The sequence below is a fragment of the Streptomyces sp. NPDC058464 genome, from assembly GCF_042721035.1.
GTDB lineage: Bacteria > Actinomycetota > Actinomycetes > Streptomycetales > Streptomycetaceae > Streptomyces.
In genome coordinates, this window is the sequence record NZ_JBHXMA010000026.1 from 1 (window position 1) to 54,403 (window position 54,403).

At 71.4% G+C, this 54,403-nt stretch carries 56 protein-coding genes and 1 tRNA gene (1 of these 57 cut by a window edge); 14 read left to right on the top strand and 43 right to left on the bottom strand.

The genetic code is table 11. The features are described from left to right. Positions 1-53 precede the first annotated feature (53 nt). Positions 54-986, bottom strand: coding sequence for a LysR family transcriptional regulator (locus ACFWPQ_RS30575; protein WP_384041712.1), 933 nt, complete (start codon positions 984-986; stop codon positions 54-56). A gap of 71 nt (positions 987-1,057) precedes the next feature. Here ACFWPQ_RS30575 and ACFWPQ_RS30580 point away from each other — a divergent pair, with 71 nt between their 5' ends. From ACFWPQ_RS30580 to ACFWPQ_RS30595, 4 genes are all read left to right on the top strand, one after another. Next, positions 1,058-1,945, top strand: coding sequence for an SDR family NAD(P)-dependent oxidoreductase (locus tag ACFWPQ_RS30580; RefSeq protein WP_384041714.1), 888 nt, complete (start codon positions 1,058-1,060; stop codon positions 1,943-1,945). Between the two features lie 113 nt (positions 1,946-2,058). Then, complete coding sequence (locus tag ACFWPQ_RS30585; protein ID WP_384041718.1) at positions 2,059-3,462, top strand: glutamine synthetase; 1,404 nt, start codon at positions 2,059-2,061, stop codon at positions 3,460-3,462. Further along, the gene (locus ACFWPQ_RS30590) at positions 3,462-4,604 is read left to right on the top strand and encodes an amidohydrolase family protein (protein WP_384041721.1); all 1,143 of its coding nucleotides are present in this window, start codon (positions 3,462-3,464) and stop codon (positions 4,602-4,604) included. The genes ACFWPQ_RS30585 and ACFWPQ_RS30590 overlap by 1 nt, the downstream gene beginning before the upstream one ends. A 42-nt stretch (positions 4,605-4,646) precedes the next feature. Next, a complete protein-coding gene (locus ACFWPQ_RS30595; RefSeq protein ID WP_361291052.1) occupies positions 4,647-5,174 on the top strand; it encodes an NUDIX hydrolase family protein in 528 nt (175 codons plus the stop codon). Positions 5,175-5,216: 42 nt separating this feature from the next. Here ACFWPQ_RS30595 and ACFWPQ_RS30600 read toward each other — a convergent pair whose 3' ends face one another. The 3 genes from ACFWPQ_RS30600 to ACFWPQ_RS30610 form a co-directional block, all read right to left on the bottom strand. Beyond that, positions 5,217-5,729, bottom strand: a complete 513-nt coding sequence (locus tag ACFWPQ_RS30600) for a PadR family transcriptional regulator (RefSeq protein WP_361290699.1) — start codon at positions 5,727-5,729, stop codon at positions 5,217-5,219. A gap of 83 nt (positions 5,730-5,812) precedes the next feature. Continuing rightward, positions 5,813-7,963, bottom strand: a complete 2,151-nt coding sequence (locus ACFWPQ_RS30605) for a SpoIIE family protein phosphatase (protein WP_384041724.1) — start codon at positions 7,961-7,963, stop codon at positions 5,813-5,815. A gap of 62 nt (positions 7,964-8,025) precedes the next feature. Continuing rightward, entirely contained in the window at positions 8,026-8,934 is a 909-nt protein-coding gene (locus ACFWPQ_RS30610) for a TIGR01777 family oxidoreductase (protein ID WP_384041727.1), read from the bottom strand. Positions 8,935-9,180: 246 nt separating this feature from the next. Between ACFWPQ_RS30610 and ACFWPQ_RS30615 the strand changes: the two genes are divergently transcribed. Next, positions 9,181-10,026 carry a fumarylacetoacetate hydrolase family protein gene (locus tag ACFWPQ_RS30615; RefSeq protein WP_384041730.1) on the top strand — a complete coding sequence of 282 codons (846 nt, stop codon included), beginning with the start codon at positions 9,181-9,183 and terminating at the stop codon, positions 10,024-10,026. Positions 10,027-10,073: 47 nt separating this feature from the next. Then, positions 10,074-10,568: a VOC family protein gene (locus ACFWPQ_RS30620; protein ID WP_384041733.1), complete on the top strand. Its 495-nt coding sequence runs from the start codon at positions 10,074-10,076 to the stop codon at positions 10,566-10,568. 17 nt (positions 10,569-10,585) lie between these two features. Here ACFWPQ_RS30620 and ACFWPQ_RS30625 read toward each other — a convergent pair whose 3' ends face one another. From ACFWPQ_RS30625 to ACFWPQ_RS30650, 6 genes are all read right to left on the bottom strand, one after another. After that, complete coding sequence (locus ACFWPQ_RS30625; protein ID WP_384041736.1) at positions 10,586-10,714, bottom strand: hypothetical protein; 129 nt, start codon at positions 10,712-10,714, stop codon at positions 10,586-10,588. Continuing rightward, positions 10,711-11,442, bottom strand: coding sequence for an IclR family transcriptional regulator (locus tag ACFWPQ_RS30630; protein ID WP_384041739.1), 732 nt, complete (start codon positions 11,440-11,442; stop codon positions 10,711-10,713). The genes ACFWPQ_RS30625 and ACFWPQ_RS30630 overlap by 4 nt, the downstream gene beginning before the upstream one ends. Beyond that, on the bottom strand, positions 11,433-11,627 hold the full coding sequence (locus ACFWPQ_RS30635) for a hypothetical protein (RefSeq protein ID WP_384041742.1): 195 nt from the start codon (positions 11,625-11,627) through the stop codon (positions 11,433-11,435). Before ACFWPQ_RS30635 ends, ACFWPQ_RS30630 begins: the two co-directional genes overlap by 10 nt. A gap of 100 nt (positions 11,628-11,727) precedes the next feature. Next, positions 11,728-13,335, bottom strand: a complete 1,608-nt coding sequence (locus ACFWPQ_RS30640; protein ID WP_384041745.1) for a bifunctional 3-(3-hydroxy-phenyl)propionate/3-hydroxycinnamic acid hydroxylase — start codon at positions 13,333-13,335, stop codon at positions 11,728-11,730. Between the two features lie 187 nt (positions 13,336-13,522). Further along, complete coding sequence (locus ACFWPQ_RS30645) at positions 13,523-15,079, bottom strand: carotenoid oxygenase family protein (protein WP_384041748.1); 1,557 nt, start codon at positions 15,077-15,079, stop codon at positions 13,523-13,525. Positions 15,080-15,245: 166 nt separating this feature from the next. Next, positions 15,246-16,709 (bottom strand): benzaldehyde dehydrogenase, encoded by a 1,464-nt coding sequence (locus tag ACFWPQ_RS30650; protein ID WP_384041751.1) that lies wholly within the window; start codon positions 16,707-16,709, stop codon positions 15,246-15,248. Between the two features lie 226 nt (positions 16,710-16,935). Here ACFWPQ_RS30650 and ACFWPQ_RS30655 point away from each other — a divergent pair, with 226 nt between their 5' ends. Then, complete coding sequence (locus tag ACFWPQ_RS30655) at positions 16,936-17,913, top strand: lactonase family protein (RefSeq protein ID WP_384041752.1); 978 nt, start codon at positions 16,936-16,938, stop codon at positions 17,911-17,913. Positions 17,914-18,169: 256 nt separating this feature from the next. On the opposite strand, the gene ACFWPQ_RS30660 is transcribed toward ACFWPQ_RS30655, so the two are convergent. The 8 genes from ACFWPQ_RS30660 to ACFWPQ_RS30695 all read right to left on the bottom strand — a co-directional run bounded on the left by ACFWPQ_RS30660 (position 18,170) and on the right by ACFWPQ_RS30695 (position 25,477). Beyond that, on the bottom strand, positions 18,170-18,310 hold the full coding sequence (locus ACFWPQ_RS30660) for a hypothetical protein (RefSeq protein WP_384041755.1): 141 nt from the start codon (positions 18,308-18,310) through the stop codon (positions 18,170-18,172). A 13-nt stretch (positions 18,311-18,323) separates the two neighbouring features. Beyond that, the gene (locus ACFWPQ_RS30665; protein ID WP_384041757.1) at positions 18,324-18,767 is read right to left on the bottom strand and encodes a nuclear transport factor 2 family protein; all 444 of its coding nucleotides are present in this window, start codon (positions 18,765-18,767) and stop codon (positions 18,324-18,326) included. Between the two features lie 28 nt (positions 18,768-18,795). Next, positions 18,796-20,136 (bottom strand): MFS transporter, encoded by a 1,341-nt coding sequence (locus tag ACFWPQ_RS30670; RefSeq protein ID WP_384041760.1) that lies wholly within the window; start codon positions 20,134-20,136, stop codon positions 18,796-18,798. Positions 20,137-20,469: 333 nt separating this feature from the next. Then, on the bottom strand, positions 20,470-21,801 hold the full coding sequence (locus ACFWPQ_RS30675; RefSeq protein WP_384041762.1) for an acyl-CoA dehydrogenase family protein: 1,332 nt from the start codon (positions 21,799-21,801) through the stop codon (positions 20,470-20,472). Between the two features lie 112 nt (positions 21,802-21,913). Beyond that, positions 21,914-22,429, bottom strand: coding sequence for a nuclear transport factor 2 family protein (locus ACFWPQ_RS30680; RefSeq protein WP_384041765.1), 516 nt, complete (start codon positions 22,427-22,429; stop codon positions 21,914-21,916). Between the two features lie 78 nt (positions 22,430-22,507). Beyond that, positions 22,508-23,374: a nuclear transport factor 2 family protein gene (locus ACFWPQ_RS30685; protein WP_384041767.1), complete on the bottom strand. Its 867-nt coding sequence runs from the start codon at positions 23,372-23,374 to the stop codon at positions 22,508-22,510. Positions 23,375-23,541: 167 nt separating this feature from the next. Further along, entirely contained in the window at positions 23,542-24,072 is a 531-nt protein-coding gene (locus ACFWPQ_RS30690; protein ID WP_384041770.1) for a flavin reductase family protein, read from the bottom strand. A 139-nt stretch (positions 24,073-24,211) separates the two neighbouring features. Then, the gene (locus ACFWPQ_RS30695) at positions 24,212-25,477 is read right to left on the bottom strand and encodes an acyl-CoA dehydrogenase family protein (protein WP_384041772.1); all 1,266 of its coding nucleotides are present in this window, start codon (positions 25,475-25,477) and stop codon (positions 24,212-24,214) included. A gap of 139 nt (positions 25,478-25,616) precedes the next feature. Between ACFWPQ_RS30695 and ACFWPQ_RS30700 the strand changes: the two genes are divergently transcribed. Together ACFWPQ_RS30700 and ACFWPQ_RS30705 are read left to right on the top strand one after the other, a co-directional pair. Beyond that, positions 25,617-26,318, top strand: a complete 702-nt coding sequence (locus ACFWPQ_RS30700; protein ID WP_384041775.1) for a TetR/AcrR family transcriptional regulator — start codon at positions 25,617-25,619, stop codon at positions 26,316-26,318. A gap of 297 nt (positions 26,319-26,615) precedes the next feature. Further along, a complete protein-coding gene (locus ACFWPQ_RS30705; RefSeq protein ID WP_384041778.1) occupies positions 26,616-27,893 on the top strand; it encodes an MFS transporter in 1,278 nt (425 codons plus the stop codon). A gap of 97 nt (positions 27,894-27,990) precedes the next feature. Here ACFWPQ_RS30705 and ACFWPQ_RS30710 read toward each other — a convergent pair whose 3' ends face one another. Then, positions 27,991-28,692 (bottom strand): NADPH-dependent FMN reductase, encoded by a 702-nt coding sequence (locus ACFWPQ_RS30710; protein WP_384041780.1) that lies wholly within the window; start codon positions 28,690-28,692, stop codon positions 27,991-27,993. A gap of 558 nt (positions 28,693-29,250) precedes the next feature. Here ACFWPQ_RS30710 and ACFWPQ_RS30715 point away from each other — a divergent pair. Then, positions 29,251-29,724, top strand: a complete 474-nt coding sequence (locus ACFWPQ_RS30715) for a nuclear transport factor 2 family protein (protein WP_384041783.1) — start codon at positions 29,251-29,253, stop codon at positions 29,722-29,724. 25 nt (positions 29,725-29,749) lie between these two features. Next, on the top strand, positions 29,750-30,298 hold the full coding sequence (locus tag ACFWPQ_RS30720) for a TetR/AcrR family transcriptional regulator (protein ID WP_384041786.1): 549 nt from the start codon (positions 29,750-29,752) through the stop codon (positions 30,296-30,298). A 589-nt stretch (positions 30,299-30,887) separates the two neighbouring features. Here the strand turns inward: ACFWPQ_RS30720 and ACFWPQ_RS30725 are convergent. The 6 genes from ACFWPQ_RS30725 to ACFWPQ_RS30750 are packed head-to-tail and all read right to left on the bottom strand — an operon-like array spanning position 30,888 to position 37,612. Then, on the bottom strand, positions 30,888-31,898 hold the full coding sequence (locus ACFWPQ_RS30725) for an ABC transporter ATP-binding protein (RefSeq protein WP_384041788.1): 1,011 nt from the start codon (positions 31,896-31,898) through the stop codon (positions 30,888-30,890). Beyond that, on the bottom strand, positions 31,895-32,944 hold the full coding sequence (locus ACFWPQ_RS30730; RefSeq protein ID WP_384041790.1) for an ABC transporter ATP-binding protein: 1,050 nt from the start codon (positions 32,942-32,944) through the stop codon (positions 31,895-31,897). The genes ACFWPQ_RS30725 and ACFWPQ_RS30730 overlap by 4 nt, the downstream gene beginning before the upstream one ends. After that, positions 32,937-33,905: an ABC transporter permease gene (locus ACFWPQ_RS30735; protein WP_384042093.1), complete on the bottom strand. Its 969-nt coding sequence runs from the start codon at positions 33,903-33,905 to the stop codon at positions 32,937-32,939. The genes ACFWPQ_RS30730 and ACFWPQ_RS30735 overlap by 8 nt, the downstream gene beginning before the upstream one ends. Before the next feature lie 2 nt (positions 33,906-33,907). Next, on the bottom strand, positions 33,908-34,948 hold the full coding sequence (locus tag ACFWPQ_RS30740; protein ID WP_384041792.1) for an ABC transporter permease: 1,041 nt from the start codon (positions 34,946-34,948) through the stop codon (positions 33,908-33,910). Next, entirely contained in the window at positions 34,945-36,684 is a 1,740-nt protein-coding gene (locus tag ACFWPQ_RS30745; RefSeq protein WP_384041795.1) for an ABC transporter substrate-binding protein, read from the bottom strand. The genes ACFWPQ_RS30740 and ACFWPQ_RS30745 overlap by 4 nt, the downstream gene beginning before the upstream one ends. Positions 36,685-36,715: 31 nt before the next feature. Beyond that, positions 36,716-37,612, bottom strand: coding sequence for a proline iminopeptidase-family hydrolase (locus tag ACFWPQ_RS30750; protein ID WP_384041798.1), 897 nt, complete (start codon positions 37,610-37,612; stop codon positions 36,716-36,718). Positions 37,613-37,929: 317 nt separating this feature from the next. Between ACFWPQ_RS30750 and ACFWPQ_RS30755 the strand changes: the two genes are divergently transcribed. Continuing rightward, positions 37,930-38,646 (top strand): FadR/GntR family transcriptional regulator, encoded by a 717-nt coding sequence (locus ACFWPQ_RS30755; RefSeq protein ID WP_384041800.1) that lies wholly within the window; start codon positions 37,930-37,932, stop codon positions 38,644-38,646. Positions 38,647-38,913: 267 nt separating this feature from the next. On the opposite strand, the gene ACFWPQ_RS30760 is transcribed toward ACFWPQ_RS30755, so the two are convergent. From ACFWPQ_RS30760 to ACFWPQ_RS30810, 11 genes are all read right to left on the bottom strand, one after another. Beyond that, positions 38,914-39,549, bottom strand: coding sequence for a tyrosine-type recombinase/integrase (locus ACFWPQ_RS30760; RefSeq protein ID WP_384041803.1), 636 nt, complete (start codon positions 39,547-39,549; stop codon positions 38,914-38,916). Between the two features lie 117 nt (positions 39,550-39,666). Beyond that, positions 39,667-39,740: transfer RNA gene (locus ACFWPQ_RS30765), tRNA-Pro, on the bottom strand. A gap of 117 nt (positions 39,741-39,857) precedes the next feature. Beyond that, positions 39,858-40,217, bottom strand: a complete 360-nt coding sequence (locus ACFWPQ_RS30770; protein ID WP_361290690.1) for an MmcQ/YjbR family DNA-binding protein — start codon at positions 40,215-40,217, stop codon at positions 39,858-39,860. A 30-nt stretch (positions 40,218-40,247) separates the two neighbouring features. Next, positions 40,248-40,784, bottom strand: a complete 537-nt coding sequence (locus ACFWPQ_RS30775; RefSeq protein WP_384041807.1) for a GNAT family N-acetyltransferase — start codon at positions 40,782-40,784, stop codon at positions 40,248-40,250. Then, complete coding sequence (locus tag ACFWPQ_RS30780; RefSeq protein WP_384042096.1) at positions 40,781-41,347, bottom strand: helix-turn-helix domain-containing protein; 567 nt, start codon at positions 41,345-41,347, stop codon at positions 40,781-40,783. Before ACFWPQ_RS30780 ends, ACFWPQ_RS30775 begins: the two co-directional genes overlap by 4 nt. 61 nt (positions 41,348-41,408) lie before the next feature. Next, positions 41,409-42,311, bottom strand: coding sequence for a LysR substrate-binding domain-containing protein (locus tag ACFWPQ_RS30785; RefSeq protein ID WP_384041810.1), 903 nt, complete (start codon positions 42,309-42,311; stop codon positions 41,409-41,411). A 115-nt stretch (positions 42,312-42,426) separates the two neighbouring features. After that, positions 42,427-43,620, bottom strand: a complete 1,194-nt coding sequence (locus ACFWPQ_RS30790) for a glycine C-acetyltransferase (protein WP_384042099.1) — start codon at positions 43,618-43,620, stop codon at positions 42,427-42,429. 68 nt (positions 43,621-43,688) lie between these two features. Then, complete coding sequence (gene tdh / locus ACFWPQ_RS30795; protein WP_384041813.1) at positions 43,689-44,717, bottom strand: L-threonine 3-dehydrogenase; 1,029 nt, start codon at positions 44,715-44,717, stop codon at positions 43,689-43,691. Between the two features lie 178 nt (positions 44,718-44,895). Next, complete coding sequence (locus ACFWPQ_RS30800) at positions 44,896-45,267, bottom strand: YybH family protein (RefSeq protein WP_384041816.1); 372 nt, start codon at positions 45,265-45,267, stop codon at positions 44,896-44,898. Between the two features lie 41 nt (positions 45,268-45,308). Further along, entirely contained in the window at positions 45,309-46,022 is a 714-nt protein-coding gene (locus ACFWPQ_RS30805; RefSeq protein ID WP_384041819.1) for an SDR family NAD(P)-dependent oxidoreductase, read from the bottom strand. Positions 46,023-46,150: 128 nt separating this feature from the next. Further along, positions 46,151-47,080: a LysR family transcriptional regulator gene (locus ACFWPQ_RS30810; RefSeq protein WP_384041822.1), complete on the bottom strand. Its 930-nt coding sequence runs from the start codon at positions 47,078-47,080 to the stop codon at positions 46,151-46,153. 118 nt (positions 47,081-47,198) lie between these two features. On the opposite strand from ACFWPQ_RS30810, the gene ACFWPQ_RS30815 reads away from it, so the two are divergent. Continuing rightward, positions 47,199-47,501, top strand: a complete 303-nt coding sequence (locus ACFWPQ_RS30815) for a muconolactone Delta-isomerase family protein (protein ID WP_384041824.1) — start codon at positions 47,199-47,201, stop codon at positions 47,499-47,501. After that, positions 47,498-48,700 carry a YbfB/YjiJ family MFS transporter gene (locus ACFWPQ_RS30820; RefSeq protein ID WP_384041827.1) on the top strand — a complete coding sequence of 401 codons (1,203 nt, stop codon included), beginning with the start codon at positions 47,498-47,500 and terminating at the stop codon, positions 48,698-48,700. The genes ACFWPQ_RS30815 and ACFWPQ_RS30820 overlap by 4 nt, the downstream gene beginning before the upstream one ends. 40 nt (positions 48,701-48,740) lie before the next feature. On the opposite strand, the gene ACFWPQ_RS30825 is transcribed toward ACFWPQ_RS30820, so the two are convergent. From ACFWPQ_RS30825 to ACFWPQ_RS30855, 7 genes are all read right to left on the bottom strand, one after another. Further along, positions 48,741-49,340: a TetR/AcrR family transcriptional regulator gene (locus ACFWPQ_RS30825; protein WP_384041830.1), complete on the bottom strand. Its 600-nt coding sequence runs from the start codon at positions 49,338-49,340 to the stop codon at positions 48,741-48,743. A gap of 57 nt (positions 49,341-49,397) precedes the next feature. Continuing rightward, positions 49,398-49,979 (bottom strand): GAF domain-containing protein, encoded by a 582-nt coding sequence (locus tag ACFWPQ_RS30830; protein WP_361290658.1) that lies wholly within the window; start codon positions 49,977-49,979, stop codon positions 49,398-49,400. Between the two features lie 61 nt (positions 49,980-50,040). After that, entirely contained in the window at positions 50,041-50,640 is a 600-nt protein-coding gene (locus ACFWPQ_RS30835; protein ID WP_361290655.1) for an ATP/GTP-binding protein, read from the bottom strand. Then, positions 50,618-50,989: a DUF742 domain-containing protein gene (locus ACFWPQ_RS30840; RefSeq protein ID WP_384041834.1), complete on the bottom strand. Its 372-nt coding sequence runs from the start codon at positions 50,987-50,989 to the stop codon at positions 50,618-50,620. The genes ACFWPQ_RS30835 and ACFWPQ_RS30840 overlap by 23 nt, the downstream gene beginning before the upstream one ends. A gap of 2 nt (positions 50,990-50,991) precedes the next feature. Beyond that, the gene (locus ACFWPQ_RS30845) at positions 50,992-51,426 is read right to left on the bottom strand and encodes a roadblock/LC7 domain-containing protein (protein WP_089107225.1); all 435 of its coding nucleotides are present in this window, start codon (positions 51,424-51,426) and stop codon (positions 50,992-50,994) included. A 68-nt stretch (positions 51,427-51,494) separates the two neighbouring features. Further along, positions 51,495-53,915, bottom strand: a complete 2,421-nt coding sequence (locus ACFWPQ_RS30850; RefSeq protein WP_384041837.1) for an ATP-binding protein — start codon at positions 53,913-53,915, stop codon at positions 51,495-51,497. Positions 53,916-54,330: 415 nt separating this feature from the next. Then, a protein-coding gene (locus tag ACFWPQ_RS30855; RefSeq protein ID WP_384042102.1) for a DUF4037 domain-containing protein crosses the window boundary here: on the bottom strand, positions 54,331-54,403 show its final stretch. It continues 1,088 nt past the right edge of the window; 73 of the gene's 1,161 nt are visible here — the last part of the coding sequence; its start codon lies off the right edge, out of view; it ends in the stop codon at positions 54,331-54,333.

Below are 54,403 nucleotides of genomic sequence, written 5' to 3' on the forward strand. Positions count from 1 at the left end.
GCCCGGCCGGGCCGCCTGCGCGGCCGGGCGCCGCAACCAAGCCCTCTGAGGACCTACTTGGGCCCGTCCGGTCCGTCCGCGTCGAGCGCCGCCGCCCGCAGGGCGGCCGCCACCCGGGTGACCGCCTCGGCCGGCGGGTGCGGCAGCCGGGCCAGGAGCTGGCGGCGCTGCTCCTGGGGCCCGCCGCGCACCGGCAGGATCCGGACACCCGGCGGCACGGCGGAGACGAGGGCGCCCGGAATGGTGGTCAGGCCGCAGCCGGCGGCGACGAGATGGAGCTTGGCCAGCCAGTCCCGCGCGACGTGGGCTATCTCCGGCCGCTCGTCCAGGCCGGGCCACACGCCCATCAGCCGGTCCTCCCCGGACGCGGAGCCGACGATCCAGCGCTGCCCGCGCAGGTCGGCCACGTCGACGTAGTCGCCGCGGGCCAGGGGATGCCCGGCCGGCAGCGCGAGACACAGGGCGCGTTCGGTGAGGGTCTGGAGCACCAGCGGGGGCGATTCCGCGTCCGGTGCCCGGAACGGGGGCGCCGAGGCGAGCAGGGCCAGGTCGATGCTGCCCGCGCGCAGGGCACGCACCAGTGCGGGGGTGGTGCCCTCGCGGCCGACGACCCGGAGTCCGGGATCCGTCCGGCGGAGCGCGGTCAGGGCGCGGGGGACCAGTACGGCGCCCGCGGTGGGGAACCAGCCGAGGCGGACCGTCCCGGCCTCTCCGGGCAGCCCGGACAGTTCCCTCGCGGTCGCCTCGATCTCGTCGAGCACGGTCGTCGCGCGCCGCATCACGACGCGGCCGGCCGCGGTGAGCCGTACCCCGTCGCGCCGCCGCTCCAGCAGCTCCGCGCCCGCCGCCCGCTCGATCGCGGCGATCTGCCGGGACACCGCCGACTGGGTGTAGCCCAGCGAGGCGGCGGCCGCGGTGAAGGTCCCCTGTTCGGCGACCGCGCGGAAGACCCGCAGCGCGGTCAGTGACACATCGTTGAAGTCCATGATGTTTACGCATGCTAGCCGTGCGCAACTTTCGTTGGACTCATGAAGGCCTCGTTCCTAGCGTGGGAGGCATGAACGCTTCCCGCATCGCCCTGGTCACCGGCGCGAACCAAGGCCTCGGCCGCGCCCTCGTCGAAGGACTCGCCGCCGGGCTGGGCCCGGACGACCTGGTCCTGCTCACCGGACGCGACCCCGGCCGCGTGACGGACGCCGCCGTCGAGGTCGCCGGCCGGCCCGGGACCCGCGCCCGCGTCGAGGGCCGGGTCCTGGACGTCACCGACACCGACGCGATCGCCCGGCTCGCCGAAGACCTCCGGGCCCGCTACGGCGGGGTGGACATCGTCATCTCCAACGCGGTCGCCCGGGTGCTGCCCGGGGACTCGCAGTCCGAGCGGGCCGACGAGTTCATCGACGTCTCGAACACCGCCACCCAGGCGGTCCTGCGCTCCTTCGGCGCGGTCCTGCGCCCGGGCGGCCGGCTGCTGGTGGTCGCCAGTTCGCTCGGCACCCTCGGCCACCTCGACCCGCGGCTGCACCACCTGTTCGACGGCGCGAGCCTCGACCAGGTCGAGTACGCCGTCGAGTCCTGGCGCAGCGCCGTCCACAACCGGACCGCCACGGAGGCGGGCTGGCCGGTCTGGCTGAACGTGCCCTCGAAGGTGGCCCAGGTCGCCGCCGTCCGCGCGGTCGCCGCAGACCGCCGGGAGCAGGACCTGGCCGGCGGCACCCTGGTCGCCTCCGTATGCCCCGGCATGGTCGACACCGCCACCTCCCGCCCCTGGTTCAGCGACTTCAGCGGGGCCCAGTCCCCCGCCGAGGCCGCCCGCGCGGTGCTCGACCTGGTCTTCGCCGAACAGGTCGACCCCGCCCTCTACGGGGAGCTGGTCCGCTTCGGCAAGCCGCTGCCCTGGCACGAGGGCACGCCTCCGGTGGAGCAGGACCGTCTCGTGACACCGTGAGCGGCGACGGGCCGCCGGGGCCGACTCCCCGGCGCCGGTAGCGCAGTTCGGCGCGGTCGCCGTGAAACGCTGACCGGGACGCGTGCATCCGAGCCCGTCGAGGAGGACGTCGTATGCCACCCCTGGTCGACCCGGTACCCGGTGGGAGCCCCGGCGATCTCGCCCGGGCCCATGCCCTCGCCCACGAGCTCTCCGCGCAGGGTGTGCGCGGGATCGTGCTGGCCTATGTGGACACCGCCGGGATCTGCAGGGTGAAAACCGTCCCCTGGCAGGGGCTGCAGCCGGCGGTGGCCTGGGGCGTCGGCATGTCCCCGGTGTTCGACACCTTCCTGGCGAACGACGCGATCGTGCGTACCGACGTCCTCGGCTCGCCCGACGGCGACCTGCGCCTCTACCCGGACCTGGACCGGCTGGTGGTGCTGGCCGGGCAGCCCGGCTGGGCCTGGGCCCCCGTCGACCGGCTCACCCAGGAGGGCGACCGGCACCCCGGGTGCAGCCGCGCCTTCCTGCGCAGGGTCGTCGCCGACGCCGAGGACCGGCACGGCGTCACCTTCAGGGCGGGCATCGAGATCGAGTGGACGCTCGGCCGGGCCGCGGCACCGGCCGACGAGTTCGTGCCGGCGACCTCGGGCCCGGCGTACGGCGCCGCCCGGCAGATCGAGCTGAGCGACTACGCCGCCGACCTGCTCGGGGCCCTGGAGAAGCAGGAGGTGCCGGTCGCCCAGTTCCACCCGGAGTACGCGCCCGGTCAGTTCGAGCTCTCCACCGGCGCCCTGGACCCGCTGGCGGCGGCCGACCAGAGCGTGCTGGTACGGCAGACCATCCGCGCCGTCTCGCAGAAGCACGGCCTGCGCGCCTCCTTCGCCCCGGCCGTCGCCGAGCGGGGCGTCGGCAACGGCGGCCACCTCCACCTCTCGCTCTGGCGCCACGGCGTCAACCTGCACGCCGGGGGCGACGCCCGGTACGGCATGACGGCCGCGGCGGAGTCCTTCATCGCCGGGCTGCTGACGCACCTGCCCGCGCTGACGGCGGTGACCGCGCCGAGCCCGGCCAGCTATCTGCGGCTCAAGCCCTCCCAGTGGGCGGGCGTCTTCACGGCCTGGGGCCGGGAGACCCGCGAGACCGGGGTGCGGGTCGTCACCGGCACGGCCGGCCACCAGGCCCAGGACGCCAACCTGGAGATCAAGCCGGTCGACCTGGCCGCCAACCCGTATCTGGCCCTCGGCTGCGCCATCGCCGCCGGACTCGACGGGCTCGCCTCGGCCGCGCCGCTGCCCGAGGAGGTCACCGACGACCCGGCCCGGCTGATCCCGGACGAGGCGGTGGCCCGGGGGGTGCGCCGGCTGCCGACCTCGCTCCCCCAGGCCGTCGAGGAGTTCCGCGAGAACGAGGTGCTGCGCACCGCGCTCGGCCCGGTCCTCGCCGACGCGGTGATCGCCGTACGCGAGGGCGAGACGGGGTCCGTCGCCGGCCTGGACGACGCCGGGGTGGCCGCGGCCTACCGCTGGAAGTACTGATGCCGGGACCGATCCGGGAAGCCTTGGACGCGCTGCCCCTCGTCGACCACCACTGCCACGGCGCGGTCACCGCCGACCTCACCGGGCCGGAGTTCGAGTCGCTGCTGACCGAGGGCGCGGCCTGGCCGGGCGTGTCGCCGTTCGACAGCCCGGCCGGCATCGCCGTACGACGGCACTGCGCGCCCGTGCTCGGCCTGGACCGGCACGCGCCCGCCGCCGACTACCTGGCGCGGCGGGCCGAGCTGGGCTGGCAGGAGGTCAACCGCCGGTTCCTGGCGGCCGCGCACACGGAGACGTTCTGCGTGGACACCGGCTACGCTCCGCACCCGGTCACCTCCCCCGCCGAACTCGCGGCGGCGGCCGGCGCGCGTGCGTACGAGGTCGTACGGCTGGAGAGCATCGCCGAGGCGGTCGCCGCGCAGGGCATCGACGCGTCCGGGTACGCGGCCGCCTTCCGGGCGGCGGCCGAGGAGGCGGTACGGCGGCCGGGTGTGGTCGCGGTCAAGTCGGTGGCCGCCTACCGCACCGGCTTCGCCCTGGACCCGGCGCGGCCGTCGTACGCCGAGGTGACCCGCGCGGCCGCGCTGTGGTTCGCCCGGGGCGGCAGGCTCACGGACCCGGTGCTGATGCGTCATCTGCTGTGGACCGCCGTCGGACTCGGGCTGCCGCTCCAGCTCCACGCCGGTTTCGGCGACTCGGACCTGCGGCTGCACCACGCGGACCCGGCCCTGCTCACCGACTGGCTGCGGCTGACCGTGGGCACCGTCCCGGTGCTCCTGCTGCACTGCTGGCCCTACCAGCGCCAAGCCGCCTACCTGGCCGCGGTGTTCGAGCATGTGCACCTCGACGTCGGCCTCACGCTGCACCACGTGGGCCCGGCCCGGGCCGGGGCGGTCCTGGCGGAGGCGATGGAGATCACTCCGTTCCGCAAACTCCTGTACAGCTCGGACGCTTATGGTGTGGCCGAGTTCCACCACCTCGGCGCGCTCTCCTTCCGGCAGGGACTGGCCGGAATGCTCCAGGACCGGGTGGACGCCGACGAACTGAGCCCGACCGACGCGGTGCGGATCGCCGCCTGGACAGGACGTGACAACGCCCGTCGCCTCTACGGACTTCCCGCATCCGACCCCGGCCGCGACTGACCGCGCGCCCCACCCGGAAAGTATGATCAAGCAATGTCTGACATGACCGAAACCACGCCCGGTTGGCTCTCCTCCGACGAGCTGGAGATGGCTCGCGCCCGTATGCCGATCCTGTACGTGGAGGCCGTGCCGGTACGCGTCGACGACAGCGGCGAAGTCACCAGCATCGGACTGCTGCTGCGCATCGGACCGGACGGAACCGTCAGCCGGACCCTGGTCTCCGGCCGGGTCCTGCACCACGAGCGGGTCCGCGACGCCCTGCTGCGCCATCTGGAGAAGGACCTCGGCCCGGTCGCCCTGCCCCGGGTGCCGACCTCGCTGCAGCCGTTCACGGTGGCCGAGTACTTCCCGACGCTGGGCGTCACCCCGTACCACGACCCGCGTCAGCACGCGGTGTCGCTGGCCTACATCGTGCCGGTGACCGGTGACTGCCGGCCCCGGCAGGACGCCCTGGACCTGGTGTGGGTCAGCCCGCAGGAGGCGGTGTCCGAGGCCTTGCAGGGCGAGATGCCCGGCGGCCACGGGGTGCTGCTGAAGCAGGCGCTGGCCCATGTGGGGTTCGTGAGCTAGGGGGTCGCCCCGGGCACCGGGCCGGTGTGCCGCCGACGGCGTTCAGCCGAGCTGTTCGGCGGCCCAGCGGGCCCACTCCCGCTCCATCTCGGCCCAGCGCAGGCCGTATTCCAGGGCGATCCGGCCGTTGGCGGTCAACGGCCCCTCGTCCTGCTCCAGTTCGGTTCTCAGCTCCGCGAGCCGGTCGTGGTAGTCCCCGGCCAGCTCCGCCCGCTCGGCGAGGACCGCGCGGGCCTGCTCGTCCGAGCCCAGGTTGAAGAAGAACACCTTGAGCAGGAGTTCGCTGCGGCGCGGCTGCTGCTGTGTCGGGGCGACCAGCCACTCCCGCAGTTCCTTGAGCCCCTCCTCCGTGACCCGGTACTCCTTGCGCCGGCGCGGGCCCTCGGCGGACACGTCGACCAGGCCGGCCTCCGCGAGCCGGTTCAGCTCCCCGTAGACCTGGCTCTGGGTGGCCGGCCAGACGTGCGCCAGCGAGGTGTCGAACAGCTTCAGCAGGTCGTAGCCGCTGGCGGGGCGGTCGACGAGGAGTCCGAGGAGTGCGTGGCGAAGGCTCATGCCTCCATCGTAAATCCAACATTGACAGATTCGGTAAGACATCTTTGCTTCGACCTGTCGATACTGGAATGTCAACCGGAATGTCAGGCTCCGGGCTCTCGGCAGTGGGAGCCGTTCGGGATCTCCTGCTCGGTCCAGATGCACTTGGCGTCGCTGAGGTAGCGGGCGCCCCAGCGCCGGGACAGGGCGGCGACCAGCTGCAGGCCGCGGCCGCCCTCGTCGGTGTAGGTGGCGTGGCGGATGCGCGGGGTGCTGAGGCTGCCGTCGTAGACCTCGCAGGTCAGGATGCGGCTGCGCAGCAGCCGTAGCCGCATGGGGCCCTTGGCGTGCCGGATCACGTTGCCGACCAGCTCGCTCACGAGGAGTTCGGTGGTCATCGACAGGTCGTCCAGGCCCCACCGGGAGAGCTGGTCGCGGACGATCTCCCGGGCCTGGCCGGCCGCCCGGGGGTCGTCGGGCAGACCGAAGGAGGCGATGTCCCCGGCGGGCAGGGCCCGGGTGTGGACAATGAGCAGGGCCGCGTCGTCGTTGGTGTGCTCCCGGTCCGGCAGCAGTTCCGCGACGACCGTGTCGCACAGCTCCTCCACGCCCCGGACGTCCTCCTCCTGGTCGGCGCCGCTGAACCGGGCCGGGCGGACCCCGGCGCCGCCCAGGACACGCACCAGCTCGGCCAGGCCCTGCTCGGCGTCCTGGGCGTCGGATTCGATGAGCCCGTCGGTGCACAGGACGACCAGGCTCCCGTCCGGGAGCGGGAGTTCGTGCACGGCGAACGGCGGGGTGGCGGCGCCGAGCGGCGGATCGGGGCTCACGACGGGGCTCCGGACGGTGCCGTCGGGATGCACGAACACCGGCGGCGGATGCCCGGCGAGGGAGTAGCAGCAGGTGCGGCCGACCGGGTCGTAGACGGCGTAGAGGCAGGTGGCGTAGAAGTCCTCGCCGAGGTCGCTGACCAGGTCGTTGAGGTGGCCCAGCAGCTCGTCCGGGGCCATGTCTAGGTCGGCGAGGGTGCGTACGGCGGTGCGCAGCCGGCCCATGGTGGCGGCCTCGGCGATGCCGTGGCCCATCACGTCGCCGACCACGAGGGCGACCCGGTCGGCGGAGAGCGGGATCACGTCGAACCAGTCGCCGCCCACCTGTTCACCGCGGCCCGCCGGAAGGTAGCGCGCGGCCGCGACGGCGGCGGGCAGCCGCGGCAGGGTCCGGGGCAGCAGGGCGCTCTGCAGTTCCTGGGCGCGGGCGTGCTCCAGGTCGTACAGGCGGGCCCGCTCCAGCGCCTGGCCGACCAGGGCGCTGAACGTGGTCAGGTGGGCGCGATCCTCCTCACTGAAGAGGCGCGGCTGGTTGTACGACAGGACCGAGACCCCGACGGCCCGCCCGGAGGCGATCAGCGGCAGGAACGCCCAGGCCATCTTGGGCGAGGTCCCCATCAGGATCTTGTCCGTGACGGCGGAATAGCGCTCGTACATCTGGGTAGGCGACTCCATGAACTGCGGCCTGCGGGTGCGCAGCACGTCGGTGACGGGCATGCCGGCGTTGAGCGGGCCCTCGAACCGCTTGAGGTAGTCCTCCGGGTAGCCGACCTCGCCGACCCTGGTCAGCCTGCCGTCCTCGAACACGGAGACGACCAGCCCGTCGGCGCCGAACGGCGACAGGACGTGCTGCGCCACGGCCCGTACGACGTCCTGGACGGTCACGGCCTCGGCGAGCGTCGCGGTCAGCGCCATCGTCCGGGCCGTGCGCCCGTGCCCGGGCAGGGGTTCCCGGTGCGGCGACCTCCCGGCGGCGAAGTCCAGGCACTCGGCGGTCCAGGCCGCCACCGCGTGCAGGAAGGACAGCTGTATGTCGTCGGGCTCGCCGGTTCCGGGCACCAGCAGTACCGAGAGCGCGCCGACGGGCCCGGCGGCTCCGATCAGGGGGACCGCCACCGTACCGGCCGCGCCGGTCCCGAGGCCGTCCCCGGCCGCCTGGACGAGGACGCCGCGGCGCAGTGCACAGGACGGCGGTACGTCCTGTTCCTCGCGCAGCTCCGCCCAGGGCCGCGCCGCCTCGGCGTCGACACCGTCCACCGCCACCAGGGTCAGCCGGCCCGCCCCGGGATCCCACCGGTGCAGGAGGGCACCCTGTCCCCCGACACCCGCCACCGCCTGCCGGAGGGCCAGCGCCAGTGCCCTCGCCCGCGCCCCCACGGCCGGGGACGACTCGGGTTCGGCCCCCTCCGGACGGTTCGGGCACATAACGACAGGTTAACGCGGCAGGTCGGAGCGACCACCGGGACCGGCGGACCCGGTCGGGCCGGTCATCCCCGGGACAGTGCGGCGCGCAGCGCCTCGTCGATGCCGGGCTGCCGGAAGGTGAAACCCGCCTTGAGCAGACCGGCCGGAACGGCCCGGCAGCTGCCCGTGATGCCCTCGGAGAACTCGCCGAGGACGATCCGCAGCGCGAAGGCCGGCACGGCGGCGAGGGTGGGCCGGTGCAGGATCCGGCCCGTCGCCCGGGTGATCTCGCGGTTCGTGAGCGGCTCGGGGGCCGTGAAGTTGAGGGGGCCGGCGAGGTCGTCGTGGTCGATCGCGTGGCGCAGGGCGGCGATGTGGTCGGGCAGTGAGATGAACGGCCAGAACTGGTCTCCGGAGCCGAGCCGGCCGCCGAGGCCGAACCGGAAGAGCGGGAAGAGCCTGCCCCAGGCGCCGCCGTCCGCGGAGACCACGAGACCGGTGCGCGGGTGCACGACCCGGACGCCGGCCTCTGCGGCCGGCGCGGCGGCGGACTCCCAGCCGACGCAGACGGAGGCCAGGAAGTCGCTTCCGGCCGGGTCGGACTCCGTGACGACGCGGTCTGCGGTGTCGCCGTAGTAGCCGGTGGCCGAGGCCGAGATCAGCACCCGGGGCGGTACGGCGGCCTCGGCACAGGCCTCGGCGACGGTCCGCGTCCCCCGGAGGCGGCTGAGGCTGATCTCCTGCTTGTACGCCGCGGTCCAGCGCCGGTCGCCGACCCCCGCTCCGGCCAGGTGCACCACGGCGTCGACACCGTCCAGGACGGCCGGGTCCAGCCGGGCGCCGGGCTCCCACGGCGCGGATTCGCTCCCGTCCGCCGCCCGGGCCGCGGTCCGCCCGCGGGTCAGACGCAGCACGCGGTGGCCGTCGGCGAGGAGGGAACGGGTGAGGGCGGAGCCGATGAGTCCGGTGGACCCGGTGATCGCGACGCGCATGACGTTCTCCGATGAGCGATTTGTTTGAGAGTTCAAACCCTCGGTCGCCAGAGTACGCCGACCGGTCCCGAGGGACGCGCCCACCCCTGAAGGCAACCACCCACCAACCCGCTCTGTCCTGCATAATGAAACCGGCGTCCTTGTTTGCAGAACAATAGTGGCCTACTGTGGAACGGCGTCCAGGTGGTGAAGGTCTCCGCACACAACGGCCCCGATTCCCACCCGCCACAACCGGAAGGTCAGTTCATGCGCTACGTCTCGTACTTCCGTGACGGAACACCCCATGCGGGACTGGTCGACGGTGACGACGTCGTTCCCCTTCTGGGCGTCGGAGCCCTGGGGCGGGACACCCCCAAGGAGGTACTCGCCCGGCCCGACCTGGACGAGTCCGGTCGCGTCCCGCTCGCGGACGTGACGCTCCGGCCGGTCGTCCCCGAACCCCAGAAGATCTTCTGCGTGGGGCTGAACTACCGGTCCCATGTCACCGAGACGAAGCGGGAACTGCCGACCTACCCGGTGCTGTTCACCAAGTTCCCGACGAGCCTGATCGGCCCGGACGACCCGATCCTGGTCCCCGCCGAATCGGAACAGGTGGACTACGAGGCCGAACTCGCCGTGGTGATCGGGCGCACCGCGCGCCGGGTGACCCCCGCGGACGCCTTCGACGTGATCGCCGGCTACACCATCGCCAACGACGTGACGATGCGCGACTACCAGTACAGGACCCACCAGTGGCTGCAGGGCAAGGCCTGGGACGCGAGCACGCCGCTCGGCCCCTGGCTGGTCACCGAGGACGAGATCGGGGAGCGGGTCGGGAAGCTAGCGGTGAGCCTCACCCTCAACGGGGAGGTCCTGCAGTCCTCCGACACCTCCCGGCTCATCTTCGACATTCCCACGCTGGTGAGCACCGTCTCCGAGTTCACCACCCTGCTCCCCGGCGACGTCATCCTCACCGGCACGCCGGGCGGGGTCGGTTTCCGCCGGGATCCCCAGGTCTTCCTGACCCCGGGCGACCGGGTGGCCGTGGTCATCGACGGCCTGGGCGAACTCACCAGCACCGTACGGTCCGAGACCGCCGCCGACGCGGGCTGACCTCGCCCCGACCACACACACTCTCACCGACAGGAGCGGCGCACACCATGGCCATCACCGGACTGGGCCACACCGGCCTCTGGGTCAACGACCTCGACACCATGCGGGACTTCTACACCCGGCTGCTGGGACTGACGGTCACCGACGAGGACCCCGACCTCGGCATCGTCTTCTTCAGCTCCCAGCCCGAGGAGGAGCACCACGAGTTCGTGCTGCAGCGCGGGCGGACCGCGCCGGACGGCGCCAAGCTGACGCATCAGATCTCCTGGCGCGTCGACTCGCTGGAGACGCTGGTCGCGTTCCACCGGCGGTTCCGCGACGAGGGGATCCGCGTGCAGCAGGAGGTCACGCACGGCAACGCCTACGGCATCTACTTCTTCGACCCCGAGGGCAACCGCAACGAGGTGTACCTCCGGGTGGAGCGGGACGTGCGCCAGCCGTTCCGCAAGACCCTCGACCTGGACCTGCCGCTGGAGGAGATCCACGCCGAGGCCGAACGGCTGCTCAGCGACGGCGGCAAGGCGTACCAGCCGGTGCAGTAGCCGTACCGCCCGCGCCGTCAGCCCTCGGCGAGCGCCAGTACGTCGCTGATGCGGCGGGCCGCGTCGAGGACCATCTCCCGCACCTCGGGGAGGCGTTCCGCCGGCACCCGGCGTTCGAGCGCCGCGACGCTGATCGCCGCGGTCACCCTGCCACGGGCGTCCCGCAGGGGGCCGCGATGCCGAGGATGTCCTGGTCGAGTTCGCCGCGGGAGACGCAGTAGCCGTCCTCCCGGATCCTGGCCAGGCGGGCGGTCAACTCCCCCACGTCCGTCAGGGTGTTGGGGGTGAACTTGGTCAGCGATTCCTTCGCCAGGAGGCTCTCGGCATCCTCCGGGGACAGCCAGGCGAGCAGGACCAGCGCGGAGGCGCCGGCGTTGATGGGGAGGATGCTGCCCCGCTCGTAGGAGATTCGGGCGGGGTGGTCGGCCTCGGACCGCTCCAGGCAGATGGCGTTCCCGCCGACGCGCCGGGTGAGCAGCACGGTCTCCCCCACGCGGTCGCGGAGTTCGTCCATCACGGGCAGGGACGCCTCGGACAGCCCGTACGCCCTGCGGGCCAGCCGGGCCAGTTCCAGGACCCGGGGGCCGAGCCGGAATCCGCCCTGCGGACTCTCCTCCAGGAATCCCCCGCCGACCAGGCTCTGCAGATAGCGGTAGGCCGTGGACCGGGCCGTCCCGAGTTCGGTGGCCACCTCCTGGCCGGTCAGGGTCAGCCGGGAGGCGGTGAAGAGGCCGAGGATGTCCAGCGCCCGGTCCGCGGTGGAGTTGCGCTCTCGGTAGTGACCGGAGCCTCCGGCCGTCTTCTCGGTCTCGCGTCCTGTCTTGCAGGACAGTGTAACCGCGCCGTCGTCGGTCGCCCGCCAGCTCAGCCCCACGAACCGGTCGACGTGACCGCCATGCCGGTCGGCCTGCCGTCGTCCGCCAGGGCACAGACGGCGATGACTCCGCTGGGGAAGCAGCCGGACGCATGGCGCAGCCTGCGCGGGTCCAGCCCCTCGTCCTCGCCGGGGCGCACCCAGCCACCCGGCAGCCCGTGTTCTTCGATCGCCACCTCGGTCATCACCCGTTCCTCTTTTCTTTCTCCTTGTGCGTGTCGAGGGGGAGGGCGAGCAGGCCGGTGGCCGTCGCCCGGTGGAGAGCGGCGGCAGGCACCTGCGCGCTCAGGGCTTCCCGGCCGAGCCGGCGGCAGGATGTCCGGCCCGCGCCGTCCAGCGGTCGATCGCGGCGGCCACGGGCCCCTCGGCGCCGGGCTGCCAGGCGGCGGCGATCACATGGTCCGGCCTGACCAGCAGGAAGCCGCCGCGGTGCGGTGCGAACGCCTCGTCGAGCATGCCGTCCACGTCGACCAGGACCTCGACCCCGTCCGGTACGGCGTCGGGGAGTTCGTCGGCGACGCACACATGCACGCGCGCCGCGCCGAGGGCCTCCGCGAGTCCGCCGGCGGCCCGCCAGGCCTGCCCGGTGACGCCGACGCCGAGCACCGACCACCGGTAGCCGGTGACCGCGTCCAGGTACCGGACCTCGCTCGCCGCCATGGCGAAGGCCCGTGGCTGCGGGACCGGGCGGCCGACGACCTCGGCGGTCTCCGGGGCGGGGGCGACGAGGCCGCGGGTGAGGTGCATCGACGGGCGGTAGCGCATCTGCTCGAAGAAGTCCCGTCCCTCGTCCGTGGCGAGCGCCTCGGCGACGATGCGGTCACGGGACTCGGCCAGGCGCCGCGAGGTGGTCATCACGACCCGGCCGAGCTTCTCCGACAGCCGTACCGATGCCCGGGCGTGCGGCGCGCGCTCCGCCTCGTAGCTGTCGAGAACCGCGGCATCGAGTCTGCCGTGCAGCACGTCGGCGAGCTTCCAGCACAGGTTGGCCACGTCCCGCAGCCCGGAGTTGAGGCCCTGGCCGGCGAACGGCGGCATCATGTGCGCGGCGTCCCCCGCGAGGAAGACGTCGCCCTCGCGCCAACGGTCGGCGAGCAGGCCGTTGAACTGGTAGACGACGGCGCGTTCGACCTCGTCCGGGGTGATCTCGCGGTACGGCGCGAGGAGTTTGGCGATCAGCTCCGGCCGGGGCGTCTCACCGGGGAGGCCCTCCCCGGGAAAGAGCAGGAACTCGTACCGGCAACGGCCGTTCCTGCCGGGGATGATCACCGTGGGGCGCTCCGGGATGCCGAGGTGCATCCCGTACCTCTCGCGGTGCGGGTCGCCGAGGGTGTCGGCCACCAGCCACGGCTCGTCGTAGGAGCGACCGCTCATCGTGATGCCCAGGGACTGGCGGACGGTCGACCGTCCGCCGTCGGCGCCGATGACGTACCGGGAGGTGATCGTGTCGTCGCCGGCGTCGGACGCGACACGGACCGTGACGCGTCCGCCGTACTGGTCGATCCCCGTCACCCGGGTACCGAAGCGCAAGTCGACGCTGGGGTCCGCGTGCAGTACCGAGGACAGCACGCGTTCCAGGTCGGGCTGCGCGAAGGGGTTCTTGAACGGGTGGCCGAGGCGGTAGGGCCCCGGACCACGCGCGTGGAAGGACATCGCGCCGTTCCGGTCGAAGTACCTCGTGCCCGTCCCCGGGGAGACGATGCGCAGCACGGCGTCGCCGGCTCCCGCGTCGGCATAGGTCCGCAGCGACTCGTCGTCGATGCTGATCGCCTTCGGGTCACCGCTCGTCGTGTTGTTCGCCTCGAGCACGACCGCCCGGACACCGCTCGCAGCCAGCAGTGCCGCCGCGGTCATGCCGACCGGCCCCGCCCCGACGATGACGACTTCCTCCATCACCCACCTCAGAGATCGGTCCTGATATTCGGGTCATCAGAATCGTAATACAGGACATCGAGCTGCAGCCACCCTTGGAGGCGTGCGATATTCCCGAAAATCAGGACCTTTCGCCTGCATTTCGAGACGGTTGCCGCATAGCCGACGGCCCGAGTCGCTCGACTCGGGCCGTCCGGTCTTCATTGCGTCAGTTCGAGTCCTGCTGAGCGACCGCGTGGCCGAGAACCGTGTGGTCGGCCCAGTTGCCGTGGAATCCGAAGGGGACCCGGCTGGGCAGCTTGACCCGGGCCAGCGGGGTGTGGCGCAGGTCGGCGGCGTCGTGGACGAGGAGTTCGCTCAGGCCGGTCTCGCGGTTCCACCACAGGGTGAGGAGGTAACCGTCGTCCTCGGCGGTCGCGTTCTCGCGTGCCACGAAGACCGGCTCACCCGGGTTGGTGAGATGGTCGGGACCCTCGACCACGGTGGTGGCGTCGCGGAGGTAGTCGTGCTTGGCGAGGCCGTCGGTCATGGTGTCGGCGGCCAGGGCACGGGTGGTGACGAAGTATCCGTAGCGGTGCCGGCGTCCGGTGACGGCGTCATTGATCCGCGGGAACTCCCCGGCGGTGCCGCCGGTCATCTGCTCCGTCGCCCGGCCGGTGGCCAGGTCGACGCGCCAGCGGTGCGGCAGCGCGGGCGGGAACCAGGAGTGGGAGCCGACCGGGGTGTGCAGGCGGTCGGCGGGGGTGCCCAGGCGGGTGATGCGGTGCCCGTCGATGACGACCTGGCCGTCCTGTTCGTAGGCGTTGTAGAAGTGCGTGTTGGCCCAGTGCCCGCCCACCTCGTGCCAGGTGACGGCATGCGTGCGACGGTCCATGAGCACGATCTGCACGCCGTGCGGAAGCGATGCCTCGTCCCAGACGACGCCGGGTTCGCCGCGCATGATGTGGTCGAAGCGGAACTGGGCCGGGGTGACGAAGAAGATCGCGTAGTTGTCGCTGACGGCGAAGTCGTGCATCAGCACCGGCACCTTGATGTCGAAGGTGTGGCTGTCGACGACCTGGCCGGTCTTCACGTCCGCCCGGTACCAGGTGATGGTGGGCCCGGTGGCGGCGAAGAACAGCAGGTCGCCGCTGTCGGGGTCGGTCTTGAAGTGGGCGGTGCACAGGACGTCGATGCCGCCGTGGAAGTCGTAGGTGCCCTGCGTTTCCAGGGTTTCGGGGTGCATCGAGTACGGCAGGCCGCCCTCGAAGTAGACCAGCAGGTGGTCGTCGAAGATGCCCACGTTGGTGTTGGCGACGTTCTTCGCCGACGGGGCGCCCTCGGGGAGGGGGCCGGGAGCGGGGGTGCCGTTGGCGAAGCCGCTGTAGACCGCCTCGCCCTGTTCGACCTCGAACTTCATGGAGTCGGTCAGCGCCCAGCGGGTGCGGTAGGCGGCCCGGCCCTCGCGCAGGTAGATGCCGCAGACCATGCCGTCGCCCTCCCACCAGTGGTAGCGGTCGGGGTCGCGGGGCTCGAAGCGGGGGTTGGCGGAGATCCGGAACAGCGCCCCGGCCAGGTCGGCCGGGATCTCGCCGTCCACTTCCAGGTCGTAGGCCTCGCTCTCCTCGGTCCAAGGGGTGAAGGGACCCTCCAGGAACTTGTTGCCGGGCGCCCAGCCGGCGGCGTCCTGAGGCAGCCGCGGAGCCGGCGGCTGGGCGGCGGCACGCGGGGCGATAGTCATCGGGTCCGGCAGCGGATGGCCGGGGCGAGGGGCGGTGGTGGTCATCTGTGTACTCCCGTTTGCGGGTGAATCGGTTCGGGGCGCTCACGGCCCTCGCGGTGCGACCGGGTCAGCCCGGGCGCCGGCAGCCCGGTCTGCGCGGTGGCTCGGGCTGCGTGGTGGCTCGGGCTGCGTGGTGGCTCGGGCTGCGTGGTGGCTCGGAAGCAGTGGTTCAGAAGGGGTACGCCGGGATCTCGCCGCGGACGGTCACCCACTGCTGTTCGGTGAAGGCTTCGAGGTTGGCGAGGGTGCCGCCATGGCGGGAGCCGTTGCCGGACGCGCCGACGCCGCCGAAGGGGATGGTGGCCTCGTCGTTGACGGTCTGGTCGTTGATGTGGACCAGCCCGGTCGGGATCCGGTCGGCCAACGCCAGGCCCTTGGCCACGTCCCGGGTCAGGATGCCCAGCGACAGCCCGTACTCGGTGTCGGCGGCCAGCCGCGCGGCCTCGTCCAGGTCCCGGAACGCCACCACCGGCGCGACCGGACCGAAGATCTCCTCCGCGTACGCGCGCGCGGTCAGCGGCACGTCCGCCAGCACCGTCGGCCGGTAGAACAGTCCCTCGAAGGTGCCGCCCGCCGCCAGCCGCGCCCCCGCCGCCACGCTGTCCGTCACGATCGCGTGCGCCGACCGCAGCTGCCGGTCGTCGATCATCGGGCCCAGGGCGACCTGACCGGTGGCCGGGTCGCCGACCGGTGCCGCGTTCGCGTGCTGGGCCAGCAGGTCGGCGTACTCACCGGCGACGGAGGCGTGCACCAGGTGGCGGCTGGAGGCCATGCACACCTGGCCGGAGTGGTGGAAGGAGCCGAAGGCGCCGGCGGAGACGGCCTTCTCCAGGTCGGCGTCGTCCAGGACGATCAGCGCGGAGTTGCCGCCGAGTTCGAGGTGCACCCGCTTGAGGTTCTGCGCCGCGGCCGCGGCGATCGCCTTCCCGGCCCGCGTGGAGCCGGTGAACGCGATGACGGGCACGCGCGGGTCGTCGACCAGCGCCGCGCCGACGTCGGCGCCGCCGGGCAGCATGTGCAGCACGCCCTCCGGGAGCCCCGCCTCCTCGAAGACCCGGGCGATGGCGACACCGCCGCAGACCGCGGTGCGCGGGTCCGGCTTGAGGACGACGGCGTTGCCGAGCGCCAGAGCCGGGGCGACCGCGCGCATGGCCAGCACCATCGGCGCGTTGAACGGGGATATCACCCCGACCACACCCACCGGGCGCCGCCGGGAGAACGACAGCCGCTCCTCCAGCGAACGCAGCACCTCACCGTAGGGGGCCGCGGCCAGCGCGGCGGCCTCGTAGCACTCCTCCGCCGCGCCGTTGGCGGTCTGGAAGTCCGCGAACGGCCGCAGAGTGCCGGCCTCGCGGACGATCCACTCCGCGATCTCGGCATGGTTCTCCTCGAAGAGGCGCGCGGCCCGCCGCAGCACCTGGGCCCGCTCGAGGTAGGGCCGTGCCGCCCACTCACGCTGGGCGCGCACCGCCTGCTCCACGGCTTTGCCCAGGTCGGCAGGGGTGGCGGCGCCGACCCGGCCCAGCGTCTTCCCGGTGGCCGGCTCGGTGGAGTCGTAGGACTCGCCCGCCCCCTTCACCCAGCCACCGGAGAAGATCCGGCCCTGCCAGTCAGCCGCATCCAGGAAAGTCATGGTGTCCCCTTTCCGCAGAACACCGTTCGGCGTCCTACATAGTCGGACTTGCTATTCGCCATACAGGACACTCTCTTCAGGGAGAGGGTATGTCAAGGGCTCGGTTCGATTGGACTGAACTGTACAGTTCACTTGATGGCCAGGGCACATCCGAGACATTCCTCAGCGATGTCGACGCGCTCGGCTGTCGCTTCCGGTTCGCCGGCGCCTTCTCGGACGGGTCCCAGTGTTCGACCAGCTGTCCGTCCCGGACCCGGAAGACGACCGGTGCGAACGCGTCGTACGTCGCGCCCGGTGCGGCGGGGTCCGGCAGGCGGCGCTGGAGCAGCATCGAGACCAGGTCGTCCTCGACCACGAACCCGACCGGGACGGGCGGCGCGGAGAGCAGCGGTCCGGTGCGGAAGGCGGTGGCCAGACCCTCGCGGCCGTCGGCTCCGGGCGCCGGGCCGGTGCCGGAGTAGCGTCCGGCCGCCCAGCCCCGCCCCGACATGCCACGCCAGCCGACGATCGACAGCAGCCGCCGATCGACAGTCGATCGACCATCGCCGAGGAGACGACAGCCCAGCTCGGGCCGTTCCCGTACTGCGCGACGTTCGACCCGTCGGGCCGCTACGTGGCCGTCTGCGACGCGGGCAACGACACGGTGACCGCCCACCAGCCGGACGAGGACCACGGCAGGCTCTTCGCGGAGCCGGGCGCCGTCCTGTCGCTTCCCCCCGGTACCGAGCCCCGGCAGCTCGTCTTCCACCCCACGGGCGAACTGGCCTACACCAACGGCGAGTCCAGCCTCAGTCCGACGCCCCTGGGCTTCGACGCCCGACAGGGGACATTCACCGAGCTCGACCGGGTCGAGATGCTCACCGAGGAGCCGAGAGCCGCGACGGCGGGCAAGCGGCTCGGCTCCGCGGAACTGGTGCTCGACGACACGGCACGGTACCTCTACGTGTCCAACCGCGGCACGGACACGATCGCCGTGTTCGGCGTCGAAGAGGACCCCGGCCGGCCGCAGTTGCTCGACCAGATCGCCGGTGGCGGCTCGGGACCGAGGCACATCGCGCTGAGCCCGTGCGGGCGCTTCCTGTACTCGGCCCACCAGGGCAGCGCCTCCGTGACGCAGTTCGCCGTCGACGGGAAGTCCGGAGCGCTCCGGGCCATCGGCTACCACGTGCGGGTACCGGCGCCGACCTGCATCGCCTTCGCCTGACAGCACGCGGTGCGGCACGTTGCCCACCGCCCTGGGCAGGCGTCCGCACCGCTTGCCTTCTTCTTCCGCTCCAGCGGCAGGTATCCGGCTGCCGGCTCGGTACACGGGTTTTCATCTCGAGACACGGGCCGGCGATCGACCGCCGGCCCGCCCAGGCCAGGGTGATACTCAGGCCCATCCCAGCACGTAGAGGACAACCGTCGGAATTGTCCCGCCGTACAGCTTCCACAGCAGCCCAGTGCGGTTGCACCCCTTCCTAATGGACGGTGTACAGCAGGGCGGGAGCCACGGCCGATGCGGCGACTGTCGTACTGACCTGCCCCAGGAATTCCGTCGAGTGGCCCTGCCACACCACGGCGACCAGGAGGCGAAGTGATATCGCCTCCCCCAGAGACATGGCGCCGACACCCCTACTCGGCAGGTTGCTCGAAATCGCCCGGCTGAAAATTCCCGCCCATGCTGACGCGCTTGATCCTGCCGTTTTCCATCGTGTAGTGGATCACGCCCTGCTGCCGCATGACCTGGCCCTTTTTGACGCTTACACCCATGTAGTCCGCATCCCTTTTGACCGCAAAGGTGCTTTGAATCTTGGCCGCGACCGCATGCTCATCAGCCACGAACCATATGAGTTCAGGGCTCTCGCTCATGATCTCATGAATACTCTTGAACGCGGCGTCGATCGCCTCGACCCCTTGCAGGAGCATGGTGGAGCCATCGGGTGTCGGGAATTCCATCGCGGCTCCGGGTGCGTAGTACTCCTTCCATGCGGGATCCGACTCCATAAAAAGTCGCAAATACCTCTCGTAATCGGCTCGGGTCATGACGGGATCGACCCTGTCGTTGTGCAAGCTCATCACTTCGTTCTCCTTTTGCTGGAGCACGTCATGTCGTCATGCCGGCCGGGCGGTTGTGGTCGGGCGTGTTCTCGGTCCGCCACGGGGGCGGGAACTTCGGAAGCACGGCCGCGAGGACTGCGCCGACCACCGTCAGGGCGGTGAGGATGAGCACCGGCGCCGTGTAGCTCCCGGTCGCGGTCTCCGCCGCGCTGACCACGACCGGCGCCACGCCGAGAAACAGCGTGGAGATCGCCAGCGTCAGCCCTTGCAGCTGTGCGAACGACGCGAGGCCGAAGTACCGCGCGATGAGGAACGGGCCCAGCGCCGACTCCGCGCCGGTGGCGAAGCCGAGGAGGATCATCGCGACGAACAGCAGCGGCGTCGAGCCGTGGTTGGCGAGCGCGATCGCGAGCCCTGCCGGCACCGCCCCGAGCATCGGGACCACCACCCAGGGCCGGTCGGTCCGGTCCAGGACCATTCCACCGACGAGTAGCCCCACGACCGACGCGGCGAACAGCGCGGACAGGGCCAGTGAGACCGTCGGCTCGTCGAATCCGCGCTCGCCGAAGAAGTCGACCGCGTTCTGCCGCACGGCCATGGGACCCGCTGCCGCGAAGGCGAGGGAGATCGCGATGGTGATCCAGACGCGCGTCGGTATCGCCTTGCGCAGCGGGATGCCCGGGAGGGCGGGCAGCGCTGTTTCGCGCTCCGCCGTATGCGGTTCCCCCGGCTCCGAGACGAGGAAGACGGCGGTGGGGATCGCCACGAGCGCGATCACCGCGGCCACCAGGAGGTAGGTGCCCTTCCAGCCGAGCCCGGCGCCGCCGTCGATCAACCACTGGAACAGCGGTGAGAGCACCGCGGAGGCGAGGCTCGAGACGACGCCGATGAGGGCGAAGCCGATGCCCTTGTGCTGGGGCAGCCAGGTCGAGACCACCTTGAAGACGACCCCGAGACTCGCCATGAAACCGAACACGGACGCCAGGACCAGCACGACCGTCAGCAGCGGCGTGCTGGATCCGCACAGCGGGACGAGGGCTGTCAGCGCGGCGTAGAGGACGGTGGCGGGGACCGCGACCCTGCGGGCGCCCAGTCGGTCCACCCAGCGGCCGGCGAAGGGCAGGACGACCGGCCCGACCAGCAGGGGGAGGGTGACGAACACGAGAATGCCGGCTGCCTTGGCGGTACCCGTGTCCTTGGCGAACGCCGGCACGATGAACGTCGTCATCGCACTGAGACCGGAGGGACTCACCAGCACGAGAAGCAGGCAGCCGGCCACCGCTGCCCTGGCCTTCGGCGGTGCCTTCCAGAGGTCGACGAGGTAGGACCTCCAGCCTGCCTCGGACGAGGACGGGACGAGGTCGCCCGTCGGCGCGGAAGTGGTCATGGAAATGCCTCCGTTACTCATACGTCGCGTCCCCATTGGCGCGACGAGTTGTTCAGAGGGCGTCTCGTCCGGCGCTGGCCCGCGGTTGTGGCGCCTGTGGAAGGCCACGTTCCTGACCAACCGCGGGTGCTCTCACGGCGAGTGGCGCCCTCTGCACCGACGCGGCCGCGGGGCGGCGGCCGTACCGGTACGGCGACCCGGAGGTGCCGGTGGCGATCGTGTGCATCGCCGGCTCTAGGCGCATGTGGGGTCAGCTGCCGCCCTGCTTCGGCCCGGCGGGGCCGGCCTCGCGCCGGTGTTCGACCGGGTGGAGCTGTGTGGTCCTCCGGGGGGTCATGCGGGGCGCGGCACCGGGCCGGGGAAGTTGCCGCTGGCCGGGGGCGGAGGCATCTTCGCGGGAGGCGGCGAGCTGAGCGCGGCAATCACCGGGAACGGCTCGAGGCCGAAGATGTCCCGGCCGTTGATCTCCGCCATCGGGTCGATCCGGAACGCCCCGTGGGTCGCCAGCACGTGCACGTCCCGGACGAAACGCTGGATCGGGTTGTTCAGGCCGACGGTCGAGGAACCGAGTGCCAGTTGCAGCCCGTCGATCACCTGCAGGCAGGCGTGGATCTGGTGGACGAGGTCCATCGTGATCTCGGGTTCGTCCCACGGGTGGAAGTCCTCGCCCGCCAGCGCGCGCCGGTCGATCTCGTCCGTCTGCCGCTCGATGACCGCCGCAGCCGTGTTGATGACGGCCCTCGCCTTCCCCGCCACGACCTGCGTCGAGGCCATGGCCGCCATGTTCGGATACGGCAGGTTGAACGGCGGCCGCTTGGCGGCCTGTTCGACGAAGGCGGCCAGAGCGCCCTCGGTCATGCCCAGCGCGAGCGCCGCGAAGGCCGTCGTCGTGGCGACCATGGTTCCGGTCGCGGAGTGCATGAACCCGAGTCCCTGGTACTTGCCGCGGAGCGCGTCCGTCCGCACGATCATGTCCATCGTGTGGATGACCCGGTACTCGGGGATGAACACCTCCTCGTGGGCCTGCACACTGTTGCTCGACGTGGCGCTCAGGCCCATGACCTTCCAGTCGTCGACGATCGTGTACTGGTCCTGGGAGAGGAGCCCCATCGCACGACGCCGTTCGCCGGTCTCGAGGTCGTCGTACTCGAATCCGACCGAGCCCCACTTCGCGATCTTGCAGCTGCTGCCGAACGCCCAGCGGCCCTTCACCATCCAGCCGCCCTCGACCTTGCGTCCGTCGCCGACCTTCGGCGCGAAGACGGTGGCGCCGAACAGGAGCGGTCCCCGCCAGGTCTCGATGTCGGCGAAGACCTCGTCCCTCACTCGGTCGTCGAAGGCGAGCGCCATCCGGGACGCACTGGAGACGATGGCCGTCCAGCCGGCCGACGCGTCGGCGCGTCCGAGTTCACGCACGACCTCCGCGGTGTCACGGGCGCCGAGCGCGAACCCGCCCAGCTCCACCGGGACGGTGATGCGGAACACCCCTATCTCGTGCAGCACCGAGACCGTCTCGGGCGTGAGCGTGCCCAGCAACTCGCCCTCGCGGGCGCGTTCGGCAAGGCCCGGCGCCGCCGCGCGCACCGCGTCGCGCATGCGCCGTCCCTCTTCGCTCAGATAGGGCGATTCGGGGAACCTGCTCACTTTGGGCAACGTCATGGTCATCTCAGTTCTCTTTCTTCATTCCTGGGCATCGCCGTACGCGTTCGGCGCGGCGCGTGGGAGGGAGGGGGACGCGAGCTGCAGCGACGGTCTGTGGTCGGGCCGGGATCGCTTCTCAGCTCTGCGGCAGCGGCGCAGCCATCTTCCGGAAGGCGCTCCAGTGTTCGGCGAGCTTGCCGTCACGCACCCGGAACACCGTCAGGATGTACCAGTCGTACGTCTTGCCCGGGCTCGTCGGGTCCGGCGTCGGCTCCTTCAGCATCACGCACGCCAGATCGCCCTCCAGGACCACGCTCACCACCGGGGGCGGGGTGCCGTTGCCAGTCGGGACGTGGCGGAAGTGCTCGATGAGGTTGTCCAGGCCGTTGCCGGGCGCGTTGGGGTCGTGCTGGACGTAGTCCTCGACGATGTAGCGCTTCATGACGTCGGCGACGTTCTCCTGCACCGTGTCGTCGCGCACCATGCGGGCGAGATCCGCCTCGAAGTCGATCAACAGTCGCTTGACGGCGGTCCGTTCGGGTGTGTCGGCCTGTGCGACGGCGGCCTTGTAGTCCTCGCGGTCGAGCCAGGTCCCGTACAGCTCGGGATCGTTGATGTGTGCGACGCCGTCGATGACGCTGAAGTCGTTCATGCGCGGATCGGCTCCTTGGGTCTGGACAATCGGGAAACAGGGGGCAGGCAGGCCCGGGATAAGGTGCCCGTTCGGCTCTCAGGAAGCGGGGGCGGGCGGCGGGCCCGGGCGCTTGGGGGGAGCGGTCTTGGTGGTGCCGCTCCAGTGCTCGGCGAGCCGCTTTCCGCGTACCCGGTAGGCGTCGTAGACGAAGTACGGGTACAGGGCGCCGCTGCCGTCGGGCTCCGGCTGGGGGAAGAGTCCGGCGAACACCACCATGTCGCCCTCCGCGAGGAGTAGCACCGGAGGGTTGCTCATCTCGGGCGGAGTCGGGACCGGGCCGTCGGGGAAGAGGCCGCGGACGAATGCCCGGAGTCCGGACCGGCCGGCCGGGTAGTGGGAGACGTGCTGGTGGTAGTCCTCGGCGACGAAGTCCGCGACGGCATCCGGGTTCTGCGCGTCGAACACGCAGCGGTAGAAGTCGAGCACCAGGCGTTTGTTCGCCTCGGGGTCGTTGTCGGGGGCGTCGTCGACGGTGACCGCGCGGGACGGTGTGCCGGGCTCGGGGAGCCGGGGCGGGGCGATCTTGTTGAGTGACGGCCAGCGTTCCGTGATGCGGCCGTCGCGGACGCGGTACGTGGTGAACGCGTAGTGGTCGAAGAGGGTTCCGGGATTGTCGGGATCCGGTTGCGGCAGGTAGTGGCAGACGCAGACCAGGTCGTCCTCGGCGACGACGAACGCGGGCTCTCGGGGCTCGGCCGGACGGCCCTGCTCGCGCTCGAACTCCTCGCGCAGGAACGCGGCGAACGCGTCCGCGCCGTCCGGGAGATCGGCGCCGTGCTGGACGAGGTCGGCGGTGACGTAGTCGGCGACCGCGTCGGCGTTGCGTGCCGCGAACACGTCGCCGAGGAAGCCGGTGATCAGCGGCTTGCCGGAGTTGCTCCCGTGGTCTGGTGCAGGGGCCATGGGACTGAGGCCTCCTTCCGTGGTCCGCCCGTGCGGAGCGGGACGTCGACTGAACTTTTCGGGCATCGCGCCTGGCGCGCTCCATCTACTGAACTGTACGGTTCAGTCCAAGTCAACCCGCGGGCACGGCCCCACCTCCACGGATCCGGGCGGCCTGCGGTCGGCGGTCAGGCGGCGGGCTCCGCGGCCCGCCCGTGGTTCTCCAGCCGCCGGAAGCGGCTGCCGTGGAAGACCAGGGGCTCGGACGCGGGCCGTGTCCACAGCCGGTCGATCTGCAGCAGCGCGATGCTGTGGTCGCCCGCCGGCACTTCGGCGCGCAGGGTGCAGGAGTACCAGGTGACCGCGCCGTGGAGGAACACCGCCCCGTCGTCGCTCTCCCAGCCCACCTCGGCGAACCGCTCCTCCTCCGGGCCGGCCAGGGCCCGGCACACCGATCCCTGCTCCTCACCCAGCACGCTCAGCCCCAGCCGCGGCGACTCCCGCAGCCGCGGCCAGGTCCTGGAGGAGAGTTGCAGGCACACCGACACCAGCGGCGGCTCCAGCGACACGGAGGTGAAGGAACTGACCGCCATGCCGGTGGGTCGGCCGTCGGCCATTCCGCACACGGCGGTCACTCCGCTGGGGAAGCAGCCGAACGCCTCCCGCAGGGTCCGGGTGTCCAGCGCGGTCGCGGGATCGGGCCGCGGCCCACGGCCCACGGCCCCGTGAGAAGCGTGAGGTTGGCTGCGCAAGGTCATCAGTCCTTTCTGGTACGGCCTGGTACGGCCTGGTACGGCACGGGGCGGAACACCGGCCGCAACGGGGGGTGTCCGACCCGTCAGGGGACGCCGGAGAGGCTCAGCCCACCTGGGGCACGCCGCCGGCGAACATCGGGAACGGTCCGAGACCGAGGGTCTGGCGGCCGCTGATCTCCGCCAGCGGGTCGAAGCGGATCGCACCGTGCGTGGCGAGGACGCGCACGTCACGGGCGAAGCGCTGGACGGGGTTCTTCAGGCTGACCGAAGAGGACCCCAGGGTGAGCTGGAGCCGGTCGATCGCCTCAGCGCACAGTTTCACCGCGTAGACGAGGTCCATGGTGATCTCGGTCTCCTCGTCGGCCGTGAAGTCCGTGCCGGCCAGGGCGCGGCGGTCCACCTCGTCGGCGTGGCGCAGGATCGTGTTCCCGGCGAGGTTGATCATCGCGCGGGCGGTGCCGGCCGCCACCTGGGTGGAGGGCATGTCCGCGACGCTCGGGTAGGGCACGTTGAAGGGTTTGCGGGCCTTCGCCTGTTCGACGAAGCACTCCAGCGTGCCGCGGGCCATGCCGAGCGCGATGGCGACATTGCTGAGGCAGGTGATGAGCATCAGCCCGCGTGTGCCGTTGCGGAAGCCGATGCCGGAGTAGCGCCGCTGCACACCGTCCATCACCGCGGGGAAGTCGGCGAGGTCGACGAAGCGGTGGTCGGGGACGAAGGTCTCCTCCTGGACGGTGACGCTGTTGCTGGAGGTGCCCTGAAGGCCCATCACCTTCCAGTCGTCCAAGATCGTGAACTGCTCGCGCTGCAGCAGGGCCATCCCCCGACGCGGTCGGCCCTCGGCGTCCTCGTAGCCCACACCGACGGCCGCCCAGGCCGCGTGCTTGCACCCGCTGCCGAACGCCCACGTCCCGGAGACCAGCCAGCCGCCGTCCGTACGGCGGGCGGATCCCACGCTGGTGGAGAACACCGAGGCGCCCACGGCGAGCGGGCCGACCCAGGTGTCGATCTCCTTGAACACCTCCTCGACGGTCTGCTCGGGGAATCCGAGGAGGTTGCGGATGCCGCCGGCCACGAACACCGTCCAGGCCGCCGAACCGTCGCCCTCGCCGAGCGCCGCGACGATCTCCACGGTGTCGCGGGCCCCGAGCGCGTACCCGCCCAGCTCGACCGGCAGACAGATCTTGAAGACGCCCGCCTCGTGCATCGCCCGGAGCGTCTCGGGCGGCAGGGCGCCGAGGGCCTCGCCTTCCCGCGCGTTCTTCCGCAGCAGGGGAACCAGGGCCAGCGACTCGTCCCGAACACGTCGGCCGACGTCGCTGAGGAACTCCGATTCGGTTCCGGCGGCGGGCGGGGGCTGCTTGCTCATGGATGGCTCCTTCGGGACGGAGGAACGGGACACCGCCGTCCACAGCGGGATTGCACTGAACCGTTCAGTACAGTTGGACCGTACGGTAGAGTCCAGTCCGTGGTCAACAGGCAGGAACAGGGCTGTGACGAGGAGCGAGATGACTGAACAGGCGCACCCCCCGAAGAAGGCGCCCCGCAGCAAGCGGGAGGCCGCGCTCGACGCGGCCGTCGAGCTGTTCATGTCCGGCGGCTTCGACCGGACCTCGATGGACGCCGTGGCGGCCCGCGCAGGCATCTCCAAGACGACCGTCTACGCCCACTTCGGCGACAAGCTGGAGCTCTTCCGCGCCGTGACCGAACGCGCCGGCACGTCCCTGGACCTGGACCTCGACCGGGTCGTACTCGCCTCCGCGGACGACCCCGAGGACCGGCTCACCCACATCTTCTTCAAGGTCCTGGAGGCCACCAGCGCCCCGCAGTACCTGTCCTTCGTCCGCGTCATGGCCGCCGAGTCGGCCCGGTATCCGGAACTGGTCGAGACCGTACGCTCCCTGGGCGTGCCGCACGTCGTCGACGTGGTGGCCACGACCCTCCGCGAGGACGCCGTCCGGCGCGGGTACGCCCTGCCGGACCCCGAGGCGTACGCCGGGCTGTTCATCCGGATGGCGGCGGCCGGTGTGCAGATGGACGCACTGCTCGGCATGGGCGGCGGACGCGACGCCGCGTTCCTGGAGGCACTGGCCCGCTGGACGGCGGTCGTCTTCCTGCGGGCTCTGCGCAACGGAGATGCCGGCGATCTGCCGAAGGTCCCCGACGGCGCCGGCGACGTCTTCTCCTGGGCGCCCCGCTCGTCGTCCTGACCGCACTCGGGCGCCGGCGGGGCGGCGCCCGAGAACTTTCCGTGAGGTACGCAGACCTCTTGACCCGCCATATGAACTGGACCGTACAGTGCGGCATCGATCGACGCCGCCAGGTGCCGTAGCGCAGCCCTTCTGCGCATCCGCACCGCCCCCGGACCGTATGGCGGGCGTGCGTCACCCCTCGCGTGCGGAAGGACGACGATGTCCCCGAACCCTCATGGCGACCCCACGACACCGACACCGACACCGGCACCCGACAGGCCGGCACAGCACACCGCGGGCTCCCTCCGTGAGTACGTGACCTCCCTGCGGGGTTACCCCACGCCCGCATGGCGGGCCGCGATCGCCTGCGCGCTGGCCATGGCCCTGAGCCCGGCCGCCCTCAATTCCACGATCACGTTCTTCGTCGGGCCCGTCTCCCGGGACTTCGGCTGGTCGCAGTCGCAGACGCTGACCGTCTTCAACATCCCGACCGTCGCCGCCCCGATCGTCCTGCCGCTGGCCGGCCGCTGGGTCGACCGCTGGGGTGCCCGTGCCGTCGCGGTGCCGGGCGCTGCGCTGTACGCCCTCTTCACCGCGGCGACCGCCCTCGCCGGCGGCGACACCGTGCTGCTGCTGTTGCCGCTGTTCGCCGCCACCGTCTGCGGCTACATCGCCATCATGGGCGTGTTCTACAAGGTCGTCGCGGAGTGGTTCCCCCATCACCGGGGGTCGGGCTACTCGCTGTTCATCGGTGCCGCCACCAGCCTGGGCGCAGCGGTCCTGTCCCCGCTGTGCCAGCTGTCCGTCGACGGGCTCGGCTGGCGCCAGACCTACCTCCTGCTCGCCCTGTGCATCCTCGTGATCGTCTTCCCCGCCCAGTACTTCCTGCTCTCCGACCCGCCGCGGGCCCGTGAGAGCGACAGTGCGGGGAAGGCCGTACCAGGGGCGGAAGAACTGCCCGGCATGCCTCTCGGCGCTGCGTTGCGCTCCCCGGGCTGGTTGCTCACGGCGGGAGCCATGGTGCTGATCGCGGCGGTGGCGATGAGTGTGCGGCTCAACGCAGTCTCCCTGTTCGGCGACCGCGGCTATTCGGCGACGGTCGTCGCTCTGTCGTTGTCCGTGCTGCTCCTGTCCTCGATCGGCGGCCAGTTCCTCGCCGGAGTCGCCATGGACCGGTCGAGGAGCGCACGCGCCTTCGCGCCGTTCGTCGCGTGCCTCGTGGCAGGCATGCTCGCGATCTTCGCCGCCCGGGGCGGCACCTGGGCCCTGCTTCTGGCCATGGGGCTGCTCGGCATGGTGATGGGCGCCGAGTCCTCGGTCGGGCCGTATCTCGTGGCCCGCTACTTCGGCCTGCGCGCCTTCGCGCAGATACAGGGCACGACGCTGGGTGTCGTGGCCCTCTTCGGCGTCGGACTGTCCCCGGTGGTGGTGCAGCGGACAGCCGAGGCCACGGGCAGTTACCAGGGTCCGCTGATCACCCTGACCATGGTGAGTGTCCTCACTGTGGCCCTCGTCTTCCTGCTCCCGCGGTATCCGGTCGGCGCGAAGGGCGAGCCGGCGGTCGCGGACGAGGCACGGTCGGAAGCGGGCTGACGTCCGCCCGGCGGACGTCCGGGCCTGCGCGCACGCCTGTTGCCCGCGCCGGGTGTCGGCGCGGGCAACATCTCGCCGTCGAAGCCGGGGGTCTGGGCTACGAGGCGCTCACCGTCTGCGGGCCGGGCGCAGGTGCCGACCCCGGCAGGGCCGCCGGAGGTCCGGGCAGCGGAGGCGGGGGAGGCGGCGGGGACGTCCGCAGCGGGCGGAGCACGTTCGCCCAGCGGGCGAGTTCCGCGAGCATGGGCCCGACGGACCCGGCGACGGGCGGGGGCGGGGTGAACACCCCGTCCTCGATGTGCTGCATGACGAAGGGCACTGCGACCCCTTCCGGGACCGGCATCATGCGTACGGTCGTGACGATCTGCTTCATCACCTGCACCGAGCGCAGACCGCCGGCGATTCCGCCGTAGCTGACGAAGCCGACCGGTGCGTACATCCACTCGTTGTGAAGGTAGTCCACGGCGTTGAGCAGGCTGACCGAGGGGCCGTAGTTGTACTCCGGGGTCACGAAGACGAAGGCGTCCGCCTCCTTGATCTTCGCGCTCCAGCGTCGCGTGTGCTCGTGCTCGTAGCGGCCCGCCCGGGGGTGGCCCGGTTCGTCGAGGAGCGGGAGGCCGTAGTCGGCGAGATCGACCAACTCCACCTCGAAGCCGCCGTGCTTCCGGGCCGCCTCCGCCGCCCATGCCGCGATCGGCAGCGCCAGTCGGCCCGGCCGGGTGCTGCCCACGATGACCTGCAGTCGTGGAGGCATCGACGGAGGGGTCGGCGGTTCCCTGCGGACAGCGGGCTCGGACATGGGCTCTCCCTGCTGAGCGAGACGATGGATTACATGAACTGTACCGTTCAGTTCAGTATGCTTGTCAAGGCCGGCCGAACCCACACGGAGAGGTACGGATATCCGACGAGGCGGCCAGTTCGCGGGCCGGACGGAAAGCCGGCCGGCAGACCCCAGGAACGCGAAAAGCCGTTCTCCCCTGTATGAGAGAACGGCTTCCGACCTGCATCAAAGCTGGTCGGGACGACAGGATTTGAACCTGCGACCCCTTGACCCCCAGTTGTGGAGCCACTGAGCGGTGTGCGCCGGGTCGTTCTTCGAGGTCAGTGTCCAGCGTACTCAGCCGAGTAAAGGAGTCTGCGCACTCAGGCTTCCGCCGGACAGCCACGCCGCCTCACGCACCGCCTTCCACTGGTCGAGCGGAGCCGCTACAAGCCCCCCGCCGCCGAGAGGGCGTCTTCTGGACGCGATCCTCAACGTGAACCGGACCGGGATCCCCTGGCGTCACCTCCTGCTCGCCTACCCGCAACGGCTGCCGCCGTGGTAGGTTATAGGTCGACCACTAACGTAGGAGTGAAGATGACAGGCAAGGAAGACGACGCCAGCCGCCGCACCGCTGCCCAGCACGCCCTGGCCGAGCACCTGCGCCTTACCGCCGCAGGACGCACCGACGAATGGGTGGAGCTGTTCGCCCCGGACGCGGTGCTCGAGTTCCCGTACGCGCCGGCCGGCGTCCCCCAGCGGGTGACGGGGCGAGAGGCACTGCGCGCGCACATGAGCAACTTTCCCGAGACCTTCGACGTGGAGTTCGTCGACCTGGTGTTCCATGACACGGTCGATCCGAGTCTGGTGATCGCTGAATTCCGCTCGAAGGGCACGGCGCTGCCGACCGGCAAGCCGTACGAGCAGACGTGCATCTCCGTCGTGCGGACCGATGACGACGGGCGCATCACCCACTACCTGGACTACTGGAACCCACTGGTGGCGATCGAGGCGCTCACGCCCGACGACGTGCCGTCCGACTCCGACCTCAGCGTGACTTTTGGGGGCTGAGGGGAGCCGTGTTTGACTGACGCCCATGCCTGCCGCCGGTACCAGCACGAAGAGCGACGAACGACGCCGGGCCATCATGGCCGCCGCGGTCGACTGCTTCGCGCAAAAAGGTTTCTACGGTACGACGACGCACGAGATCGCAGCGTGGGTCGGCGTCTCTCAGCCGTACCTCTACCGCCTGTACCCGAACAAAGAAGCGCTGTTCGCAGCGGCGGTCGACCACGTGTCCGTCGTCATGACCGACACGCTGGTCGCGCACTCGCCGGCGTCGGGCGGGACGAGGTTGGCGCCCGAGGCGGCGTTGGATGCCGCACGCGGCGCCTACGCCGCGCTCGTCGCGGACCGGAACATCCTGCGTTTCCTCATGCACGCGAACTGTGCCGTCGGCGAGCCGCTGGTGGCACAGGCCGTGCGCCGGTGCTACGCCAAGCAGGTCGACACCGTTCGGCAGCTGCTGGGCGACGACGACGCCGTGCGGCGCTGGTTCGGCGCCGGAATGCTCGACAACGTGGTCGCCGTGCTGGGCCTGGCCGACATCGATGAGCCGTGGGCGCACGTCCTCACCGCTCGATGACCCGACACCGGCAGTTCGGCGACGACGGCCCCGATTCTTCCTCGTACGCCGGCTCGACCGGTGGGACTCGGCTTCATCGCCCAAGCGATCACGAGCTTCTCCCGCTCGGCCTGGACCTCCTGCAGCTGCTTGGCCAACTCCGCAGCGACGTGCCCAGTTCACTCCGGCGAGCCGTGATCCGCTCCAGCTCCTGCATCCCCGCACCCTCCCACGCTCTCCCGGCGTACCTGCCCGGCCACGGATCGTAAGAGCGGTGCAGCAGAACCCGAAGACGGCCCCGAACGACATGTCAGACGATCTTCGCCGTGGACTTCGGCCGGCGACTAGCGCGAGTAGCTCTCCCGGCCCTCACACCAGACCCGTGACCAGCAACTTCACGATGCACACCACTCCATGGGCCCCGACTACCTGGAGGACTGGACCCAGGTGAAGACAGTGGTCACCAACGGCGGCTGAAGGGCCACTCGGGAGGGTATCCGCATCGCCGACGGGACCGAAGCCCCGGACGAGGTCCGCGCGATGGCCGCCAGGCACCACGACGAGGAGCAGCTCATCGCCCTGGTGTCCCTGCTCGCGGCCATCGCTCCATTCAGCCGGCCAGCGGGAAGTGGCAGGCCACCTGGCGGCCGGCGGCGCCCGGCGCGAGCCGCGGGCGTTCCGCCGCGCACCGCTCCTGGGCGTAGGGGCAGCGGGTGCGGAACGGGCAACCTGTGGGTTTGTCCACCGGGTTGGGCACCTCCCCGGTCAGGACGATCCGTTCCCGGGGCGGCCCGTCGTCCGCGAGCGTGCCGTCGTCGATGTCCGGGACCGCCGACAGCAGGGCCTGGGTGTACGGGTGCGCGGGGGCCGTGTACAGCGCCTCCGTCTCGGCGAGTTCGACGATCTCGCCGAGGTACATGACAGCGATCCGGTCCGACACGTGCCGTACGACTCCGAGGTCGTGCGCGATGAAGACGTAGGTGAGGGCGAACTCCTCCTGGAGGTCGGCGAACAGGTTCAGCACCTGGGCCTGGATCGACACGTCTAGCGCGGACACCGGTTCGTCGGCGACGATCAGCTTCGGGCTGGTGGCCAGGGCCCGCGCGATGCCGATGCGCTGGCGCTGGCCGCCGGAGAACTCGTGCGGATACCGGTCCAGATGCGCCGTCGCCAGTCCTACGACGTCGAAGAGCTCGGCGACCCGCCGGCGCACCGCGCCCGCGTCGCCGTACCGGTGTACGAGCAGCGGCTCGGCGACGATGTCCCCGGCGCGGCGGCGGGGGTTGAGGGAGGCCTGCGGGTCCTGGAAGACCAGTTGCATGCCCGGCCGCACCGGGCGCAGGCGGCGCGTGGAGAGGGTGGAGATGTCCTGCCCGTCGAACTCGACCCGCCCGCCGGTGAGTCCGGTGAGCCGGACAAGACAGCGGGCCAGCGTGGACTTGCCGCAGCCCGACTCGCCGACGACACCGAGGGTCTCGCCGCCGCGCACCTCCAGGGAGACACCGTCGACGGCGCGCAGGACCCGGCGCGCGCCCCGGAGGGGGTAGTGCTTGGTGATGTCCGTGGCGCGCAGCAGTACGTCGTGCGCGGGGACGGTCGTACCGTCTTGCGCTGTCGTCACGACGCCACCTCCGTGTCCTGGTCCCTGCCTTGCTTCCCGTCGGCCGCTGGTGCGGTCAGCCGCAGTCCCGCGCGGTCGTCCGGTGCGAGCCAGCAGGCGTCCAGGTGCGAGGCGTCCTCGCCGCCGGGGGTCAGCACGGGCCGCTCCGCGCACCGGTCGTGGCGGAGTCGGCAGCGCGGGGCGAACGCGCAGCCCTCCGGAAGGGCGCCGGGCGAGACCGGCACGCCCGCGATGGTGGGCAGCCGGCGCAGCCGGGGGCCGCCCACGCGGGGCACCGAGTCCAGCAGGCCCCAGGTGTACGGGTGCCGCGGGCCGTGGAACACCGCCCGCCGCGGGCCCTCCTCGGCCGCCCGGCCGCCGTACATGACGAGGACCCGGTCGGCGATCTGCGAGACCACGCCCATGTCATGGGTGATGAGCACCATCGCCGAGCCGCGGGCGTTCAACTCCCGCATCAGATCGAGGATCTGCGCCTGGACGGTGACGTCCAGCGCCGTGGTCGGCTCGTCGGCGATCAGCAGCGCGGGGTCGCAGGAGAGGGCCATCGCGATGACCGCGCGCTGGCGCATGCCGCCGGAGAACTCGTGCGGATAGGCGTGCGCCCGGGAGGCCGCGTCGGGGATGCCGACGTCGGAGAGCAGCCGTACCGCGCGGGCCCCGGCCTCCTTGCGGGAGACCTTCTCGTGCGCCCGGATCTGTTCGGCGATCTGCCAGCCCACGGTGTAGACGGGGGTCAGGGCGGTCATCGGGTCCTGGAAGACCATGGCGATCTCCCGGCCGCGCACCGCCCGCATCTCCTTGGCGGGCAGCGTCAGCAAGTCCCGTCCCCGGAAGCGGACTTCGCCCGACACGGTGACGTTCGGGTGGGTGAGCAGCCGCAGTACGGCCAGCATCGACACGCTCTTGCCCGAGCCCGACTCGCCCACCACGCCCAGGACCTCGCCGGGCGCGACGGCGAAGGAGAGTCCGTCGACGGCGGTGACCAGGCCTTGGCGGGTGCGGAACCGCACCCGCAGGTCTCGTACGTCCAGCAGGGGATCAGGCATGGCGGGCCCTCGGGTCGAGTCGCGCGTACAGGATGTCCACCAGGGCGTTGGCGAGGACCACGAAGAACGCCGCGTACAGGACGGTCCCCATGATCACCGGCAGGTCGAGGTTCTGGAGGGCGTCGTAGGTGAGCTTGCCGATGCCGGGCAGTCCGAAGACCACCTCGGTCAGCAGCGCGGCCCCGCCGACGAGCGCGCCGAAGTCCAGGCCGAACAGCGAGACGATCGGGATCAGGGAGCAGCGCAGCGCGTGCCGGAGCAGGATCCGCCGTTCCGAGAGGCCCTTGGCGCGGGCGGTGCGGACGTAGTCCTCGCCGAGCGCGGTGACGACCTCGCCGCGCAGCAGCCGGGCGTAGATCCCGGCGTAGAGCAGGGCCAGGGTCAGCCAGGGGAAGAGCATGTGCAGCGCCCACTGGCCGGGGTCCTGGCCCAGGCCGACGTAGCCGGGTGGCGGCACCCAGGAGAAGAGGGAGTCGTGGAACTGCTTCTGGGTGAGGAGGTTGACGACCTCGCCGAGCCAGTAGGCGGGGAGGGAGACGCCGACGACACCGACCAGCATGATCAGCGGGTCGGCGGCCCTGCCGCGCAGGGTCGCCGCCGCCGTGCCCATGAGGATCCCGGCCGTCATCCAGATCAGGGCCGCGCCGACGACCAGGGAGAGGGTGACCGGGGTGGCCTGCACGATCTGCGGGATGACCTTGGAGCCGCGGTTGACGAACGACTCAAGGTCCCGGTCGATCAGCAGGTGCCGCATCATCAGCAGATAGCGGACGGGCAGCGGCCGGTCGAGGCCGAAGGAGTGCCGCACCTGGGCGAGGGTGGCCGCGTCCGCGTTGCGGCCCGCGATCCGGGCCGCCGGGTCGACGCCCGGGGTGGCGAAGAAGATCAGGAACACCATCACACTGATCGCGAACATCACCAGCAGGGCCGAGCCGAAGCGTTTGAGGGCGAAGGCGAGCATGGTCACACCCCTCCGCGCAGCCGGGCGCCCGGGTCGAGGGCGTCGCGCACCCCGTCGCCGAGGACGTTGAGCGCGGCCGTGGTCAGCGCGATCAGCAGACCGGGGGCGATGGTCACGGTGGGACGGGTGTAGAGCAGTCCCAGACCGTCCTGGATGATCGTGCCCCAGCTGGCGTCGGGGGGCTGGACACCCACCGACAGGAAGGACAGCGCCGACTCGGTCAGCATGGCCAGCGCGGTCATCAGCGGCACGAAGACGATGGCTGTGGGGACGACGTTCGGCAGCACCTCGCGGCGCAGGATGCGCAGGGTGGGGGCGCCGGAGCCGATGGCCGCCTGGATGTACTCCTTGTTCCGCAGCACCAGCACCTGACCGCGCAACGGCCTCGCGATGTACGGCACATAGATCGCCGCGATGATCGTGATCGGCAGCCAGAGGCTGCCGGCCTCCACGGTGACAGGGCCCAGCTTGAGGCCGTTCGTGAGCAGGACCACCGACAGACAGATCGCCAGCAGGTACACCGGGAACGCCCAGATGACGTCCAGGATCCGGGAGATGACCGAGTCCACCACCCCGCCCGCGTACCCGGCGACCACACCGACGGCCGTCCCGACGGCACAGGACAGCAGGGCCGCCGTCACCCCGATGAACAGGCTCGTGCGGCCGCCGTACAGCAGGCGGGCCATGACGTCGCGGCCCTGGTTGTCGGCGCCGAGGAAGTAGTGGGCGGGGTCCCAGGTCGGGCCGATGGGCGTGACGCCGAGGCCGAGGCCGGTGCTGCTCGGGGTGAGCACCGGCACGGTCCTGCCGTCGATGACCGTGGTGCCGGAGACATGGGACTGGAACGGGTCGGTGCGGGCGATGTGGTCCGCGTACAGCGGTGCGCACAGAGTCGCCAGCACGACGAGGAGCAGGACCGCGGCGGCGGCCAGCGCCGACCTGTTGCGGAGCAGGTCTGCGGCGGCCGTCCGCCAGGGGCCCGGCGAGCGCCGGGCCCCGGTCGACGGGACGGAGTTCACCGCGGGAGCGACTGCGGGGGTCATTTCACCCACAGTTGCCCGAGCAGCATGTAGAACTGCTTGCTGAACCGGTAGTTGCCCACCCGGGTCGAGGTGAAGTCGATCAGCTTCGGGTTGATCAGCGGGACCACCGGCGACTCACTCATGATCTCCTGGTCGATGGCGCCCCACTGCTTGTTCGCGGTCGCCTGGTCGGTCTGCGCGGTCTTGATCGCCGTCTGCATGCTGGCGTCGACGCCCTTGTCGCAGAACCCGGAGATGTTGATGCTGGAGTCGCTGCCGGGGTGATAACTGGCGCAGGACAGCAGGACGTTGAGGAAGTCGGAAGCCGCCGGATAGTCCTGGTACCAGGACGTGAGGGCCAGCTGCACCTTGTTCTTGGTGTTCTGGATGTAGGTGAACTGGATGTTCGCCGACAGCGGCTTGAGCGTCGCCTTGTAGCCGAGTTGGGTGAGCAGGCTCTGGAGGTACTGCCCGATCGATTTGTTGACGTCGTCGTCCTGGACGACGATCCCGACCTCCTGACCGGCCGTACCGGACTTCTTCACCAGCTCCTTGGCCTTGGCGAGGTCCGCGGCCTTCCAGGTGGTGCCGCCGCCCTTGGTGTAGTCGCACGTGTCGACGTGTCCGGGGAAGCCCGGCGGGAGGATCGTGCAGGCGGGGGAGGCGAGGTTCGTGCCGCCGTACAGCCGGACGACGGCGGACCGGTCGACGGCGTAGTTGATCGCCTGGCGAGCCAGTTTGTTGTTGAACGGCGCCATGTTGACGTTGAGCGTGGCGTACCAGAACGCGGTCAGCGGATTCACATGCGCCTGGGAGGCGTACTTGGTCCCGATCTCGTTGAGGCGGTCGGCGGGCGGCGGGTCGTACATCCAGTCCGCCTGTCCGTTCTCCACGGCGGTCACCTCCGACTCGACCGTCTGGCCGAAGGTGTAGTCGATGTTGTCCGGGTAGCCCTGCGGCTGCGCCTCGCGCGACCATTCCTTGAAGTGCGGGTTACGCACCAGCTTCAGCGCCCGGTTGGGGTCGTACGACGCCGCCATGTACGGGCCCGTCGTCGGGAGCGGCTTGGTGCCCGCGTCCTTCGCCGACGAGTCCTTCGGGACGATGCTGGCGTGCGGGACGGCCAGCTTGTACGCGAACTCCGAGTCGGCGGCGGTCAGGTTGATGGTGACCGTGCCCGTTTTCGCGTCGCCGATCACGCCCTTGGACAGCGTGCAGGAGGCCGGCGTCTTCAGACAGGCGTCGGCGCCGACGATGCCGTTGTAGAAGGTGCCCGCGGTGGGGCTGGAGACCTTGAAGATCCGTTCGAAGGACGCCACCACGTCGTCGGTGGTCAGGGCCTTGCCGTTGGAGAAGGTGACGCCCTTGCGGAGCGTGAAGGTGTAGGTCTTGCCGCCGTTGCTGACCTTCGGCATGGCGGTGGCCAGGTCCGGGACGACGGTGAAGGACTCCTGCCCGTTCACCTTCTTGAAGGCCAGCAGTCCGTCGTACATCGACTGGTACAGCTGCCAGTACTGGAGCGTGTAGTTGACCTGCGGATCGAAGCTGCCCGCCGCCGCGTGGGCGACCAGCTTCAGGGTGCCGCCCTTGTGCTGTGACTGGAAGGCGGCGGAACCCGAGCCGGAGGTGGAGCTGCTCGGGTCGGAGGAGGAGCCGTCGTCGGAGGACGAACAGGCGGCGGCGGTCAGGGCGAGCGCGACGGTGGCGGCGGCGAACGCGCTCCGTCTGGCACGGTGCGGCAGGGCGCTGCGAGGCATAGTGGTGAACTCTCCCGGTCTCGGTCGGGGATCAGTCGGTGGAGTCGAGGAACTCGCCGACGACCCGGAGGTAGAGCTCCTCCTCCTCGACGTGCGGCATGTGGCTCGAATGCTCGAACATGTGCCAGCGCACATCGGGGATGCGGTCGGCGAAGGGGCGGAGGGTCTCGGGAGTGGCCTCGTCGAACCGTCCCGACACCAGCAGGGTCGGCGCCTCGACCAGGTGCAGCCGGTCGATGACGGACCAGTCCTTGAGGGTGCCGACGACGTGGAACTCGTTCGGGCCGTTCATCGTGTGGTACACGGTCGGGTCGGCCTCGATGTTGTCCCAAGTCGCCTGGACCTCCGGCGGATTGGGGGTGAGGCGGCAGACATGGCGGTTGTTGAAGACCTGTTCGGCCGCCCGGTAGTCGGGGTGGTCCGTGGTCCCGGCCTCCTCGTGGGCGAGCAGGGTCCGCTGGACCTCCTCCGGCAGTTCGGCGCGGAGTTCGGCCGCCGCCTTGAGCCACAGCTCCATGGACGCGGGGGAGTTGGCGATGACCAGACCTCGCAACCCGGGTGGGCGGCGCACCGCGTGCTCGGCGGCGAGCATGCCGCCCCAGGACTGACCGAGGATGTGGTACGCGTCGGCGATGCCCAGTTCCCTGAGCAGGTTGTCGAGTTCGTCGAGGAAGAGCTGGACGGTCCAGAAATCGGCGCCCTTGGCGGGCAGATGGGTGGAGTGTCCGGTGCCGAGCTGGTCGTAGTGGATCACGGAGCGGCCCTGTCGGGAGATGCCCGCGATGCTGAGGGTGTAGTTGTGCCCGGCGCCGGGGCCGCCGTGCAGGACCACCAGGGGTGTCCTGCCCGGTTCGCCGGTGATCCGGTACCAGGTGGAATAGCCGTTGAAGTCGGCGGTTCCGGTGTGGTTCGGTTCGGGGATCGCCACGGGGAAGCCTCCCAGACCGGCCGGAATCAGCCGACCGCTGTCTGAAAAAGTTGGGGGGTGACGGATGAGTGAGATAGTGATGGGGAAAAAGGTCAGCCCACAAGACCTTTTGGTCGGGCCAGGGCAAGACGTAACGGCGGGTTTACGTGGGTCGCCTGCGTTTACAGAAGCGACGATTTTCGGGAGGACACCTGACATCCGCATCAGAGTCAGCTGAGTCACCTGACTCGCTCGGGCCTTCGGGAAACCGTGATGAGTACGCGCGCCTGATCGACCGCGTCCTCCTCGGCGGCAGCCTCTCCTCCACGCTTCGCCCGGTGCGGGTGACCTCGGCCGTCGACGAGGTCGCCGACCGGCTCCTCACCGCGATCGCCGTGGGCGACTTCCTGCCCGGCGAACGGCTCCCGGCCGAGCGCGAGCTCACCGGGCTGCTGCACGTCAGCCGCCCCACCGTACGCGAGGCCGTCGGGCGGCTCCAGGCCCTCGGTGTCATCGAGATCCGCCGGGGCCGCAACGGCGGGGCGTTCGTGCAGGACAGCTGGAGCGAGTCCTCCGGGGCCGCGGTCCGACGGACCCTGCTGCCCCGCTGGGAGGAGTTCGAGCAGCTCTTCGACCTGCGCGGGCTGGTGGAGGGCATGGTGGCCGCGACGGCCGCCCGGCGCCGGCGGCCCGAGGACCTGGCGCCGATGCGGGAGGCCCTGTCCGCGCATCTCTCCGCGAGCACGCCCCGCGAGGAGCAGGCCGCCGACAGCGCCTTCCACCGCGCCATCTGCGAGGCCACCCACAACCCCCAGATCACCCGGCTCAGTCGCGAACTGCTGACCCGGATCAGCCTCGGCTTCCCGATCGAGCCGTGGGGAAAGGGCGAGCGCAGCCACTTCCACCGGGCGGGGGAAGGGCACGCCGCCCTCTACGAGGCGATCGCGGCGGGAGAGCCGGAGCGGGCGGAGGAGATCGCCCGGGAGCACTTCATGATCAGCGCGGAGATGATCCGGGAGGTGCTGGCTCGGGTGAGCGGGGAACGGGCTGGGTGAGGGAAGGGCGTGGCGAGGCCGAGCCGAGCGGGCGGAGGGGGTGGTCACGTCCCGGAAGACGAGGGGCATCGTGCCCTGTAATCGCCCTTGCCCGGGCACGACGCCGCACCATTGCCCTCTGATGTACCCGGACTGCCGCGGAACGTACGCGCGCGCTCATGACACCGCCACCGGCCATTCGGACTCGCCACAGCCGGGAGCGGACCTCGCTCATCCCTGAGCCCCCGGGGTGCAGAACCTCTCTACGGAGCGCGCCCACCAACTCGGTCAAGACCAAGCCCGCGCAGTCCTCGGCCCGAACCGCACCCTCCGGTCCCTTCCGCCCTTGCCGCGGTAATGCACCGACTCGGTGATCAGGTCAATGTCATCGACCAACAGGTTGCCGACCTCCGACAACCGCGCCCCCGTATTGCGGTACAGCCGGATGATCGCCTCGTCCCGCAACTGAGCGAACTCGCGGCCCCTACAGGTGCCCAGCACCTTTGAGGTCTCCTCGCCACGGATCACCGGGACCAGCTTCTGCGGCAGCTTCGGCTGACGGACCCGCTCCATCGGCGACCTGACGATCTCGCCCTCGTCGAGCATCAGGCACTTGAAGAACTGCTGCAGCCCCTTGTGCTTGTTCAGCGCCGTCGACGCCGACCGCGTCTCGATCATCCACGCCTGGAACGCCTCCACGTGCGCTCGCGTGACCTCGACCGGATCCTCGGCCGCCGCGCCGGCGTCCTGATCCGGCGAATACTCCCCCAGGAACCGCGCCAGTTGCGCGGCCGCCAGCAGATAGTTGTAGCGCGTGGTCTCCGGGTAATTCCCCGACCGCAGCGAGCGGTCCCAGGCCCGCAGGAATCCCGACCAGGTCTTCGACAGACCCGTGGTCGTTTTCTCCAGGTCCAGCAAGGGCATCTTCGCCAGCCTCCAAGTAAAGGTGCCGATGAGCGGCATACTCAACCCCGAAGCCGGAAACACCCCACGCGAAAAAGGGCCCCCGCAGGCTCTCGCCTGCGAAGACCCTTCGCACCGTCGGGACGACAGGATTTGAACCTGCGACCCCTTGACCCCCAGTCAAGTGCGCTACCAAGCTGCGCCACGTCCCGGTGCCGTTTGACCTGGGATTTCCCCGGTCGAAACGCGCAAGGAAACAATACCGCACTCGGCTCGGTGGTCGCGCACGCCTTTTGTCCCGGCCGGCCGTGGCGGTGCGGGGCGGGTGTTCAGCTCCCGCCCGGCAGCCCCAACTCCGGGTAGGAGTCGAGGAGTCGGGGCGGGGCCGCCTGCCGCCAGGAGTCGGCGAGGATGTCGCGCAGTTCACCCTCGTCCTCCAGGGCGGCGAGCCGGACGCGGACCCAGGCGAACTGGGCCTCATGGTCGGCGATCCAGAACTTGGCCGGCTCGGCGAGCACCAGTTCGTCGCGCTCCTCCTTGGGGCAGCGCACGGCGATGGAGGTCTCGTCCTCGGGCAGCGTGGCGAACATCTTCCCGGCGACCCGGAACGTGGGCATGCTCCAGGCGATCTTCTCGCTGGTGTCCGGCAGGGACAGGGCGACCCGGCGTACGTCTTCGGCTTCCTGCATGTCCCGAACCGTAGCCCCCGCCACTGACAGTCACCCGGCCCGAGCGCCCACGTGCTTGTAGTAGAGGGTCGTCGGGCGCAGCACCCCGGCGGGGTCGAGGGCGTAGTCGGGGATGACCCCGGCGCGGGTCCAGCCGGCCGAGCGGTAGAGGTGCTCGGCGGGGCTGTCCGTCTCGGTGTCCAGGTGGAGAAGGGTGATCCCGGTGGCGACCGCGGCCTCCTCGGCGACGGCAAGCAGCCCGCGGCCGACGCCCCGGCCGCGGGCGTCGCGGTGGACCATCAGCTTCACCAGTTCGGCGCGGTGCGGGCTGTTGGGCTTGTCGGGGTGGGGGAAGGCCAGGCCGACCGTGCCGACGGCCCGGCCGGCGCCGTCCAGCGCGACCCAGACGGCGAGTTGCCCGGCGGCCACGGCGGCCGCCCGCCCCCGCCACCAGGCGGCGGCCTGCTCCCGCTCGAAGGGGGCGAGGAAGCCGACGGACGCCCCGCCGTTCACGGTGTCGGCAAGGAGCTCGGCCAACTCGCCCTCCCGTCGGAGCAGTTGTTCCGCGTCGAGGCGCAGTGCCCTCACGGCCGCACCACCGCCAGCACGTACCGCGTCTCCCCCGGTCCAGCGCACCGGAACCGCGTCGGCCCCCACACCCGCAGCCGCAGGCAGTCGCCGGCGTCCAGGAGGTGCTCGGTGCCCTCCGCCGTCACGGCGAGGCTGCCGTCGAGCACCCAGATGTGCTGCTCCAGGCCGGGCACCGGCGGGCGGTCGTAGGCGATGTCCGCCCCCACCGAGAGCCGGCCCTCGACGAGTTCGCCGCGCAGTCCGCCGTGCGGCGGCGACACGGAGCGCCGTACGAAACCGGAGGCGCGGTCCTCCCACACCTGCTGTTCGGCAGCGCGCAGCACGGGCGCGGGTTCCGCCTCGACCTCGCTGAGCAACTGGGACATGGTCCGGCCGTAGACATGGCAGAGGCGGTTGAGGAGGGCTGCCGTGGGGCTGGTCTCGGCCCGTTCGGCCCGGGACAGGGTGGACCTGCTCACTCCGCTGCGCTCCGCCAACTCGCCCAGGGACCAGCCGTGTTCGGCCCGCAGTTCGGCGAGACGGGCACCGAGGCGGACGTCGACGGGGTCGGGGGCCACCATCTGCTCCTGTTTCACATCCGGGACGATATCCCAGATGTGAAACGCCAGCGTTAAGAAGGGCTCACATCCGTGCCGCCTCGCCCAGGGCGGTCAGCACCGGGCGGATCAGCGGATGTTCCTCGGCTCCGCGTCGTACGGCCGCGAAGACGCGGCGGGTCGGGGCGACGCCGTCGACGGGGTGGACGACCACCCCGGTCAGGTCCATGCCGCGCAGCGCCGAGCGCGGGACGAGGGCCACGCCCGCGTCGGCCGCGGCCAGGGCCACCACGGCGCGGAAGTCGTCGGAGGAGTGTTCGAGGCGGGGCTGGAAGCCGGCGCTCTCGCAGGCCAGGACCACCACGTCGTGGCAGGGGTTGCCCGGGTACGGGCCGATCCAGGTGTCCTTGGCCAGTTCGGCGAGGGGCACCTCGGAGGCCTCGGCCAGCCGGTGGTGCAGCGGGACGACGGCGTCGAACGGCTCGGCGTACAGGGGTACGTGGGTGAGCCGGGGGTCGTCGGCGGGCGGGGCCCCTCGGTACTCGACGGCGACCGCGACGTCGACCTGCCGGTCCAGGACCATCGGGAGGCTGGCGTCGCCCTCGGCGTCCTGAACGCGGATGCGGATGCCGGGGGCGGTGCGGGCGAGCTGGGCCACGGCCGGGGCGACCACCTGCGCGATGCCGGTGGCGAAGGCGGCGACGGTGACCGTGCCGGCCTCGCCGGAGCCGTACGCGGCCAGCTCGGCCTCGGCCCGCTCCAGCTGGGCGAGGACCGCGTTGGTGTGGGCGAGCAGGATCTCGCCGGCCGGGGTCAGCCGCACACCCTTGGCGCTGCGCTCGACCAGGCGGTGGCCGGTCTCCTGCTCGAGGGCCGTCAGCTGCTGGGAGACGGCCGAGGGGGTCAGATAGAGCGCGGCGGCAGCCGCCGTCACCGTGCGGTGGTCGGCCACCGCACGGAGGATGTGGAGCCGCCGCGCCTCGATCATGGGATTGATTATCGCAATCTGTCGGCGCCGCTCGGGCCGTCGGCCCAACTCGGACGGGCGACCCGGCTCGGACCGCCTTCCCGGCTCGGACCGGCGGCCCGCCGTCCCGCCCGGCTCAGCCCGCCAGTTCCGCCCGGGCCGCGACGAATGCGTCCACCGCGCGGTTCACGTCGTCCGTCGAGTGGGCCGCGGAGAGCTGGACCCGGATCCGGGCCTGGCCCTGCGGGACCACCGGGTAGGAGAAGCCGATCACGTACACGCCGCGCTCCAGGAGCAGCTCGGCCATCCGGCCCGCCTCCGCCGCGTCGCCGATCATCACGGGGGCGATGGCGTGGTCGCCGGGGAGGATGTCGAAGCCCTCCTCGGTCATCCGGCGGCGGAACAGGGCGGTGTTCTCGGCGAGCCGGACCCGCAGGTCGTCCGCCGCCTCCAGCAGGTCGAGGACCTTGAGGGAGGACGCCGCGATCACCGGGGCGAGGGTGTTGGAGAAGAGGTAGGGGCGGGAGCGCTGGCGGAGCAGGGCGACGATCTCGGCGCGGGCCGCGACATAGCCGCCGGAGGCGCCGCCGAGGGCCTTGCCGAGGGTGCCGGTGATGATGTCGACGCGGTCCATGACGCCGTGCAGCTCGGGGGTGCCGCGGCCGGACGGGCCGACGAAGCCGACGGCATGCGAGTCGTCGACCATGACCATCGCGTCGTAGCGGTCGGCGAGGTCGCAGATCTCGCGGAGCGGCGCGAGATAGCCGTCCATGGAGAAGACACCGTCGGTGACGACCAGCCGGCGCCGGGCGCTCTGCGCCTCCTTCAGCTGCCGTTCCAGGTCGGCCAGGTCGCGGTTGGCGTAGCGCAGGCGGCGGGCCTTGGAGAGGCGGATGCCGTCGATGATGGAGGCGTGGTTGAGGGCGTCGGAGATCACCGCGTCCTCCTCGCCGAGCAGGGTCTCGAAGACACCGCCGTTGGCGTCGAAGCAGGAGGAGTAGAGGATCGTGTCCTCCTGGCCGAGGAACGCCGACAGGCGCGCCTCCAGCTCCTTGTGCACCTCCTGGGTGCCGCAGATGAAGCGGACCGAGGCCATGCCGTAGCCCCAGCGGTCCAGGGCCTCGTGGGCGGCGGCGATCACCTCGGGGTGGTCGGCGAGGCCGAGGTAGTTGTTGGCGCAGAAGTTGAGGACCTCGCCCGGGCGGCCGCCGGCGGTGACGGCGACGGTCGCGGACTGCGGGGTGCCGATGACCCGCTCGGGCTTGTGCAGACCGGCGGCGCGGATCTTGTCGAGGGTGGCGCGCAGGTCGTCGCGCACGGAGTCGAACATCATCAGTCCTTGGGTGTCGTCAGCGGGTCCGTCAGTAGGGCCGTCAGCGGGGGCCGTCACCGGGTCCGTCAGTGGGTCCAGTCGAGGATGACCTTGCCGCCGCGGCCGCTCGCCGCGTCGGCGAAGGCCGCCTCGAAGTCGCGGTAGCCGTAGCGGCCGGTGATCACGGGCGCGAGATCGAGTCCGCCTTCCAGCAGCACCGACATCGCGTACCAGGTCTCGAACATCTCACGGCCGTAGATGCCCTTGATGGTGATCATCGAGGTGACGATCCGGGCCCAGTCGACTGGGAACTCCTGGGCGGGCAGGCCGAGCACGGCGATCCGGCCGCCGTGCGTCATGTTGGCGATCATGTCGCGCATGGCCTCGGGCCGGCCGGACATCTCCAGGCCGATGTCGAAGCCCTCGCGCAGCCCCAGCTGCCGCTGTCCGTCGGCGATTTCCGCCTGCGACACGTTCAGGGCGAGGCTCACGCCGATCTTGCGGGCGAGTTCGAGGCGCTCCTCGCTGACGTCGGTGATCACGACGTGCCGGGCGCCCGCGTGCCGGGCCACGGCGGCGGCCATGAGCCCGATCGGCCCCGCGCCGGTGATCAGGACGTCCTCGCCCACCAGCGGGAAGGAGAGCGCGGTGTGCACGGCGTTGCCGAACGGGTCGAAGATCGCGGCCACGTCGAGGTCGACGGGGACCCGGTGCACCCAGACGTTGCCGGCGGGCAGCGCGACGTACTCGGCGAACGCGCCGTCCCGGCCCACGCCCAGGCCGACCGTGGCGCGGCACAGATGGCGCCGCCCGGCCTGGCAGTTGCGGCACTTGCCGCAGACGAGGTGGCCCTCGCCGCTGACCCGGTCGCCGACCTTGATGTCGGTGACGTCCCGGCCGGTCGCCGCGACCTCGCCGACGAACTCGTGGCCGACCACGAGCGGGGTGGTGATCGCCTGCTGCGCCCAGCCGTCCCAGGCCCGGATGTGCAGATCGGTGCCGCAGATGCCGGTCCGCAGGACCTTGATCAGTACGTCACCCGGTCCGACCGTGGGCTCCGGTACGTCCGTGAGCCACAGCCCGGGCTCCGCCTTCTCCTTGACCAGCGCCTTCAACGCTACGGCTCCTGTGCGTGAGATCCCGGCCGCGGGGTCGCCGAGGCGGCCCCGCGGCCGGGGAGGGGGGTGGAATCTCACAGCAATCTGCCCCACCCCGGCGCATCGGTCCATCGAGGATTTCTTAAGCGCCGCCACAGCTCCGCTTCACACCCTCGGAACACCCGCCAGGACACGGCTAGTCGAGGCGGGAGACCTGGTAGTGGGCGATACGCCAGTCTTCGCCCGTCCGGGTGACGAGGACGGAGAGCTTGACGTCCAGCGGGGGCCGGTCCGTGAACGAGAACTCGACGGCCAGGTACCCGAGGACGACGCCGTCGGCGGGCCGCCTGGTCTCCAGGACCCGGTACGCCGCCTTCATGCCGAGGGGCTGGGAGTCGTAGTACGCGGCGACACCCTGCCGTCCGACGCTGTAGGGGTGCAGCCCCTGGAAGACGGCGTCCTCGGTGAACTCGGCCGCGACGCGCTCGGGTCGGTGTGCGTCGACGGCCGCCTTCCACCGGTCGAGCACTGCGCTCAGGATGGCCGTCTCGTCGGTCGTGCTGGTCATGTCCGCTCCTTGCTCTCCTTGGTCGGTGACTCGCCCTGCCGTCAGTGTCCGGCGCTCATACCGCCGTCGACGTGCAGGATCTCGCCGGTGACGAACGGCGCGGTCTCCAGGAAGAGGACAGCGTCGACGATGTCGCTCACTTCGCCCATCCGGCCGACCGGGTGCAGGGCGGCGAGGAACTCGTGGGTCTCCGCCGGGTGCATCGGGGTCCTGATGGTGCCGGGCGACACCGCGTTGACGCGGATGCCACGGGTGGCGTACTCGGTCGCCAGGGACTTGGTCGCGGACTGCAGGCCGCCCTTGGTCAGCGAGGCCAGGACGGAGGGGACGCGGGCGTCCGGGCTGTCGACCAGGCTGGTGGTGACGCTGACGACGTGCCCGCCGCCCTGGGCGAGCAGGTGCGGGACCGCCCGCTGGGTGAGGTGGAAGAAGCCGGCGACGTTGATGCCGGTGACGGCGGCGTAGTCCTCTGCGGTGTAGTCGGTGAAGGGCTTGGCGACGAAGACGCCGGCGTTGTTGACCACGGTGTCGATCCGGCCGAACCGCTCGACGGCGGCCGCCACCACCCGCTCGGCGGTCGCCGGGTCGGCGATGTCGCCCTGGACGGTCAGGACGCCGGCGCCGTCGGCGGGGGCGATGGTGCGCGAGGTGGCGACGACCGCGTGGCCGAGCTTGCGGTAGCCCTCGACGAGGGCGGCGCCGATGCCCTGCGAAGCACCGGTGACGATGGCGACCTTCTGCTGCTGCGTGCTCATGATGACCTTCTCCGTGGTGGCTGACCGGTACTAGCCGACCGGTCGACTATTCGGAAGGTAGGTCGGGCCGGGACAGGGCGCCAGGATCGGTGTCCTCCCGGCTGGGAGGCGCGGCCTCCCAGTGCAGCTCAGCCGGGGAGTGCGTACGGGTCGCCGGTGGGCAGCCAGGCGTCCGGGGCGTGGATACCGAGGTCGCCGACGCCCTCGCTCAGGGCGTCGACGGCGGCCAGGACACCGGCGCGGTCCTCCCCCGCGCGCCAGACCAGGGACCAGGTCCAGTACACCTTCGGCGCGACTACCTCGCGGCGGACCAGGTCGGGCGGGAGCGGAGTGGTCTGGCCCTTGGGCGAGTTGAGGACGGGCCGGGTGCAGCGGCGGACGTGGTCGAAGTAGGCGGGGCCGGTGACGGCACCGTCGGAGATGCGCACCGCGCGGGCGCCGACGGCCCGCGTGAGCTCCTCGGCGTACTCGTTCCAGGAGGCCCAGGAGGTGATGTCGTCGTCGATGAGGACGTCGGTGTCCCGGGCCGGCAGGTCGCTCGTGTCGGTGCCCTTCGCGACGGCGTACAGCCGGTCCGCGCCGATCAGCCGGGCCCGCAGCCCGAGCCGTTCGAGGTCCTCGGTGCGCACCCAGCAGACGGCGAGGTCCAGACTGCCGTCGGCGACCCGGGCGGCCTGGGTGTGGGAGGGCGCGACCCAGGCGTCCACATGCACCCGGGCGACCGCGGCCGTCCGTGAACCCAGGTCCGGCGGAAGCCAGTTGACATATCCGAGCCGTACCGCCTGGGATCCCGAGAGCCGGCCCGCCCGGCGCCTGAGGTCGTCGGCCCGCGCCAGCAGGTCCCGCGTGTGCGGGAGCAGCTCGGCGCCCGCCGGGGTGAGGGAGACCGAGCGTCGGTCCCGGTCGAACAGCCGGACGCCCAGGTCCCGTTCGAGCGCCTTGATCTGCTGGGAGAGCGAGGGGCCCGCGATGAGCAGCCGCTCGGCGGCCCGGCCGAAGTTCAGTTCCTCGGCGACCGCGACGAAGTAGCGCAGCTGGCGCAGTTCCACGCGCGTCATGCTACGCGCGCTGGGAGGCCGCGCCTCTCAGCAGCGAGGCCGCCGGTCGTGGCACCGGTGCCGGCGGCGGCGCACGATGGAGTGACCGGCAACAGGGCGACACCGGAGGGAGCACATCGTGCGAGAGTTCCTGGTCGAGATCACCACCGACATCCCCGAGGGCACGGGCCAGGACGAGGTCGACCGGCGGCGGGCCGCGGAGGCCGTCCGCGCGCGGGAACTGGCCGCGACCGGTCATCTGGCCCGGCTGTGGCGCCCGGTGGGCGAGTTGCGCAGCATCGGTGTGTGGCGGGCCGCCGACGAGGAGGAACTCCACGAGAAAGTGCTCGGCACCCTGCCGCTGCGCCCGTGGATGACGCTCACCGTCACCCCGCTGGAGTCCCACCCCAACGACCCGGGCCGGGCCGACGGCACCCGATGACCGTCGCCTCCCCCTGGACCCATGTCACCAGGGCAGCCGCCGCACTCGCGGCGGGCATGGGCGTCGGACGTTTCGTCTACACCCCGATCCTGCCCCTGATGCACGCCCGGGCGGGCCTGTCCGCCACTGCCGGGGCCAACCTGGCCACCGCCAACTACGCCGGCTACCTCCTCGGTGCGCTCGCCGGCACCCTGGTCCCCGCGCTGGTCCGGTCCCGCGCCGTGCTGCGCGGGTCCCTGCTCCTGCTCACCGCCACGCTCGCCGCCATGCCCCTCGCCCACGGCACGGCGGTGTGGGCCGCGCTGCGGCTGCTGGCCGGAGCGGCGAGCGCCCTGGTGTTCGTGATCGCCGTGGCCTCGCTGCTGCACCATCTGCGGGAGCACCCGGCGCACCTGCCCGGCTGGGCCTTCGGCGGGGTGGGCGCCGGCATCGCGCTGTCCGGGCTGCTGGTCCTCGCGCTGCGGTCCGTCTCCGACTGGCGGGCGGCCTGGTGGGCGGCCGCCGCGCTCACCGCGGTGCTGGCCGCGGCCGCGTGGCGGCTGCGGCCCGAGGACGCGCCGGCCCCGACGGCGGCCGGGGACCGGCCCGCCGCCCGCGCCCACCGCTGGTTCGGCGCGCTGTTCCTCAGCTACTTCCTGGAGGGTGTCGGCTACATCGTCGCCGGTACCTTCCTGGTCGCGGCGATCGGCCAGGGCTCCCCCGGCTGGGTCGGCAGCGGCGCATGGGTGCTGGTGGGGCTGGCCGCCGTGCCGTCCTCGGCGCTGTGGGCCCGGCTCGGGCACCGCTGGTCCCGCCCCGGCCTGCTGCTCACCGCGCTCACGGTCCAGGCGGCCGGCATCGCGCTGCCGGCGCTGACCGGGAGTACGGCCGCCGCCCTCGGCTCGGCCGTGCTGTTCGGCGCCACGTTCCTGGGCGTGAGCACCCTTGCCCTGGCCACGGGGGTGCAGCTGCGCTTCCCGCGCTCCGTCGCCCTGCTGACCGCCGGGTACTCCGTCGGCCAGATCCTCGGCCCCCTGGTCGTCGCCCCGCTGCTGCGCCACGGCTACCACCAGGCACTGCTGCTGGCCGCCCTGGTGGTCCTCGCGGCCGCCGTCGCCGCCGCCGTGCTGCGGATCGGGTTCCCGCACCACATGGGCGGGGACCACACAGCGCCGGTACGACAGCGCCAACCGGCCCCGGCCGAGGCCACCGGTCCCTAGGCCACCCGTCCCTGGGCCACCCGTCCGTGGGCCGCAGGCCCTACGCGGCTGGCACGCCGAGCAGTGCCCGGCAGTTGTCCCACAGCGGGGTCAGCCGCCCGGTGCTGTTGTACAGCTTGGCGAGCATCACCTGGCCCTCCAGCTGGGCCACCACCGCCCGTGCCGCCTCGTGGGTGTCGGTCACGCCCACGTCGCCGCGCTCACGAGCCTCGGCGACGACCGACTCCACCATGTCGACCTGGGCGTCGAAAATCTCCTGGAGCCGTCCGCGGACCGCCTCGGTCTGGTTGCTCAGCTCCAGGGCGAGGTTCCCGAACAGACAGCCCGCCACGGTCCCGCAGCCCCGCTGGCCAGCGAGCTGGCCGGCCTCGGTCTCCTCGAACAGCCGCCGCAGCCGCCGCAGCGGCTCGGCGTCACCGGTCAGGGCCCGGGTCCAGTCGCGCTTCTGGGCGGCCCAGTGCTCGTCGACGACCGCGAGCGCGAGGGCCTCCTTGGACTCGAAGAAGTAGTAGAAACTGCCCTTCGGCACCCCGGCCGCCTTGCAGATCTCGGCCACGCCGAGCGCGGAGTAGCCACGTCCTTCGATCAGCGAGCGAGCGGCGTCGAGGATCTTCCGCCTGGCGTCACTGGTACGTCCCATACGACCAGGGTACGGAGGTACTAGACCGGTCGGCTAGCGAAGGGGATGTTCCCGTCGTCACAGCAGCGGCAGACCGTCGGCCTCGCGCCGCTCGATCCGGGCCACCAGCTCGGCCGCCGACGACTTGATCGTCTCCAGACCGGCCCGGCCCCAGGGCCGCGGCTCCACGTCGACCACGCACACCGTGCCGAGCACCGTCCCCGTACTGTCGATCAGCGGGGCGCCCAGGTAGGAACGGATGCCGAAGTCGTCGACGACCGGGTTGCCCGCGAACCGCGGGTAGTCGCAGACGTCCTCCAGGACCAGCGCCTTGCGCCGGACCACCACATGGGGGCAGAAACCATGGTCACGGGCCAGCTCACGGCCCAGTACCGGGGTGCTGCCGTCCGGCCGCACCACCGGCGGTGCCACGTCCGGCAGGTGCAGACCCGCGAAGAACTGGCGGTTCACGTCGATGAAGTTGACCATGGCGTACGGCGCCCGGGTGACCTCGGCGAGCCGGTCCGCGTAGGCGTCGAGGGCGGGGTCCGGGTGTGCGCCCAGACGCAGTTGGCCGAGGCGCCGGGTGCGCTCGGGTGCCTCCTTGTCCTCGGGCGTGAGCAGCAGCCGGCCGGCCGGGCGTGACGGGTCGTACCTCATGCGCGGGCTCCGTCGCAGTGGACGTGGGTCATATATGGGCTCCGTGAGGGGTGTTGGGGATTCACATGTGGGCGCCGTGGCTCGGCGCGGAGACCGGAGCGTGGGCGATCAGATGGCGGACGAGGGTGAGCAGGGTCTGGACCCCGGAACTGGAGATCCGGGCGTCGCAGCGGACCACCGGGATCTCCGGGTCGAGGTCGATGGCGGCGCGCACCTCGTCGGGGTCGTAGCGGTAGGAGCCGTCGAACTCGTTGATGGCGACGATGAAGCCGAGGCCGCGCTCCTCGAAGAAGTCGACGGCCGCGAAGCAGTCCTCCAGGCGGCGGGTGTCGGCGAGGATGACCGCGCCGAGTGCGCCCTCGGACAGCTCGTCCCACATGAACCAGAACCGCTCCTGTCCGGGCGTGCCGAACAGGTAGAGGACGTGTTCCGGGTCCAGGGTGATGCGGCCGAAGTCCATGGCCACGGTCGTCTCGACCTTGTTCTCGATCCCGTCGAGGCTGTCGGTCGCGGCACTGACCGTGGTGAGGAGTTCCTCCGTGGACAGCGGGGCGATCTCGCTGACCGCGCCCACGAAGGTGGTCTTGCCGACCCCGAACCCACCGGCCACCAGGATCTTCAGCGCGGTGGGAAAGGGATCAGAGCTGTCGTCGTAGTCCATCGAGCACTGCCTCCAGGAGGGACCGGTCAGTCGGGTTGTGGTGGAACACGGGGGGCTTGGCGGTCAGCGCCCCGCAGTCGACGAGGTCGGAGAGCAGCACCTTGGTGACCACGGCGGGCAGTTTGAGGTGCGCGGCGACCTCGGCGACCGAGACGGGGGCGCGGCACAGGTCGAGTGCCTGCCCGTGCTCGAGGCCGAGGTAGCCGAGGGGCGTGGACCCGGTCGCCATCACCTGCGACATGAGGTCGAGGGCGATGCTGGGCTCGGTGCGGCCGTTGCTGACCGTGAACGGGCGCACGAGGCGTCCGGCCGCGTCGTCGAGCCAGGGCCCGTCGCCGGCTGCCGCCACCCTCAAGGCCTCATCGCCGTGGATTCGACGGCGTGCTGCCGGGGCGCGGTGACGAGGTACGGGCGGACGCTCTTGACCAGCATCGCCATCTCGTAGCCGAGGACCGCGGCGTCGGCCTCCCGGCCCGCCAGCACGGCCAGGCAGGTGCCGGAGCCGGCCGTGGTGACGAACAGCAGCGTCGAGTCGAGTTCGACGACGACCTGGCGGACGTCCCCGCCGTCGCCGAACCGGACGCCCGCGCTGCGGCCGAGCGAGTACAGGCCGGAGGCGAGCGCCGCCATGTGGTCGGCGCTGTCCGGATCCAGGCCGTGGACGGACTTCACCAGCCCGTCGCAGGACAGGAGCACCGCGCTGGTCGTGTGCGGTACGCGCTGCACTAGGCCGCTCATCAGCCAGTCGAGGTCGGATACCTGGGCGGTCGGCGCATCGCTCGCCATGGTGGATCGACTCCTTGGGGTACGAAGGTCTGCGGGAGCGGTGGGGGTGGGGGTGGAGACGGTGCTGGTCATCCGGCCGGTGCGCTCCCGTCGGGCCGGGTGGTGAAGTCGGAGGTGTGCACCGGGCGCAGGGCCTGGGAGTACGACTGGGGTCGGGACGCGGACTGGGCGTCGGCGGGGTCCCGGTGGGTTCGGTTCATGTGTGTGGGGGACATGTGGTCCATGGCCGCCGGGTGACCTGTGGTCATGTGGTCCGAGGCCATGTGATCCGGGGTCATGTGGTCCGAGGCCGTGTGGTCGGAGGTCAGGTGGTCGGAGGTCACATGGCCTGAGACCAGGGGGTCGAGCGTGAGGGGGGCCGGCGTCATGCGGTCCCGGCCGGACTGGTCCGGAGCTGTGTGGTCGGAAGCCGTGTAGTGCGGGGCCAGGTACCCGGCCTCCATGTGCGTCACGTCCGCATGCGCCGCCCCCGTGTGCATAGCGTCCGTGTGGGCGGAGTCCATGTGCGTGGAGTCCATGTGCGTGGCATGGGACGTGTTGGCCGGCCGGTCGGCGGATCCGTCGCCGACGACCATGTCGGCGAAGCCCATACCGGTGAACCCGTCGTGGAGGGACGCGCCATGTGTCCCGCCCGCGGACTCGCCGGTGGGCGGCTCCCCCTGGGTGGCCTCCAGGTGCTGCTGCGCTTCGGCAAGGCCGATGCCGCGCTGGAAGGCGGCCATCAGGCCGGGGTCGTGTCCGGCCGGGACCTCGCTGTCCTGGCGGGGCGCCGGGCCGCCGCGCAGCTGGGGAACGATGTGCTCCTGGGCGCGGCGGCGCGGCAGTTGGGGTTTGCCCATGGTGCCGCGCACGGCGCCGACCCGCGGTACGGGCGGGCTGCCCGCGTGCTCGGCGACCGCGGACCGGTCCTCGGGCCGGATGCCGGGCAGCGCCTCGGCGGGGTTCGCGCGGGTCTCCTGGGCGCCGCGCACCGGCAGCGGCGCGGGACCGCCCCCGTGCTGCGCGCGCCGACGACGGCCACCGGCGCCGGTGGGGGCGCTCGCGGCGGGACCTTGCTGCTGCCCGGGCACTCGGCCGGCCGGCGGACCGCCCGCGGTGGCCCGGCTTCCGGCCCCCGCGTCCGAACCGGTGGCGCCGCCGGGCCGGACGCCCTCCAGCGCCCCGGTGCCGTCGGACGGCCGTGCTCCTGCGGCCCCGGGCGCACCTGGCGCCCCCGGCGCACCGCCCCCGGTCGCCGTGGAGCGCGGCTGCGGTACGGCGACGGGTGCCCCGGGTGCGCCCGGAGCTGTGCCCAACAGGCCCTGCGGGACGACGAGGACGGCTTGGACGCCGCCGTAGATGTTGGTCTGGAGGCGGACGTTGATGCCGTGCCGGCGGGCGAGCTGGGAGACGACGAAGAGTCCGATACGGCCGTCGGCCAGCAGGCTGGCGACGTTGACCTGGTCGGGGTCGGCGAGCAGGGCGTTCATCTTGGACTGCTCGCCGACCGGCATGCCGAGTCCGCGGTCCTCGACCTCGACCGCGAGGCCGGAGGTGACGAGGTTGGCGCGGAGCAGCACCTGGGTGTGCGGGGCGGAGAACACCGTGGCGTTCTCGACGAGTTCGGCGAGGAGGTGGATGACGTCGGCGACGGCGTGCCCGCGCAGTTCGCCGTCGATCGGCGGGACGAGTTTGACCCGGGAGTACTGCTCGACCTCGGCGATGGCGGAGCGCAGCACCTCGGTCATGGAGACGGGGTTGCTCCACTGCCGCCGGGACACGGCGCCGCCGAGCACGGCGAGGTTCTCGGCGTGCCGTCGGATGCGGGTGGCCAGGTGGTCGACGTGGAAGAGACCCTTGAGGAGGTCCGGGTCCTCGATCTCGTTCTCCAGTTCGTCGAGGATCGAGATTTCCCGGTGCACGAGGGACTGAAGGCGCCGCGCCAGGTTGACGAAGACCTCCAGCTTCTGTTCGCTGCCGGCCTGGCTGGAGAGCTGGGCCGCCTGCACGACGGCGGTGACGGCGCCGTCGTGCGCGCGGGACAGGTCGGCGGCGAGCAGCTCGAAGTCGTCCGCGTCGTCGGGCGGTCCGCCGCGCGGCTTGCGCGGGGGCGGGGTCTCACCGCGGCGCAGGGCGTCGACGAGGGCCAGCAGATCGGCCTCGCCGCGGGCGGCGTTGCGGCGCAGGACGGCGACGCGGTCGCTGACCGAGCGGGCGGCGCGACCCGCGGCCACGGCGGCGATCACGATGCCCGCGGCCGTCACCGAGACCGCTCCGGTGAGCACGGCGAGCAGGGTGAGGCTGGGCCGGGCGCCGGTGGAGCGGACGGTGAACAGGACGGCCGCGCAACCGCTGAGCGCCACCGCGACCGGTGGCAGCACCGCCAGACGCATGAGCTGAGGCCGTATGTGGGTCTCGGGCAGCGCGGGAACGGGTCGGGCGACCGGACGTCCGTGCCGGCCGCCCTCACGGCGGTCGGCGCGGGCGGCCGGTGCACGGAGGTGAGACATCTGCGTCCTCGTACTGGTCCGTCGGGCCTGGTTCCTCGCGCGGGTCGCGCGAGTTGGGCATGCGCCATCGCAATGCCGGCCGAGGGGACCGCAAAAGAATTCGGCCCCGCGTCGCCCGACGGACACTCACAGTAGTCGCCAAGGCATCATGTGCGGTGGGCAGTTGACAAAGTCCCCCGGAGATGGTCCCGCTCTGGTATGAGCCGTCGCACGAAAGACCGATAACCCCCTCGATACTCCACTCCCGAACAATCACCGACCGATCCGACCTGCTCAGAAACGGTCACACGCAGAAGACGCGGGCCGGGACTCCCGTCACCTCGTCCCGCTCGCCGACCCTCGGTCCACACCCCCTCGGCCGGTCGGGCCGGACGGCCGCAGGGACTTCCGCACCCCCTTCACCACGCCTGAGATATCACTCACGGTGACCCCTTTGGCCTCGGCTGCTCTTCGTCGGGGCGCGGCGCGGGCCGTCGTGGGCGCCGACG

Excerpts from the sequence above, each read along its gene's own strand:
- ACFWPQ_RS30575 (WP_384041712.1), bottom strand. The coding sequence starts at position 986 with ATGGACTTCAACGATGTGTCACTGACCGCGCTGCGGGTCTTCCGCGCG.
- ACFWPQ_RS30580 (WP_384041714.1), top strand. The coding sequence starts at position 1,058 with ATGAACGCTTCCCGCATCGCCCTGGTCACCGGCGCGAACCAAGGCCTC.
- ACFWPQ_RS30585 (WP_384041718.1), top strand. The coding sequence starts at position 2,059 with ATGCCACCCCTGGTCGACCCGGTACCCGGTGGGAGCCCCGGCGATCTC.
- ACFWPQ_RS30590 (WP_384041721.1), top strand. The coding sequence starts at position 3,462 with ATGCCGGGACCGATCCGGGAAGCCTTGGACGCGCTGCCCCTCGTCGAC.
- ACFWPQ_RS30595 (WP_361291052.1), top strand. The coding sequence starts at position 4,647 with ATGACCGAAACCACGCCCGGTTGGCTCTCCTCCGACGAGCTGGAGATG.
- ACFWPQ_RS30600 (WP_361290699.1), bottom strand. The coding sequence starts at position 5,729 with ATGAGCCTTCGCCACGCACTCCTCGGACTCCTCGTCGACCGCCCCGCC.
- ACFWPQ_RS30605 (WP_384041724.1), bottom strand. The coding sequence starts at position 7,963 with ATGTGCCCGAACCGTCCGGAGGGGGCCGAACCCGAGTCGTCCCCGGCC.
- ACFWPQ_RS30610 (WP_384041727.1), bottom strand. The coding sequence starts at position 8,934 with ATGCGCGTCGCGATCACCGGGTCCACCGGACTCATCGGCTCCGCCCTC.
- ACFWPQ_RS30615 (WP_384041730.1), top strand. The coding sequence starts at position 9,181 with ATGCGCTACGTCTCGTACTTCCGTGACGGAACACCCCATGCGGGACTG.
- ACFWPQ_RS30620 (WP_384041733.1), top strand. The coding sequence starts at position 10,074 with ATGGCCATCACCGGACTGGGCCACACCGGCCTCTGGGTCAACGACCTC.
- ACFWPQ_RS30635 (WP_384041742.1), bottom strand. The coding sequence starts at position 11,627 with ATGACCGAGGTGGCGATCGAAGAACACGGGCTGCCGGGTGGCTGGGTG.
- ACFWPQ_RS30640 (WP_384041745.1), bottom strand. The coding sequence starts at position 13,335 with ATGGAGGAAGTCGTCATCGTCGGGGCGGGGCCGGTCGGCATGACCGCG.
- ACFWPQ_RS30645 (WP_384041748.1), bottom strand. The coding sequence starts at position 15,079 with ATGACCACCACCGCCCCTCGCCCCGGCCATCCGCTGCCGGACCCGATG.
- ACFWPQ_RS30650 (WP_384041751.1), bottom strand. The coding sequence starts at position 16,709 with ATGACTTTCCTGGATGCGGCTGACTGGCAGGGCCGGATCTTCTCCGGT.
- ACFWPQ_RS30660 (WP_384041755.1), bottom strand. The coding sequence starts at position 18,310 with ATGTCTCTGGGGGAGGCGATATCACTTCGCCTCCTGGTCGCCGTGGTG.
- ACFWPQ_RS30665 (WP_384041757.1), bottom strand. The coding sequence starts at position 18,767 with ATGAGCTTGCACAACGACAGGGTCGATCCCGTCATGACCCGAGCCGAT.
- ACFWPQ_RS30670 (WP_384041760.1), bottom strand. The coding sequence starts at position 20,136 with ATGACCACTTCCGCGCCGACGGGCGACCTCGTCCCGTCCTCGTCCGAG.
- ACFWPQ_RS30675 (WP_384041762.1), bottom strand. The coding sequence starts at position 21,801 with ATGACCATGACGTTGCCCAAAGTGAGCAGGTTCCCCGAATCGCCCTAT.
- ACFWPQ_RS30680 (WP_384041765.1), bottom strand. The coding sequence starts at position 22,429 with ATGAACGACTTCAGCGTCATCGACGGCGTCGCACACATCAACGATCCC.
- ACFWPQ_RS30685 (WP_384041767.1), bottom strand. The coding sequence starts at position 23,374 with ATGGCCCCTGCACCAGACCACGGGAGCAACTCCGGCAAGCCGCTGATC.
- ACFWPQ_RS30695 (WP_384041772.1), bottom strand. The coding sequence starts at position 25,477 with ATGAGCAAGCAGCCCCCGCCCGCCGCCGGAACCGAATCGGAGTTCCTC.
- ACFWPQ_RS30700 (WP_384041775.1), top strand. The coding sequence starts at position 25,617 with ATGACTGAACAGGCGCACCCCCCGAAGAAGGCGCCCCGCAGCAAGCGG.
- ACFWPQ_RS30710 (WP_384041780.1), bottom strand. The coding sequence starts at position 28,692 with ATGTCCGAGCCCGCTGTCCGCAGGGAACCGCCGACCCCTCCGTCGATG.
- ACFWPQ_RS30715 (WP_384041783.1), top strand. The coding sequence starts at position 29,251 with ATGACAGGCAAGGAAGACGACGCCAGCCGCCGCACCGCTGCCCAGCAC.
- ACFWPQ_RS30720 (WP_384041786.1), top strand. The coding sequence starts at position 29,750 with ATGCCTGCCGCCGGTACCAGCACGAAGAGCGACGAACGACGCCGGGCC.
- ACFWPQ_RS30730 (WP_384041790.1), bottom strand. The coding sequence starts at position 32,944 with ATGCCTGATCCCCTGCTGGACGTACGAGACCTGCGGGTGCGGTTCCGC.
- ACFWPQ_RS30735 (WP_384042093.1), bottom strand. The coding sequence starts at position 33,905 with ATGCTCGCCTTCGCCCTCAAACGCTTCGGCTCGGCCCTGCTGGTGATG.
- ACFWPQ_RS30740 (WP_384041792.1), bottom strand. The coding sequence starts at position 34,948 with ATGACCCCCGCAGTCGCTCCCGCGGTGAACTCCGTCCCGTCGACCGGG.
- ACFWPQ_RS30745 (WP_384041795.1), bottom strand. The coding sequence starts at position 36,684 with ATGCCTCGCAGCGCCCTGCCGCACCGTGCCAGACGGAGCGCGTTCGCC.
- ACFWPQ_RS30760 (WP_384041803.1), bottom strand. The coding sequence starts at position 39,549 with ATGCCCTTGCTGGACCTGGAGAAAACGACCACGGGTCTGTCGAAGACC.
- ACFWPQ_RS30770 (WP_361290690.1), bottom strand. The coding sequence starts at position 40,217 with ATGCAGGAAGCCGAAGACGTACGCCGGGTCGCCCTGTCCCTGCCGGAC.
- ACFWPQ_RS30780 (WP_384042096.1), bottom strand. The coding sequence starts at position 41,347 with ATGGTGGCCCCCGACCCCGTCGACGTCCGCCTCGGTGCCCGTCTCGCC.
- ACFWPQ_RS30785 (WP_384041810.1), bottom strand. The coding sequence starts at position 42,311 with ATGATCGAGGCGCGGCGGCTCCACATCCTCCGTGCGGTGGCCGACCAC.
- ACFWPQ_RS30790 (WP_384042099.1), bottom strand. The coding sequence starts at position 43,620 with ATGTTCGACTCCGTGCGCGACGACCTGCGCGCCACCCTCGACAAGATC.
- ACFWPQ_RS30800 (WP_384041816.1), bottom strand. The coding sequence starts at position 45,267 with ATGACCAGCACGACCGACGAGACGGCCATCCTGAGCGCAGTGCTCGAC.
- ACFWPQ_RS30805 (WP_384041819.1), bottom strand. The coding sequence starts at position 46,022 with ATGAGCACGCAGCAGCAGAAGGTCGCCATCGTCACCGGTGCTTCGCAG.
- ACFWPQ_RS30810 (WP_384041822.1), bottom strand. The coding sequence starts at position 47,080 with ATGACGCGCGTGGAACTGCGCCAGCTGCGCTACTTCGTCGCGGTCGCC.
- ACFWPQ_RS30820 (WP_384041827.1), top strand. The coding sequence starts at position 47,498 with ATGACCGTCGCCTCCCCCTGGACCCATGTCACCAGGGCAGCCGCCGCA.
- ACFWPQ_RS30825 (WP_384041830.1), bottom strand. The coding sequence starts at position 49,340 with ATGGGACGTACCAGTGACGCCAGGCGGAAGATCCTCGACGCCGCTCGC.
- ACFWPQ_RS30830 (WP_361290658.1), bottom strand. The coding sequence starts at position 49,979 with ATGAGGTACGACCCGTCACGCCCGGCCGGCCGGCTGCTGCTCACGCCC.
- ACFWPQ_RS30835 (WP_361290655.1), bottom strand. The coding sequence starts at position 50,640 with ATGGACTACGACGACAGCTCTGATCCCTTTCCCACCGCGCTGAAGATC.
- ACFWPQ_RS30845 (WP_089107225.1), bottom strand. The coding sequence starts at position 51,426 with ATGGCGAGCGATGCGCCGACCGCCCAGGTATCCGACCTCGACTGGCTG.
- ACFWPQ_RS30850 (WP_384041837.1), bottom strand. The coding sequence starts at position 53,915 with ATGTCTCACCTCCGTGCACCGGCCGCCCGCGCCGACCGCCGTGAGGGC.